Genomic DNA, 55,502 nt, shown 5'->3' with positions numbered 1-55,502 from the left:
CGAACGGCGGCTGCCACTCGGCGAAGCGTGCAGCGTTTAGCCCGGCCAGTTTGTCGCTGATGCCCATGAGCTCGGATAGCTGCTGCGGCGAGTAGTCGCGCAGAATATCGATCAGCTGCTGACTGTGGTCGAGGTAGTCCGGCAGGCTGTGGGTAGTCGTCGAGGGAGAGGTCTCGAAGTCGAGTGTCTTGGCGGGGGATATCACGCTCAGCATGGGGCGCTCCTTGTGACCCGAAAGTATCTGTCGGCCAGTATATCAAGCCCATCGTGTCGGCGCGGCTATCGAGATGATAGGCCGCGCCTCGGGTGTCAGGGGCAGGGGTTGGGCAGGCGTTGGTGGACCGCCTCGATGGCGTCGACGACCTCCTGGTCGAGCCTGAGAGACTCGCTGGCCAGGTTGGACTCGAGCTGCTCCATGCTGGTGGCACCGATGATATTACTGGTCAGGAACGGCCGTGAATTGACGTAGGCCAACGCCATCTGCGCCGGGTCGAGGCCGTGCTCACGGGCGATCTGTACATAGGCGCGCGTGGCCTCTTCGGCTACCTCCGATGTGTAGCGCTTGAAGCGCTGGTAGAGCGTCAAGCGGCCCTTGGGTGGCTGGGCGCCGTCGAGGTATTTCCCGGACAATACGCCGAAACCCAGCGGCGAATAGGCCAGCAGGCCGACGCCCTCGCGGTGGGCAATCTCGGCCAGGCCAACCTCGAAGCTGCGATTGAGCAGGTTGTAAGGATTCTGCACGCTGGCGACCCGCGGCACGCCGAGGGTCTCCGCCAGCCGCAGACAGCGCATCACCCCCCAGGGGGTTTCGTTGGAGAGGCCGATGGCGCGCACCTTGCCAGCGTCGACCAGCTCCTTGAGCGCGGCCAGGGTCTCTTCTAGCGGGATGGCATCCTCATCCTCGTCGTGCTCGTAGCCGAGGCGGCCAAAATAGTTGGTACTGCGATCCGGCCAGTGCAGCTGATAGAGGTCGATATAATCGGTCTGCAGTCGTGCCAGGCTGGCATCTACCGCCTTGTGGATATGGCCATGGGACATGCGCGGGCCGCCGCGGATATGCTCGAGGCCTGGGCCGGCCGCCTTGGTGGCCAGGATCACGTCGTCGCGAGCGCCGCGCTGCTTGAGCCAACTGCCGATATAGGCCTCGGTGCGGCCCTGGGTGTCGGCCTGGGGCGGTACCGGGTACATCTCGGCGGTGTCGATGAAGTTGATGCCGAATGCCACGGCACGGTCGAGTTGCTCATGGGCCTCGGCTTCGCTGTTCTGCTCGCCGAAGGTCATGGTGCCAAGGCACAGCCGGCTGACGTCGATGCCGGTATCGCCAAGGGGTCGAATCTGCATTCGTCACTCCAGGTCGGGGAAAGAACGTAACAGGTCCCACAGGCATGTTAGCGGGGGGCTACCAAAGCGGCAAATCTCGGGGGTTGAGTCGCCTGTGCAGGGGGCGTATGCTTGCGACCCGTTGGCCCGGCGGAGCCCGAAGAGCCAGTCGTCAAGCGCGTGATGATCAGGTACAGGGGAGTGCCGTCAGGATCATCGCACCGTTTACAGGATCAAGGTTGTTTGCCATGCCGCAGGCATCTTCACTGTTCACCCGTCTTGAGTATCGCCTGGCGGAGCAGCTGTTTCATACCCGTTGGCTGCCGCGTTCGCCGCGCACTCAGCGTCTAACCATGCATCTCTTTCAGCGCTGTGCCGATGCCGGCCACACCGCCGCACTGTCAGTGTACGGGCATATGCTGTTCCATCGCGGCGCTAGCCCCCAGGACAAGGCCAAGGGGGCGCGCTATGTGCTGCAGGCCGCGCACAGCGGCGATGAGCGCGCCCAGTACCAGGCCGGGGCAATCTACGAGCACGGCTGCGCCCAGTATCCGCGTCGAGATGATCATGCGGTGACCTGGTATGCGCGTGCCGGCGAAGCCGGCCACGCGCTGGCCGCCGCGCGCCTGGCCGATGCCTATCGCCATGGGCAATTGGGCCTGGCCGTCGACTGCCAGCGTGCCGAGTACTGGCAGCGGCTGGCCGATCAGCATGCCGGCCTCGAGATGCCGGAGACGGCCACCCGCCACTAGTCGACCGCGGCGAGCTTAGCCCTTACCCTATAGGCCTGATCGAGCGCTCGATCAGGCCTATGCGTTTTCAGAGGATGCCTACCACGTGGCCTTGCCTACCCTGCTGGATATCGAAGCGTCCGGGTTTGGACGCGGCAGCTACCCGATCGAGGTAGGCCTGGCGCGGCCCGACGGTTCGAGCTGCGCCTTTCTCATCCAGCCGCTGGATGAGTGGACCCACTGGGATCCCAAGGCCGAGCTGCTGCATGGCATTTCGCGCAATCGCCTGAACCGGGAAGGGCATCCGGTGATCGAGGTGGCGCGTTGGCTCAATGATGAGCTCGCCGAACAGGGCGTGGCCTACAGCGACAGCTGGGGCTACGACAACACTTGGCTGTCGCTGCTGTTTCATCATGCCGGAATGCTGCCGCGCTTTCGCCTGGAGGCGCTACGCAGGCTGCTGTGCGATGAACAGTTGGCGCTATGGCAGACCACCAAGGAGACCCTGATTCGCGAGCGCGGTATTCAGCGTCACCGCGCCGGTGAGGATGCCCGACTGCTGCAGCTCACCTTTGCTCGTACGCGGGCGCTGGTGGACGCCCGCGCGGCACATCGCCGGCGAGGGCTAGGCCCAGGCTAGCGAGTGATACCTCCGCCAGCCAGGTGGTTTTCTAGATGATCCAGCAGCGCAGCGGGTGTCTCGGCGGAGAGCAGGTTGGCGCGGGTTTCGGGGTTGAGGAAACCATGGGCCACGGTGTTGTCGAGAAAGCCCAGTAGCGGGGTGTAGAAGCCGCCGGTGTCGAGTACGCCGATGGGTTTATCGTGCAGGCCGAGATATTGCCAGGTCCAGGCCTCGAACAATTCTTCCAGAGTACCGATACCGCCAGGCAGGGCGATGAAAGCGTCTGCTCGTGCCGCCATGCTGGCTTTTCGCTCGTGCATGTTGGCTACCCGAATCAGCTCGCTGAGGCCGTGATGGGCCTGCTCGCGTTCGACCAGGTGGTGCGGCATCACGCCGGTGACCTTGCCTCCCTCGGCCATGGCGGCATCCGCCAGGGCTCCCATCAGGCCGATGCGGGCACCGCCATAGACCAGGCGATGGCCGCGGCGGGCGATTTCGGCGCCCAGCGCCTCGGTAGCGGCGCGGAAATGCGGCTCACGACCCTCGCGAGAGCCCAAATAGACACAGATATTGGCCATGGCGTCCTCCTTGAATGGCCCTCTATCCTAGCACTGCCAGCCGTTCAGGGGAGGCAATCGGCCACGCCGTATTCGGCATCCAGCCACTGGCCAATGACGTTGTGACCGCACAGGTGATGGGCGTACTGGGTGTGCAGACAGCGCACCTGGTCCCAGTTGCCGATCCCGCCGATACCACGCTCTCGGAGCAGCGCCGTGTAGCCACGGCGCTCGGCCTCGGTCTGCTGTTCGGCGGACATATGCTGCCAGCGCTGGGCGACGTAGTCGCGGTGGCTGTCGTGGTAGGCGGCAAGAAATGCCGGATCCTCCTGCAGGCGCGCCTCCAGCGATTTGATGACCCCGGCCGCCTCGATATGCGAAATCTCGATCTTGAGTCGCTCGGAGCTTAGCCAGTAGAGCGTCGGGAAGGGCTTGCCGTCGACGATCGAGGCCATGCGCAGGACCAATGGCGTGCCCTCGCCGTCGGTGGCCGCCAGGGCCTGGATGCCGCGCGGCGTGCGGCCCAGCTGTTCGGAGATGATCGCCAGCTGGCGTGCGTCAGGCATCGTGTCGGGGTGGAGCACCATCGTCAGGATCTCGCAGGAATTTGTTCGAGCGCCCCACGGCGCGGAAGAACGCCTGGTTGAGCTGCACCGGCGTGGCCACGTAGCGCCACTGGCGCTCGCAGTACTCCGCGGCGCGGGCCATCAGTACGTCATAGAGGCGATTGAACGGGGCATCATAATCGTAGGGGTCGGCCCCGAACAACCGGATATGTGGGTAGTCGGCGAAGCGCTCCACGAAGTAGCGCTCCAGGTCGGCTTCCACCGCGCGGTGCTGAGCGATGTTGTCTGGGTCCAGCCAGAGATTGTAGCGGATCGCCATGGGAACTCCCGAAATAAGGGCGTCACTGTTCAGACAGCATAACCGGTCGCTCGGCTCAGTCATCGGGCCAAGGGGGCTAGCCGGGCGGAGGTCAGCGCAATCAGGTCGGCGCTGGCCAGGGCAATCTCCAGGCCGCGGCGTCCGCCGCTGACATACACCGGGTCGCATCCCTCGACGCTGGTATCGATAAAGGTCGCCAGACGCTTCTTCTGCCCCAGCGGACTGATGCCGCCCACCACAAAGCCGGTGGCGCGCTCAGCATCGCCTGGGTCGGCCATGCTGGCCTTGCGTGCGCCGGCGGCCCGGGCCAGTGCCTTGAGGTCGAGCTGGGTGTTGACCGGCACCATGGCCACCACCAGGCGGTCGTCGTCGAGCCGTGCCAGCAACGTCTTGAATACCGACGCAGGCGACAGGTCCAGCGCTTCGGCCGCTTCCAAGCCGTAGGCCGTTGCACGCGGATCGTGAGGATACTCCAGCAGCTGGTAGGCGATCTTGGCGCGCTCCAGCGCCTTGATGGCTGGGGTCATGTGCGAGCCTCCTGCATCGCTCGCTGCGCGCGGCGCCAGCTCAGCCACTGCGACCAGCCCAGCAGCCAAAGCGTGGCTACGCCAAAGCCGATCAGCGTGCCCCAGGCCAGCCCCAGGGTAGAGTAGGTCAGCGATACGCACAGTGTATAGCTGAGCAGCGAGCCAAGGCCGGCGGGAAAGTGCTTGATCACCGTGGCCACCGGCGCGGCGCCGTGTGACAGATGCAGCATGATCAGAAACGGGAACAGCGTCACAGGGAAGGCGGCCATGACCCCCGCCCAGGCGGCCGGTACCCAGTGCGCGAGGCTGGTAATCACCACGATGATCAGCGCGGCCAGCGCTGCGCGCAGGGCCATCACCGTCCACGAGAAACGTCCTGGGGGCGGCGTGCGGTTCTCCGGTACCCGCCGATAGCGCCATGTCACTACCATGATTGCCGCCAGGGTGGTCAGGGTGCCGGTGAGGCGGGTGAAATCGAGCTGGGTCAGCAGCAGGCTGACCGCCAACCAGGCGCCGAAGCCACCCGCGCAGCCGCGCAGAATGCCGCCCAGGCCATCGCGGTTACCGCAGGCCAGGTAGCCGGCACCGAGTGCCAGGGTAGCGGTGAACCCGGCCAGGGTGTGCACCGCGCTCTGCGCGGCGAACCCGGGTGAAATCTCCAGGCCGATGAACAGCAGCGCGATGGAGGTGCCCAGCGGATAGCCGGCGAGTAGCCCGGCGACGCGGGCGCTGACGCGCACTGCGATCGACGACAGGCCCAGCACCAGGGCGATCGACAGCGCGAGTTTAGCGAGCTGCCAGCTTAGCGGCACGTCCATGACGCCTCCTTGGACAAAGAGGCGATCATATCAGGCGCAGCTGCTGATGATCGTGCCAGGCGGCGGGCAGGGCCTCAGCCAGCGGTTCGGCGAGGTGGGGCGGCAGCGCGGCCTGCGCGTCGGCGAGGGTATCGAAGTGGCGCAGCCGCAGCCAGCAGTAGGCCCAGGCGCAGGCCTCCAGCTCATCGCGTGGGGCCGGCTTGGCCGGCATCTGCAGCAGCAGGAAGGTCGCGGCGCGGGCCGCCCACAGCGGTGGCGTGGTATCACCGCTCCAGGCGCCGAGGGTAGCGCCGTCGGGCGTCTCCTCGGGTTCGCCTAGCTTGGCGACCCGAGCGGTGTCGGCAAGAATCATGGCTAAACGATCGGGATCGGCCTGGCCCAGTAGCAGCCAGTGGCCGACCAGCCGTGAGGCGCCACGCATGGCCTTGGCATAGAAGGGGCTTTCAGGCATGTTCAAAGGCGATTCCTTGGCTGACCAGTGAGTGGAGTGACGTCATGCAGTTCGATTTTGCCACGCCGGTGGCGCGTCGGCATCCGCCCGACACCCGCAGCAATAATCCCGAGTGGCCGTCGCAGAAATGGCATCGTTACAGCGACGATGTGTTGCCGCTGTGGGTCGCCGACATGGATTTCGTGTCACCGCCGGCGGTGATCGAGGCGCTGCAGGCGCGAGTCGGACACGGCGTATTCGGCTATGGGCTGGTGCCCGATAGCCTGCGACACACCCTGTGTGACTGGAGTGCCAGCCACTATGACTGGCCGATCGACCCCGATTGGCAGCTGTGGCTACCCGGCGTGGTGCCGGCGCTTCACCTGGCAAGCCTGGCGCTGACCGAGCCTGGCGACGGTGTGCTCACCGTGACGCCGATCTACCCGCCGTTTCTCAAGGTTGCCGAGCGCACCGGGCGGGTGGCGCAGCAGGCGCCGCTTGCGGAACCGGCGGCGCCGGGCGAGCCCTGGCGTCTCGACCTCGATGCGCTGGAAGCGACGATCACTGACGATACGCGGCTGCTGCTATGGTGTCATCCGCACAACCCGACCGGGCGTGTCTGGCAGGAAGCGGAGCTGGCAGGACTGGCCGCGCTGGTGGAAAAGCACGACCTGCTGGTGGTCTCCGACGAGCTGCACTGCGACCTGTTGCTCGATGAGGGGGCCCGGCATCGGCCGCTGGCGGCCGCCTTCCCTGCGCTGGCGGCGCGCACCATCACCCTGTGGGCGCCGTCCAAGACCTTCAACCTGGCCGGCCTGACCTGTGCCTGCGCGGTGATTTCCGACCCGGGGTTGCGCAAGCGCTTCGCCGCTCAGATGAAAGGGCTGCAGTCCGACCCCAATGTCCTCGGGCTGGTTGCCGCAGAAGCAGCCTATGCCGAGGGCGATCCCTGGCGTCAGGCGCTGCTCGAGGTGCTGCGCGGGCATCGGCAGCGCCTGGCCGAGCGTGTGGCGACGTGGCCGGGGGTGAGCATGCATCTCCCCCAGTCGACCTATCTGGCCTGGATCGACATGCGCCACGCCGGCCTCGGAGACTGCCCCCAGCAGGTCCTGCTGAGCGAGACCGGTGTCGCCCTGTCGGACGGGGCTGACTTCGGCTGGCCGGGCTTTGTGCGGCTCAACTTCGGCACCACCGAGGCGCAGCTGGAGGCGGCACTGGCGCGCCTAGACGCGCGCTTGTGCCGCTAGACATATCGGGCTAAGCCGGATCGCTCAGTACATCATGGCGAATAGCCGGCGACGATAGGTCACCGTTAGCGGGTGGTCGGCGCCCAGGGCATCGAACACGCGCAGCAGGGTCTTGCGGGCCAGGTCGTCGCCGTAGGCGCGGTCTCGCTGCATCAGCTTCAGCAGCGCGTCGAGGCCGGCTTCGTAATTGCCGTCGGCGACCTGACGCAGGGCGCGCAGGTAGTGCGCTTCGCTGTCGTCACGGCCCTCGAGCGCCGCCAGCGCCTCGGCGCTGGGTGCCTCTTCGCCGAACTCCAGGCGTGCCCTTACGCCGCGCGCCTTGGGGGCGTCGCGGTCCTCCGGGGGGAGGCCATCGAGCACTGCACGGGCGCGGTCGGGATTGCCTTCGGCGAGCAGGGCACCGGCCAGGTCGATGCGGTAGTCGACGTGATCGGGGTGCGCCTGGGACAGCTGCTCGAAGATGCCACGTGCGGTGGTGGCATCACCGGCGTCCAGTGCTGCTTGGGCCTGCTCTTCAGGGCTCTGCGGCGCATCCTCCGGCGCTTGGATATACTTCGCCAGCCACTCGCGGATCTGCTTCTCGGGTAGCACGCCCTGGAATTCATCGAACAGCTGACCCTGCATGATCAGCTTGACGTCGGGCACCGAGCGAATCCCCAACTGGGCGGCGATCTGCTGGTGCTCGTCGATATTGAGTTTGGCGAGAATGAAGGCGCCGTTATACTCCCGAGCCAGCTTCTCGAGGACCGGCATCAGATTCTTGCACGGCTCGCACCAGGGCGCCCAGCAGTCGAGCAGCACCGGGGTCTGCATCGACCCTTCCAGCACCACCTGCTGGAAGTTGCTCATGTCGATATCGACGATGACATCGGCCGATGCGGCAGCGTTGGTCTCGGAGGAATCGGGGCTGGTCAGCGGCTGACCGCTGTTGGGATCGATGATAGGCATGCGATGACCTTGAAACGGGCGGATTTACACGCAAGATGCGGGCCGTAGCGGCGGGATTCAAGCCCTGTGCCAGGATTTGGCCTATGCGGCAGGAGGCGCGATCAATGAAAATCATGCTGCGTGGCATGGGGGCTGGTTTGCTGATGATGGCACTCCTGTTGGCCGGGCCGCTGTGGATGCTGGCCAGTGGGGCAGTGCCATTGGACCGGCACTGGTCGTCTGCGGATCGCTCCCCCGCAGGTCTGGCGCCTGAGACCTCGGGTACGCCGGTGGTGCAGGTCTATGCCGCGCGGGCCTTCGGCTGGCGTGGCGCGTTCGGGGTGCATACCTGGATCGTGACCCGCGCCGAGGGAGAAGAGGACTTTCGCCTGCATCACGTGCTGAGCTGGCGCCGGCCGACGGTGGTATCGGGCGTCGACACCCCGGATCGCGCCTGGTTCGGCAATCCGCCGACGTTGTTGGCCGACTATCGCGGCGAGGCGGCAGCGGCGCTGGTGCCGCTGATCGACGCGGCTATCGCCGACTATCCGGCGCCTGATCGCTACCGAGCCTGGCCGGGCCCCAACAGCAACTCCTTCGTGGCCTGGGTGATGCGCGAGGTGCCGGGCTTCGAGGTGGCGCTGCCGGTGACTGCGGTAGGGCGTGACTACTTGTTCGGCGAATGGTGGGCGCCGACCACCAGCGGTAGCGGTTACCAGCTGGCGCTGGGGGGGCTGTTCGGCATCAGCCTGGCGCGAGTCGAGGGCCTCGAGATCACCCTGCTCGGCCTGACCTTCGGTGTCGACGTCCTGCGACCGGCGCTCAAGCTGCCCGGCGTCGGGCGGCTGGGCATGGCGCCGGCGGTTGCCGGACACGACCGCCGATCTTGAAACCAGAGCGAACCGATGACCGGTCATCGGCTCAACAACGAAAAAAGCCAGCTCCCGTAGGAACTGGCTCCTTTCTATATTTGGTAGCGGGGGGACCGGATATGAACCGATGACCTTCCTGGGGTGATAAAGAGCCGAGCCCGGAGCTTTTCTGCGGCCCTGCGACTGGACACAAAAAAGCCGACACCCTTTCGAGTATCGGCTTTTTCATATTTGGTAGCGGGGACCGCTGACCTTGAAACCAGAGCGAACCGATGACCGGTCATCGGCTCAACAACGAAAAAAGCCAGCTCCCGTAGGAACTGGCTCCTTTCTATATTTGGTAGCGGGGACCGGATTTGAACCGATGACCTTCGGGTTATGAGCCCGACGAGCTACCAGACTGCTCCACCCCGCATCAACGTGAGGCGTATTCTACACCTTTCTTGCGCTGCGTCAATAGTGGCTTAAACGCTCGTGCAGTCCGCCGCAGAGCAGCCATACTGGGGGTGGGCGCAGAGGATTGGCGCTCACCACTCGAGACTGGACGCATTGAACCGCGTCGCTGCTGTTGCGGCGTCGGTATCAGGGAGAATTGCATATGACCAACTCAGCACCCGTTGCCTGGGTCACCGGTGGCACCGGTGGTATTGGAACCGCCATCTGCCGGGCCTTGGCCGAGGCGGGCTATCAGGTAGTCGCCGGCTATAACAATCCCGATAAGGCCAAGAGCTGGCTAGAGACTCAGCGTGCCGACGGCTATAACAACATCGCCCTGTCGGGCGCCAATCTGGTGGACTATGAGGCCTGCGAGGCCGGTGCGAAGGAGATTCGCGATACCTACGGCCCGGTCAGCGTGCTGGTCAACTGCGCCGGCATCACGCGTGATACCACCATGAAGAAGATGAGCCCCGAGCAGTGGCACGAGGTGATCGACTGCAACCTCAACAGTGTCTTCAACACCTGCCGCTGTGTGATCAATGACATGCTCGAGGATGGCTATGGGCGGATCATCAACATTTCGTCGATCAATGGCCGCAAGGGGCAGTTCGGCCAGGTCAACTACTCGGCGGCCAAGGCCGGTATGCACGGCTTGACCATGGCGCTGGCGCAGGAGACGGCGACCAAGGGCATCACCGTCAACACACTGTCGCCGGGCTATATCGCTACCGACATGATCATGAAGATTCCCGAGAAGGTACGCGAGGCAATTCGCGAGACGATCCCCGTGAAGCGCTACGGGACACCTGAGGAGATCGCCCACGCGGTGGTGTTCCTGGCTGACAAGCAGGCCGGCTATATCACCGGCGCCAACCTCGATATCAACGGTGGTCAGTTCATGGGCTGAGCCGTGCATGCCAGCATGTGGCACCTCGGTGCCACTAGAGAGCGCGAGGCCCAGGCCTCGCGTTCTGCGTTTCAGGGTGGGGGCAGGCGCAGCAGCTGAGTAAAGATGGCGTCCAGCTCCTGGGCCTCACGCTGCCACAGCTCGCTGGCCACCGGTCCGGTGGCAAACAGCTCGCGCAACACCTCATGGAGCTCCTCGGCCTTGCTCATTTCGCGGCCGAGTCCTTCGTTTAGGCGCTCGACCTGAATCGCCAGGCGTAGCGGGTCGTCCTGTTGGCCGACGCGACTGCCGGCCAACAGCGCCAGGTGCACCCGTAGACGCGCCAGTGACTCCTCGATGTCGCTGGCCGGCGGTGGTTCTCGGCGGCGGGCGTTGCGCAACCGATGGGCGCTAAGCAGGTCGCCGCCAAGGCTGTCATCGGCCGCGACATCGGCGGCCGGCTGACCGTCAAGCGCTGCCGCATCGGCCGCTAGGTGGGCATTCAGTAGCGGTTGCAGTGACTGCCAGCGACTGACTTCTTCCGAGACCGCCAGCCGCGCCAAGCGCTCACGTCGGGCGCGGACGATGCCCGACCAGCGCCGCCGCATTCCGTCGCTGCGCCGGCCGGCGGGCAGTGGCTCAAGGGCTTCGGCTTCGGCGATGGCGGTATCCAGGGTGGTGGCGTCAGCGGTGGACGTCGGTTGCCAGCCGTCGAGACGGTCGATCAGCGCCTGCATGGCATCGAGCTGACGCTGGGCCCGTTGAGCGCGGTCGTGGCGCTCCGCTTCACGACTGGCAAAGATGCGGTCGCAGATGTCGCGGAACTCGCGCCATAGCGTTTGCTCCTCGCCCTTTGGGGCGCGACCCAGCGCGCGCCAGCGCTGCTGCAGGTGCTTGGCCTGGTCGGCTCGGCGCTGGCTGGGCTGATCGCCATCCAGCAGTGCCTGGGCGGCGTCGATCAGCTCGCGCTTGGCGGCAGCGATGGCCTGGGCGCGCTGGTCGATCAGTGCCTGTAGCCCGTGACGTACGCGGCCGAAACGGCGACCGATGGCTTCGGCGCGGTCGCGAGGCACCGGCGAATAGCGTCGCCACTGCTCCCGGGCACGGTCGCGGATGTCGCGCAGCGCATCGGGGTCGGCCGCGGGATCGGGCTTGTCGAGCAGCGCCTCGAGCTGTTCGCAGAGCGCTTCACGGGACTCGAGGTTACGCTGGCGCTCGGCGTCGAGCGACGCTCGCCACGGTGCCAGGCGCTGATGGATGCGGTCTGAGCAGGCGCGAAAATGCGTTGACAGTTCCCGGTCGGCGGCGGCATCACCCAGCGATGCCCACTCTTTGACCAGCTGGCGATGGCGACGGTCGAGGGCGGCTTCGCTGAGCTGGGTATCCTCGGCCAGCTCGGCAATGGCCTGGCACAGCTGGTCGCGCTTGGGACCGGCGACGAAGCCGCGCCAGTCGCGTAGTTCCGCAAGCTGTGCGCCGAGTCGCTTGAGGGTCGGCCGGTGCTGGCGGCGCGTATCGTCGGGTAGCTGCTCGAGGCGCTGACGCAGGCGTTGGTGCAGGCGGCTGGCACTCTTGAACGCGCCGCGCTCGAGGAGCACGCCAAGCTCATCCACCTCGCGCTGGAACTGGGCGGGATCGGGTGCATTGCGCGGCGCTTGCTGCTGTTCGGCGATGCGTTGGGCACGCGCTAGCAGGCTGGTAGGGGGGAGGTCGTCTGGCCAGGCACAGGCTGTCAGGAGGGTTTGCAGTGCCTGGCGATCACAGGCGGTCAGGGCTTGGTCGAGTTCGGCGGCGCGAGCCCGGAAACGCTCCCAGGCATGGCCGATTCGGTCGTACTCTTCGAGGGCGTGGTCATAGCGCTGGCGCAGGGTGTCGTCCGGGGCGTGATGGTCCGACAGCGCCTGCCAGCGGGTCGCCAGCAGGCGCTTCTGGGCGCGCAGACTGTCGATGTCCTGGGCGGCCAGGTGCTCGCCGCGGCGCAGGCCTTCGAGCGTCTCTTCCAGGGCCTCGAGCAGGCCCTCGCGGGTTTGGTCGGCGTCTTCGCGGCGCTGATCGAGAGCCGCATGGACGTGCTGCTGGGCGTCATGGTCGGTGAGGGTCTTGCGGCACAGCAGGCAGGCATCCTGGTAGCGGCGCTCCTGCTCGGCGCTGGGCAGGTCCTTGAGCGCCTCCCACTCGCGCTGTAGGTGGCGATAGCGTCCGGCGTAGAGTGGTTCCCAGGCGTGATGGCCATGCTGCTCGAGGGCGCTGAGGATGCGCTCGCGCTCCGCCTCGGCCTCAGCCTGCTGAGCCGCATCGGCGCGCATTGCGTTGAGCCGCTCGCGTGCCAGCCGGGCGACCTGCTTGTCGCGACGCGCTCGGCGGCTGAGCTGCTGGAGGCCGGTCTCGCTGGTCACGCGTGCCGCGGCGGCGTGGCGTACCGCGGCGATGCCGTTTTCGCAGGCCTGGACGATCAGCGCGTCTTCATCGTCATCGTGGAGGGCGGCTACGGCGGCCAGGCGCAGCTGCTGGTTGTCGCCGTGTAGGGCAATCTCCTGAAGCAGCTGCTGGTCGCCGAGTTGCGCGACATGATCCACGCGTCGGTCCAGCGGCGTGTTCCCTGCAGCGCCGACCAGCAGCGCGGCGAGCCGCGCGCGCAGCTCGGGGCTGGGGTGGGTATCGAACAGCGTCACCAGCAAGTCGATATCATCCAAGCGCGACAGGGCCGCCTGGCGAACCCGGGCATCGTCGTCCCGAGCGAGGCGCTCAAGGGCGTCACGACCCTCCTGCTGAAGGGGGTCGAGTTGACTGGCTGCCTGCTGGCGGCGCTCGGCATCGGGGTGCTGCCAGCGCGGGGCGAACAGCTGACGAAACCATCCTGACATGAAGCTTCCTGGCATGACGACGCATATCCCTGTTATAAAGCGGCGATGTTGTTGTTTTCTGCGAAGGCCTAACCTGCTATCTAAGCATGTGACGCGGCAGTGGAAAAGGTCTGGGCAGCGGGGCTGTTGCCAGCTGGAGACACTGACAAGTCGTTCGGTTGGTCTTATGATCAGTTGCAGGGACGACGCCCCTCGCTTAGCTTTACTGTCATCATCCGACGTGGAGTCCGGCCATGAGCCTGAACGTGGACAGGGCCAGCACAGCCTTTACTTTCAAGGGCGGCATGCTGCCCATGACGGTCATGGAACTGACCAGTGCCGATCCCGAGCGCATTCGTGAACAGCTGGCTGGCAAGCTCAGCCAGTCACCTGCCTTCTTCCAGCATACCCCGGTGGTGCTCAGCGTCGAGAAGCTCGATGAACCACACCTGGCGCTGGAGCGCATCTGTGCTGTCTGCCGCGCTCACAAGCTGCTGCCAGTGGCGGTGCGAGGCGGCAGCGACCCGGTCAAGCAGTCGGCCTGGGCGCTGGGCTTGGGGTGGTTTCCTCCCCAGGAGATCAAGCCGCGCAACCTCGAGAGCGTCGCGACGCCGGCGCCAGAAGCGGCCGCCGACAATGAGCCGGTGCCCGCCAGCGGTGGCCGTATTCATCGCGGCACGGTGCGCTCGGGGCAGCAGCTCACCGCGCCCGACGGCGACCTGGTGGTGATCGGTGCGGTAAATGCCGGTGCCGAGGTGCTGGCGGCAGGTAACGTCCACGTTTACGGCGCGCTGCGTGGTCGCGCCCTGGCCGGCATTCACGGCGATGCTCAGGCGGGCATCTTCTGCCGCGAGCTGCATGCCGAGCTGCTCTCGGTGGCCGGTAATTACAAGCGTCTGGAAGACATCGACCCGCGGCTGCTGGGCAGCGCGGTGCAGGTCCGTCTCAGCGACGATCAACTGGCCATCGCCAGTCTGGCGTGAGCGTGACGACGACACCCCTATAGCAACAGGAAGCTTATCTTGGCCAAGATCATCGTAGTGACCTCCGGCAAGGGTGGGGTCGGCAAGACGACCAGCGCAGCAGCCATCGCCACGGGCTTGGCGCTGCGCGGCAACAAAACCGTCGTAATCGATTTCGACGTGGGCCTGCGTAACCTCGACCTGATCATGGGCTGTGAGCGACGCGTGGTCTACGACCTGGTCAACGTGATTCAGGGCGAGGCGGGACTCAATCAGGCGCTGATCCGCGACAAGCGGGTCGACAACCTGCACATCCTGCCGGCTTCCCAGACCCGCGACAAGGACGCCCTGACCAACGAGGGCGTAGAGAAGGTGCTCGATAGCCTGTCCGAGGACTTCGACTACATTCTCTGCGACTCGCCGGCGGGGATCGAGCGCGGCGCCCAGTTGGCGATGTATTTCGCCGACGAAGCGGTGGTGGTGACCAATCCCGAGGTATCCTCGGTGCGCGACTCCGACCGTATTCTGGGGCTGTTGGCCTCGAAGACTCGGCGCGCCGAACGCAGCCAGGACCCGATCAAGGAGCATCTGCTCATCACCCGCTACAACCCGGCGCGGGTCGATCACGGCGACATGCTCAACCTCGAGGATATTCGCGAGATCCTGGCCATCAACCTGATCGGCCTGATTCCCGAATCAGAGGCGGTGCTGCGTGCCTCCAACCAGGGCATCCCGGTCACCCACGATGCCAATAGCGATGCCGGGCAAGCCTATACCGATACGGTCTCGCGACTACTCGGCGAAGAGGTTCCGCTGCGTTTCCACGAGTACCAGAAGAAGAGTCTGCTGAGCCGGGTATTCGGAGGAGGTCGCCGATGAAACTACTGGATTTTCTCAGGGGCGAGCGCAAGAAAAGTGCATCCGTTGCCAAGGAGCGCCTGCAGATCATCGTCGCCCACCAGCGCAGCCAGCGCGATCAGCCGGACTACATGCCGATGCTGGAGCGCGAGCTGCTCGAGGTGATCCGGCGCTACGTCAAGGTTGATCAGGACGCTATCAACATCAGCCTCGACCGCGACGACGACTGCTCGGTGCTCGAGCTCAACGTCACCCTGCCGCGCAGCTGAGCCGACTGCCGGGGTGGCTGAGCGAGGCCCCGGCGATGTGCTAGGCTTGCCATCCGGCCCGCTGAAGAGAGACCACTTTTCCCATGGCGCAGTCCCCTGCCGCGCCACAGAGCTTTCTGTGGCACGATTACGAGACCTTTGGCGCCGATCCGCGGCGTGATCGTCCCTCCCAGTTTGCTGCCATCCGTACCGATGCCGAGTTCAATGAGATCGGCGAGCCGCTCATGTGGTACTGCAAGCCTGCCGACGACTATCTGCCGCATCCCCAGGCCTGCCTGATCACCGGTATTACACCCCAGCAGGCGCGCCGCCGCGGCATGCCCGAGGCGGAGTTCGCCGGTCACATCAATGCCGCGATGAGCGAGCCCGGTACCTGTGCGCTGGGCTACAACAGCCTGCGCTTCGATGACGAAGTCAGTCGTCATCTGTTCTACCGCAATTTCCTCGACCCCTACGCCCGCGAGTGGCAGAACGGTAATTCGCGCTGGGATCTGATCGATGCGGTGCGTGCTTTCCACGCGCTGCGCCCCGAGGGCATCGAGTGGCCTAAACGCGAGGACGGTGCGCCAAGCTTCAAGCTCGAGCACCTCACCGCGGCTAACGGCATCGAGCACGCCGGTGCTCACGACGCACTGGCCGATGTGCGCGCCACCATCGCCATGGCGCGCCTGCTCAAGGCCCGCAATCCGCAGCTGTTCGACTATCTCCTGAAGCTGCGCAGCAAGCGCGAAGTGGCCCGGCTGCTCGATATTCCCTCGCGCAAGCCGATGCTTCACGTCTCGCGGCGCTACCCGGCGAGCCGCGGCTGCAGCGCGCTGGTGATGCCGCTGGCCGAGCACCCCACCAACCCCAACGGGGTGATCGTCTACGACCTCGGCGAAGACCCGGCGCCGCTGTTCTCGCTCTCGGCGGAGGAGATCCGCGCACGGGTCTTTGTCGGTGCCGACGAGCTGGCCGAGGGCGAGACGCGCATTCCGCTCAAGGTGATTCAGATCAACAAGAGCCCGGTGGTGTTACCGATCAAGGCGGTGACCCCCGACGTGGCCGCGCGGCTGTCGCTGGATCGCGCGCGCTGCGAGCAGCATTGGCAGGCGTTATGCGCCCACCCCGAGGCGGCGCGCAAGGCTGCGGCCGTATTTGCCGAGCCGCCACCCGAGGGACCGCAGGATCCCGACCTGATACTGTATTCGGGGGGCTTCTTCTCGCCGGCAGACCGCCAGCAGATGCAGCGCGTGCGTGACACCGATCCCTGGGAGCTTAGCGAGACCGCCTTCGCCTTCCAGGATCCGCGCCTCGAGGAGATGCTATTTCGCTTTCGTGCACGCAGCTACCCCGACACCCTGTCCAGCGAGGAGCAGGCTCGCTGGGAGGAGTTCCGCTGGACGCGAATGAACGATGCCAGCCTCGGCGGCTTGACCCTCGCCGGCTTCGCCCGCGAGATCGAGCGCCTCAACCAGGTGTCGCTGGATGACAGTCAGCGTCAGATTCTCGAAGAGCTGGTGATGCACGTCGAATCAATCGTACCGCCCCAAGCCTTCGGCTGACGATAGTCTCCCGCTGTGGCTAAACACTGCGCCCGGCCATGTTGGCCGGGCGCAGTGCGTTCAGGGCGAGATGTCTGCTCAGTCCTCGGGCAGTGGCAGCGGCTCCAGCGCTTCGCTGGCACTGGCCACGTCGCTGGCCTCGTCGCCGGGGTCGAAGGTCACGTCGACCACGGCATCGTGGCGCAGGCTGGGCCAGGTGTCGCGCAGGTCGTCGGCACTGACCTGCATGACCCTGTCGGCCAGGCGCTCGCGGCGATCGAAATCGGTGTCGCCGTAGGCCAGTGCCTGCCACTGGCGGTTGGTCAGCGCGCCAAGGGAAGTGTCGCGGGTCAGCAGACGGTCTCGCACTGACTGGCGATAGGCGGCAATATCATCGTCCTCGAGCGTTTCTAGGCGCGTCTCGAAGTCGTCGAGGAAAGCGTCGATGCGCTCGCCGATGGTGGCGCTATCGGTCTCCGGTGACTGCACTACCAGGGCCACGCCGGGAGCATCGAGCAGCGGCGAATAGCCGGCATTGACGATGTAGCCGAGCTGTTCCTCGGTGCGCAGCCGGGTGTAGAACGGCGTGTCGATGAGCTGAGCCAGTACCGCCAGGCGGGCCTGGCTATCGAGGCTGCGGTCGGGGCCCTGCAGGTAGCGCAGTACCAGCGACTCCTGGCGCGCAGTGTCGGGGTGCAGCGGAGCCAGATCGCTGGCGCGCAGCGGCTCGAGCCGTGGGATATCGCCTTCATTGAGCTGCGGACGTAGCGCGTCGGCGACCATCTGGGCCTCGCGCTCGGCGAGTTCGGCGGGCAGGTTGCCAACCACCATGGCCTCCAGGCGCAGTTCGTCGAGGAACTGGCGGCGGAAGTCGCGCAGGTCGTCGGCCTCGAGGTCGCGTACCGCCTCGAGCAGCACCGGGGTCGACCACTGAGGACGAATCAGCGCCTCGCCGAGGGTGCGATAGGCCTGCTGGTGCAACGCCGCCTGCGGCGCGTTGCGCCATTCACGCTCGAGGCGATAGCGCACCCGTTCGACCTCGGCGTCGCGGATCTCGCCTTCGATCAGCTGTGACAGTGCCTGGCGCATCAGCAACTCCTGGCGATCGCGCCAGCCCGAGAAGGACAGCGTCATGCCGCGAGAGTGTGCATAGGACTCGAAGCGTTGACCGGCAAGCCGTGCCGGATAGAAGGCCTCGTTGAGGCTGTCGTCGAGCCAGCCGGCCAGCAGCCGGGTCAGTGCCGCGTCACGCGCGCTGCGCGTGGCTTGAGGGTGCTGCAGGCTGAAGCGCCACTCGACCTTGGGCGTGTTGAAGTCGGCATGGGCCTGATGCCACAGCGAGAAGCTGTCGCCCTCGATCAGGGCGTAGGGCACATCGTCCTGGGCCTCCAGGAGGGTCAGGTCCTCGGCGATAAAGGGGTTGGGGTCGGGCAGCGCCAGGCCCGATAGCGGCTCGGCGTCGCGCCATTCGGCGGGGTGCTCGACTCGGTAGGGCGCATCGAACCAGGGCGAGACTTCATCCCCCTCGACGTCGGGACCGCTAAACACGCGCAACAGGTTGTCCGGACGCAGCGCGTCGAGGTACTCGTTGATGCGTTCGGCGTCGAAGCCGTCCATACGGTAGGCGGCGTAGTGCACGTCCTCGCTGGGATAGTAGGCGAGGTTCATGGACAGACGCATGGCGCTGCGCAGCGGCGCACCGTGCTGCTGAAAGGTGAATTCCTGCTCGGCGAGTCGAGCCTGCTCGTCGTAGCGCCACTCGTCCAGGCCCTCGTCGCCGATCAGTGCAATGGTCTCGAACAGGCTGGCCTGGATGATATCGACGGACTCTGCCCCGCTGGGGGTGAGGCTGACGGTCACCGTGAACAGCGCCTGATTGCCGTCGCCGCGACTGACGCCAGCGGACAGCCCGTCGGCCAGGCCGGCGTCGCGGAGTACCGCCAGTAGGCTGCCATCGCCCTCATGGCCGAGCAGGTTGGCCAGGTAATCGGCGGGCTTGGTGCGGTACTCGTCGCGGGGGTCATCGATGGGGAACTGAAAGCGCAGCTCGCGGCTGTCGCGCAGGCTCTGGATCTCCAGCGCCTGGGGCATGCTGTCATCGAGTACTAGCGGCGCCTCGATGGTCGGTGGCGCTAGGCCGCGATCGGCGATCTCGACGAAGCGCTCCTGAACCAGTTCCTCCAGTTCGTCGAGGGGCTGCGGACCGACCAGCGCCAGGTTCATGACGTTGGCGTCGTAATACTGCTCGTAGAAGTCGATGACCCGCTCGCGCAGGCTCGGCTCGCCATCGGGACGGTCAGCCAGCGTCTCGCGGCTGCCCACCGCGAAGCGCGTGGTGGGGTTGTCAGGGTTGAGCCGCTGGTTGACCACGTCGAGCTGGCGGCGGCCCTCGTCGCGTATCCTGGCCTGATACTCGGAGTGCACGATGCTGCGCTCGCTGGCCAACTGGTCGGCATTGAACAGCGGCGAGATGAAGAACTGGCTGAAGCGGTCCAGCGCGCCAGGCAGCGCATCGGGCTCGATATCGAAGAAGTAGTTGGTATCGCCAGGCGCAGTGAAGGCGTTGTGGCTGCCGCCGTTGCGAGAGATGTAGCTCTGGTAAGCATCTGCCTCGGGGAACGGCTCGGTCCCCAGGAACAGCATGTGCTCGACGAAGTGGGCCAGACCGGCGAGGTCCTCGGGGTCCTGGGCGCTGCCCACGCTGACGTTCATCGAGGCGGCTGCCTTGTCGGCCTCCGGGTCGCTGACCAGCAGGACGTTGAGCCCGTTATCGAGGCTCAGGGTGCGGTAATCACGGGTGTCGTGGGGACTCGTGTGCGGGGTATCGACCTCGGCGATCCCAGCATCGTCTGCCTGTAGAGGGGAGGCGATGAGCCAGGCGATCAGGGGCGCGCCTAGCAGGCTGCCGGCGACTGAGCCGCGTAGGCGCGGGGCGCCACCCGAGGCGGAAGAAGAGGACGAAAATCGCATCATGTCTCCTGTGCGGTGGTCCAGCGATGCATGGGGCCGGTGGGGTGAGCACAGGCCCAGTCCTGATGTGAAGGATCATTGACTCGTCTTGATACAGGAAAAGCGCCCAACAGTTCCACATCGGCCACCGTCAACAGCGCACGCGCCTCGTCGAGCGGTGTGGTCGGGTCGAGCCAGCGGCGCGCCTGTTCCGGTGCAATGACTGCCGGTAGGCGCTCGCTGAGCGGCGACAGCAGCGCGTTGCTGGCCACGGTGATCAGGGCGCAGGAGTCATGGTGTTCGGTCAGCGCGGTGTGGTAGCGACACCACAGGCCGGCCAGCAGCAGCGGCTGGCGCTGGTGGTGGGTGACCAGGAAGGGCTGCTTCATGCGTGGCTGCGGCTTCCATACGTAGATGCCGCTGACCGGCACCAGGCAGCGCCGTGTCGCAAAGGCCTCGCGAAACATCGCCCGGGTGTCGAGCGACTCGGCGCGGGCGCAATGCGGGGCGTGGGCGAGGACCTTGAGCCACGGGGGAGTCAGCCCCCAGAAGGCGCTGCTTAGGCGAGGGCCGCCGGCGGCGTGATGCAGCATCGACAGCGGCCGGCGTGGGGCAAGGTTGGGGCTGGCGAGTAGCGCGTCGAGCGTCTCGATTCCTCCCAGCAGGCGCTCGAGATCGAGCGTCGGGGCAATGTAGAGCCGGCCGGCCATTAGCGCTCCTGACGGTAACGAGGCAACAGGGTAACCAACTCGGGCAGCACGCGAAAGCGGCACTGGCCAAGCCGGACTTGCGTTTGCCTCAGGTATCGATATGCTGTCCGGAAACACTGTTCGAATAGTGCACTCACTCGCGAGGAAGCCAATGGCTCGTCCCAGACAGCATGCGCCCGAAGCGCTGCATGCCCAGGTCATGGCCGCATGCGATACCTGGCTGCAGGAGCGCCCCGTGCATACGTTGTCGCTGCGCGCGCTGGCGCGCGAGGTGGGCTGTGCGCCGAGCACGTTGCTCAAGCTGTACGGCAGCTTCGGTAACCTGTTGCAACACGTCAACGTCGAAACCCTGGGGCGCCTCAAACTCGCTATTGAGGGGCTGGCGGCGGCCAGTCCCGAACCGCGTCTCAAGGGGTTGGCCACGGCTTACTGGCAGTTCGCCCAGCAGGATCGCCACCGCTGGCAGCTGCTGTTCGACTACCCGCTGGCCGAGGAGGGCGAACTCGACCAGCGCCAGAGCGACATGATCGAGGCGCTGTTCGTGCGCGTCGAGGCGACCCTCAAGGAGTACCAGCCGGCGCTGGGTGAGGCCGAGGCGCGCCGCCTGGCACGTACCCTGTGGGGTAGCGTTCACGGCTTGGTGCAGCTGGGGCTCAATCAGCGCCTGGGCTACTGGCAGGACCAGCAGCTCGAAGTCGGTGAGTTGCTCGATCAGTTGCTGACCACCATCCTCGCCGGTCTGCGGCAGCCGCCGAGTGACTCGTGAGCCGACTGATTACCCAGCGTCGCTTTGCCCCGCTGTTCTGGACCCAGGCCCTCGGGGCGCTCAACGATAACCTGCTGCGTACCCTGCTGCTGCTGGTGCTGGTCTTTGCCGCCCTGCCTGATGATCCGGCGCGTCAGGGACTGGCCACCAACCTGGTCGTGGGGCTCTTCATCCTGCCATTCCTGCTGTTCTCTGCCTGGGGCGGTGCTCTGGCCGATCGTGTCGACAAGCAGCGGCTGATTCGGCGTCTCAAGCTGTTCGAGCTCGGCATCATGCTGCTCGCCGCGGCCGTAGTGTGGTGGGAGAGCCGTTTGCTGTTGTATGGCCTGCTGCTGCTGATGGGGGTGCAGTCGGCGCTGTTTGGGCCGGTCAAATACGCCATCCTGCCTCAACACCTCTCACCTACCGAGCTGGTGCGCGGTAATGCCTGGGTGGGCTTTGGCACCTTCGCGGCGATTCTCGCCGGCACGCTGTTGGCCGGCCTGGTGGCGACGTTGCCACCGAGTGCGGCAAGGCCGGTTGCGGTGCTGGCGCTAGTGGGCGTGGCCGTCACCGGCCTGGCGGCCAGCCTGTTGATCCCTCCGGCGCCGTCGTCAGCCAGTGAGGAGGTGCCGCGCCACCCGTTCAGCACCACCTGGGCGGTGCTCGCCGACAGCATGCGGGCGCGCCAGCTGCTGCCAGCGATGCTGGGGATCAGCGCGTTCTGGTTCCTGGGCACCTGTTACCTGACCCTGTTGCCTGCCTGGGCCAGTCAGGTGGCGGGGGGGCAGGCATCGGCCTTCAATCTCCTGCTGGGGGCTTTCGCCCTGGGTGTAGGGGCCGGGGCGATGTTGTGCGCGCGACTCTCTGCCGGCCGTCTCGAGCTCGGGTTGGTGGTGCTGGGAGCGCTGCTGATGGGGAGCGGTGGCCTGTGGCTGGCCGGCGCGTCGCCGTTGACGCTATCTGCTGCGACCTGGGGCGAGCTACTGCTGCAGCTTGGGTTCTGGCGCATGCTGGCTGCGCTGGGGCTGGTGGGCATCGGAGGCGGACTTTATATCGTCCCACTCTACACCCTGATCCAGATGCTCAGTCGCGAGCAGCACCGGGCGCGAATGATTGCCGCCAACAATATCTTCAATGCGCTGCTGATGCTGGCCGCTGCCCTGTTCGGCATGCTGATGCTGGGGGTGGCCGACGTCGGCTTGCCGATCTTCGTCGCGAGTCTCGGCGGCATCGCGCTGCTGATCGGGCTGGGCCTGCTGGTGCGTGGTCCGCGGCCGCTGCTGCGGCTGTTGATCTTTGCCCTGGTGCATCTGATCTATCGGCTCAAGTTCCGCGGCCGTCATCATATCCCGGCGCGTGGGGCGGCGCTGGTAGTGTGCAATCATGTCAGCTTCATGGATGCGCTGGTGATCGGCGGCGCCAGCCCGCGGCCGCTGCGCTTCCTGATGGATCGGCCAATCTACGAGTCGCCGTGGCTCAACTGGTGGTTCCGCATCGTCGGGGCGATTCCGGTGGATGCCGACCGCCGCGACCCGGGGAGCGTGCGCCGGGCGCTGGACGAGGTCAGTCATGCGCTGCGTCACGGTGAGGTGGTGATGCTGTTCCCTGAAGGTCGGCTGACCCCTGACGGCGACATCCATCGTTTTCGGCGCGGGCTGGATATCATCCTGGCGCGTGACCCGGTGCCGGTGGTACCGGCCGGCCTGGCTGGACTGTGGGGCTCCTGGACCTCGCATCAGGGCGGGCGTGCACTGACCAAGTGGCCGCGCCGCATACGGGCGCGGGTGGCGCTCTACTTCGGCGAGCCGCTGTCGCCGCAGGAGGCGCGCTGTGCGATGCTCGAGGTGCGGGTGCGTGAGCTCAAGGCCGAGGCCGACGGCTGGGCGCTGCCCGCGCCAGCGGCACGCAGCGAAGCGTAAGCCGGTTCAGCTGCGGCGCGGTGCCCGGCGGCTATGCTGCCAGCAGCGTGCCGAGGTGATCAGCTTGTCCTTGACCTGCAGGATCTCCATGCGGGTGGTGCCGACTTGCAGCGACGCAGGGCCGTCGGGGAACGACTCGAGATGCTCCAGAATCAGGCCGTTGAGGGTCTTGGGGCCGTCGGTGGGGAGCTGCCAGCCGAGCGACTTGTTGATCTCGCGAATGTTGGCAGTGCCCTCGATCACATAGCTGCCGTCGTCCTGCAGATGGATCTCCTGATGCATCCCTGCCACGTCGGTGGTGAATTCACCGACGATCTCCTCGAGGATGTCCTCCAGCGTTACCAGGCCCTCCACGTCGCCATACTCGTCGACCACGATGCCAATGCGCCGCTTCTGCTGCTGAAAGTTGAGCAGCTGGGTGTGCAGCGGCGTCGACTCTGGAATGAAGTAGGGCTCACGGGCCTCCTGCACGATCGAGGCCTTGGTGACTTCGTGCTTGGACAGGAAGCGCGCCGCATTGCGCAGGTGGAGCATGCCGATGATGTTGTTGATATCGCCTTTGAAGACCGGGATACGGGTGTGTTGGCTGGTGCGGATCTGCGCCAGAATGCTCTCCAGATCGTCTTCGAGATCAATGCCCACCACTTCGTGTCTGGGCACCATGATGTCGTTCACGGTGACGTTCTCGAGGTCGAGGATCGACAGCAGCATGGCCTGGTGGCGGTGGGGGATCAGGGTGCCGGCCTCATGTACCACGGTGCGTAGTTCATCTCGGGTCAGGTTATCGGCGCCACCGTCGATGCTCTTGACGCCGATCAGCTTGAGCAGGCCGTTGGAGATGGCATTGACCAACCATACCAGCGGGTAGAGCAGCTTTAGCAGCGGTTCGAGAATCACCGAGGCGGGGTAGGCGATGCGCTCGGGTTTTACCGCGGCGTAGGTCTTGGGCGTGACCTCGGCGAAGATCAGGATCACGATGGTCAGCACCAACGGCGCCACTGCTGGGCCGGTGACATCGCCCAGAAAGTGGATGGCGAGCACCGTGGCGATCGCCGCGGCAAGGTTATTGACCAGGTTGTTGCCGATCAGGATCACGCCGATCAGGCGGTCGGGCCTGGCCAGCAGGCGCATCACCCGCTTGGCCGCACGCTCACCGCTGCCGGCCTGATGGCTCAGACGGTAGCGGTTGATCGACATCATGCCGGTTTCGGAACTGGAGAAGAACGCCGACAGACAGATAAGGAGAAACAGCAGGCCGAACAGCAGGCCCAGCGGGAAGTCGTCGCTCAAGTTGGGTGAGTCCTCAATGGCATATCAGGCTCGTTTGTAGGGATTCGGCGACGCACTGTCAAGGCGCGTCGGTCGTGGCTCAGCCGCGCTGGAAGACGATCTCGAGCACGAACTTGCTGCCGAAGTAGGCGAGCAGCAGCAGGGCGGTGCCGCCGAGGGTCCAGCGCACCGCGCGCAGCCCCCGCCAGCCGCGGAAGTGGCGGCCGGCAAGCAGGATCGCGAACAGCACCCAGGCGGCCAGTGACAGGATGGTCTTGTGCGCCAGGTGCTGGGCGAACAGGTTGTCGAGGAACACGAAGCCGCTGGCGATCGACAGGGTGAGCAGCAGCATGCCGGCCCAGATCAGCTCGAACAGCACCCGCTCCATGGTGGTCAGCGGGGGGAGTGCCTGGACCAGGCCGCGGATGTGATGATGGCGCAGGGCCTGGTTCTGCAATCCCACCAGCACGGCTTGCACCGCGGCGATGGCTAGCAGCGCAAAGGCCAGCGTCGAGCTGATCACATGCAGGGCGATGCCCGGGGTCAGGCCGCTGTCGCGAGCCGGGGCGGGCAGCCCGACGGCCAGCAGCAGGCTGGCGGCGGCCAGCGGGAACAGCGCGGTGGCGACGTTGATGATTGGCTTGACCAGGCTGCCGCCCAGCAGCACCGCGGTGATCACTGCACTGAGTACCGCCGCGCTGGACGAGAGCCCAAGCCACAGGCCGTCGGCCTCGCGCATCATGGCCACGATCACCAGGGCGTGACAAAGCAGCGCTGCCATTCCGATGCCACGCACCAGCGCTGGCCGCGGCGGTACGCGGCGCACCAGCGCCAGCCCCTGCCAGGAGGCCGCGCCGAGGTAGAGGATCATGGCTAAAAGGGCAAAAGGGAGCGCCTGCATCGGTAGCTGTCCATGCGCCGTCGAGGTCGGCTGTTGGCTGGAAATGAGACCCGAGCCACTACTATACCCAATCCATGCGATGCCGCCCAGCCAGCGCCATGGAGACTGACCCGGGTTGTGCGTATAATCGTCGCCCAACGCCAAGGCTCATTGCCGGAGAGGCATCATGTTCGAGAATCTATCGGAGCGTCTATCGAAGACGCTCAAGTCCATCAGCGGTCACGCCAAGCTGACCGAAGACAACATCAAAGACACCCTGCGCGAGGTGCGCCGGGCACTCCTCGAGGCCGACGTCGCACTGCCGGTGGTCAAGGCCTTCATCGATCGGGTGCGCGAGCGGGCGGTGGGCCAGGAGGTTTCCAAGAGCCTGTCGCCGGGGCAGCAGTTCGTCAAGATCGTCCAGCAGGAGCTCGAGGCGGTCATGGGCGAGGCCAACGAGGCGCTGAGCCTCAAGGGCTCGCCGGCGGTGGTGCTGATGGCCGGCTTGCAGGGCGCGGGCAAGACCACCTCGGTGGCCAAGCTGGCGCGCTACCTCAGGGAGCGCGAAAAGAAAAAAGTGCTGGTGGTCTCCGCCGACGTCTATCGCCCGGCAGCCATCGACCAGCTCGAGACCCTGGCGGCCGAGGTTGGGGTCGAATTCTTCCCGTCGCGCAGCGATCAGAAGCCGGTGGATATTGCCGCGGCGGCGATCAAGCACGCCAAGATCCAGTTCCACGACGTGGTGCTGGTCGACACCGCCGGCCGTCTCGCCATTGACGACGCGATGATGGCCGAGATCCAGGCGCTGCATAAGGCGTTGTCGCCCCAGGAAACCCTGTTCGTGGTCGACGCCATGACCGGGCAGGACGCGGCCAACACCGCCAAGGCGTTTCATGAGGCGCTGCCGCTTACCGGGGTGATCCTGACCAAGGCCGACGGTGACGCGCGGGGTGGCGCGGCGCTGTCGGTGCGCCATGTGACCGGCAAGCCGATCAAGTTCATGGGCATGGGCGAGAAGGTCGATGCCCTCGAGCCCTTCCACCCCGACCGGGTAGCGTCGCGGATCCTCGGCATGGGCGACATGCTGTCGCTGATCGAAGAGGCCGAGCGTACCGTCGACAAGGCCAAGGCCGATAAGCTGGCCAAGAAGGTCAAAAAGGGCGACGGTTTCGACCTCGAGGATTTCCGCGATCAGCTTCAGCAGCTCAAGAAGATGGGGGGCATGGGCGGCCTGATGGGCAAGCTGCCGGGCATGGGGCAGATGGCCGAGATGGCCCAGGGTCCCGGGCCGGAGAAGGAACTTGGCAAGCTCGAGGCGCTGATCAACTCAATGACGCCCAAGGAGCGCCACAAGCCGGAGATCATCAACGGCTCGCGCAAGCGCCGCATCGCCGCCGGTGCCGGCCTGCAGGTGCCGGATCTCAACCGCCTGCTCAAGCAGCACAAGCAGATGCAGAAGATGATGAAGAAGGCCGGCAAGAAGGGCGGCATGCAGAAGATGATGCGCGGCATGTCCGGCATGATGGGCGGCGGTGGCCCGGGTGGTCCCGGCGGCCCGATGGGCGGTGGCATGGGAGGCCCGGGCGGTATGGGCGGTCCCGGCGGCTTCCCGCGGCGCTGAGCGTTCGGCCGAGATGGAAAAAGGTTTCCAATCGAGGTCGTTTTCCGTAGAATGCTGCGTCTTCGTGGCAGGACCGCGCGACTATCCGCGGTCCGCCGGCAGAGCAGCAGTGAGCAAATGACATTTCAGCAACTCCAACCGAAGGACTGTTAACGCAATGGTTACCATTCGTCTGGCACGTGGTGGCGCCAAGAAGCGTCCCTTCTATCACCTGACTGTAAGCGACTCGCGCAAGTCTCGTGACGGCCGCTTCATCGAGCGCGTCGGCTTCTTCAACCCGGTGGCCCGTGGCCAGGAAGAGCGCCTGCGCGTCGACCTCGACCGCGTGACTCACTGGCAGAGCCAGGGAGCCCAGGTCTCCGACCGCGTCGCCGAACTCCTCAAGGAAGCCCGCAAGCAGGCCTGAGCCTGATGCGTGATTTCGTGAGTGAGCAAGCGGCTAGCCCCGAGCAGGACAGCGACGACCGGCACGTGGTGCTGGGCAAGCTGACCAGCCCCTACGGGGTCAAGGGCTGGCTGAAGGTGTATTCGTACACCAGCCCGATAGACGGCATTCTCGACTACCCCGAGTGGCAGCTGCGCCTGGACGGTACGACCGTCACCCGGCGCCTTAGCCAGGGGCGGCGTCAAGGCAAGGGCCTGGTCGCCAGTCTCGAAGGGGTGACGTCGCGCGAGTTGGCCGAGCAGTGGGCCGGGGCGGAGATACTGCTGCCCAAGGATGCCCTGCCGCGTCTCGCGCCGGGTGAGTATTACTGGCATCAGTTGGAAGGCCTGCGGGTGATCACCCGCGATGACGTCGATCTGGGCCGCGTCAGCTACCTGTTCGAGACCGGCGCCAACGACGTGCTGGTGGTCAGGGGCGACGCTGAGGCCGTCGACGACAAAGAGCGGCTGCTGCCGTTCTTGCCCGACCAGGTGGTGCGCGAGGTGGATCTCGACGCCGGTCGTATGACGGTGGACTGGGATCCCGACTTCTAGCTGTCTGGAATATTGCCGTGTGGATTGGGGTTGTCTCGCTGTTCCCGGAGATGTTCGATGCGATCAGCCGTTACGGGGTAACGGGAAGAGCGGTGAATCAGGGGCTGCTGGAACTGGAATTCTGGAATCCCCGGGACTACGCGACGGACAAGCACCGCACGGTAGATGATCGCCCCTATGGCGGCGGCCCAGGCATGCTGATGAAGGTCGAGACCCTGCGCACGGCGATTCACGCCGCCCGTGAGCGCGCTGAGGTCGCCAGCGGTCGCCCGGCCAAGGTGATCTATCTCTCGCCTCAGGGGCGGGTGCTGGATCAGCAGGGCGTGCAGGAACTGGCCAATAGCGGCCCGCTGGTGGTAGTGGCGGGGCGCTACGAAGGCATCGACGAGCGGGTGGTCGAAGCCGATATCGATGAAGAGTGGTCGATCGGTGACTACGTGCTCAGCGGCGGCGAACTGCCGGCCATGGTGCTGATCGACGCCGCGGCCCGGCTGGTGCCGGGAGTGCTGGGCCATCAGGACTCGGCGATCGAAGATTCGTTCAACGATGGCCTGCTGGACTGCCCGCACTATACCCGGCCCGAAGCGATCGACGGTCGCACGGTGCCGGAGGTGTTGTTAAGTGGCCATCACGGCGAAATTCGTCGCTGGCGCTTGAAGCAGTCGCTGGGGCGCACCTGGCTGCGTCGCCCCGAACTGTTGCAGGACAAGGCGTTAAGCCGTGAGCAGCGTAAGCTGCTCGACGAGTTCATCGCCGACTACGCCGACCAGGCGGAGGTGCAGGGCACTCGCCCCGAGTTGGACGCTTGAGGCGTCGACCGGCGAGGCACCTGTGTCATACACCAGCGATTCCCGCGTCATCGCAATAGCGACGAGCGTCGGGGTCACAGCCAGCCGGCCATGGCCGCTGGCATCAACGTATCGAGGAGCTAGCAATGAGCAGCAAGAACAAGGTGATCCAGGCGATCGAAGCCGAGCAGATGTCCAAGGAAATCCCGACCTTTGCACCGGGCGACACCGTGATCGTCCAGGTCAAGGTCAAGGAAGGCAGCCGCGAGCGTCTTCAGGCGTTCGAAGGTGTGGTGATCGGCAAGCGCAACCGCGGCCTGAACTCCGCCTTCACCGTGCGCAAGATCTCTCATGGTGTTGGCGTTGAGCGTACCTTCCAGACCTATAGCCCGCTGGTCGCTGCCATCGACGTCAAACGTCGCGGTGACGTGCGTCAAGCCAAGCTGTACTACCTCCGCGAGCGCAGCGGCAAGTCCGCACGCATCAAGGAAAAGCTGGCCTAAGCGCGAGCGCGCGATGGCTATGGCGCACCTTGCGGTGCGTCTGGCGAGACCCCGTCACCGCTTGCGCGGGGCGGGGTCTCGTTGCATTCAGGGCGGCGATGGCCGAGCGAGGGACGATGGAAGACAGCGAGCGGATCGATGCGTTTCTCGACGCCCTGTGGTTGGAGCAGGGCGCCAGTGAGCACACCCTGAACGCCTATCGGCGTGACCTGAATGCCTGGGCAGCCTGCCTCGTCGAGCATGACGAGAGGCTGTTGGCTCCTGGTGCTACACGTCTTGCGGCCTGGCTTGAGGCGCGCCGCGCCGCGGGCTACCAGCTGCGCAGCAACGCCCGGCTGGTGTCGAGCCTGCGACGCTTCTATCGTTGGGCACTGGGTGAAGGTCTGCTCGATCGCGATCCGCTGGCCGAGGTGCGGTTGCCGCGGGTAACGCCGAGTCTGCCCGACACCCTCGACGAAGAGGAGGTGGAGCGGCTGCTGGCGGCGCCGGACACCGATACGCCGCTGGGGTTGCGCGACCGCACCATGCTCGAGGTGCTGTATGCCGGTGGGTTACGGGTCTCGGAGCTGGTCGGGCTGACGGTGGATGCCGTCAACCCGCGCCAGGGGGTGGTACGGGTGCTGGGCAAGGGCGACAAGGAGCGGCTGGTGCCGCTGGGCGAGGAGGCGCTGGCGTGGCTCGAACGCTACCTGCGCGGTGGGCGCGGCGCGCTGATGACCGATATTACCCGGCCGCCGCTGTTTCCCGGCCGCCACGATGGTTTCATGACGCGCCAGACGTTCTGGCACCGCATCAAGGCCCACGCGCGCACCGCCGGCATCGACAAGCCGCTGTCGCCCCACACCCTGCGGCACGCTTTCGCCACGCACCTGTTGAATCATGGTGCCAATTTGCGTGTCGTACAGCTGCTGCTGGGTCACAGCGACCTGTCGACGACCCAGATTTACACTCATGTAGCCCAGGCGCGCCTGGAAACGCTGCACGCCGATCACCATCCTCGAGGTTGAACATGACGTCATCCCTTCCCGCCCTGCTGCGTCGCCTGCTGGCCGCCTCCCTCGTCGTCGTCAGCGCCTCTGCGCTGGCGTCATCCCATCAACAGCTGGCCGAGCGGCTGACCGTCAACGGCGAACCGATGCCGGTGGAAGAGGTTCGCGAGACGCCGCTGCCAGGTTTCTTCGAGGTGCGCCTGGAGAACGGCGAGACCTTCTACAGCGATGCGACGGGCGAGTACTTCCTGGTCGGCGATATCTATCAGAACGCTGACAGCGGCTTGGTCAACATTACCGAGCAGGGGCGCAACGAAGCGCGTGCCGAGCGCCTGGCGAGCATTGCCGAGCAGGATAAAGTGGTGTTTCGCGGTGCCGAGAGCCGGGTGGTCATCAATGTCTTCACCGACCCTACCTGCCCCTACTGCCGGCGCCTGCATGAGGAAATACCCCAGCTCAACGCCATGGGTATCGAGGTGCACTACCTGGCCTTTCCGCGCTCGGGCATGAACGCCGAGGGCGGACGCATTCTGGAACAGGTCTGGTGCGCTGACAGCCCCACCGAGGCGATGAATGCCGCCAAGCGTGAAACGCGCCTCGCCAATGGCCATGACTGCGACAATCCGGTCGAGGATCAGTATCATCTGGGCATGGATGTTGGCGTTCAGGGTACGCCGGCGATCATCCTGCCAGATGGCCGCATGGTGCCGGGCTATGTGCCCGCCGAGCGCCTGGCCGAGATGCTCGACATCAACGAATGAGGCGCATAGCGCCCGCTGCGACACGGCAAGACTCATGAAAGGGGAGAGCGATTTGAAACCGGTGAGAGTGGGAATCTGTGGTTTGGGGACCGTTGGCGGCGGCACCTTCAATGTGCTGACGCGCAACGCCGACGATATCGCGCGTCGCGCCGGCCGACCGATCGTCATCGAGCAGGTGGCGATGCGCCGCGACAATCCGGACTGCGATACCACCGGCGTCAAGACCACCAGCGACGTCTTTGAAGTGGCGCGCAATCCCGATATTGACGTGCTGGTCGAATTGGTCGGCGGCTACGAGGTGGCCCGCGAGCTGGTGCTCACCGCCATCGAACACGGCAAGCACGTGGTGACTGCCAACAAGGCGCTGATCGCCGTGCACGGCAACGAGATCTTCCAGGCCGCCCACGAGAAGGGGGTGATCGTCGCCTTCGAGGCGGCTGTTGCGGGGGGGATCCCAGTGATCAAGTCGCTGCGCGAGGGCCTGGGCGCCAACCGTATTCAGTGGCTGGCCGGCATCATCAACGGCACCGGCAACTACATCCTCACCCATATGCGCGATGAAGGGCGTGCCTTCGAGGACGTCCTGGCTGAGGCACAGGCGCTGGGCTATGCCGAGGCCGACCCGACCTTCGACGTCGAGGGCATCGACGCCGCCCACAAGCTCACCATCCTCGCCTCGATCGCCTACGGCGTGCCGCTGCAGTTCGAGAAGGCCTATACCGAAGGCATCTCGCGGATCACCGCCGAGGACGTCGAGCAGGCCGATAACCTTGGCTATACCATCAAGCACCTGGGCATCTCCAAGCGCACCGATGAGGGCTTCGAGCTGCGCGTGCATCCCACACTGATCCCCAAGGAGCGGCTGCTGGCCAACGTGCACGGCGTCAAGAACGCCATTGCGGTAATGGGCGATGCCGTGGGGCCGACCCTCTACTACGGCGCTGGCGCTGGCGCCGAGCCGACCGCCTCGGCCGTGGTGGCCGACCTGCTCGACGTGGCCCGTGATATCACCACCGATCACCACTATCGGGTGCCTTACCTGGCCTTCAGCGGCATTACCGAGGTCGAGAACAACCTGCCGATGCTGCCCATGGAGGAGATCGTCACCGCCTACTACCTGCGGCTGCTGGCGGTAGATCGCCCCGGGGTGCTGGCGCGGGTGGCGACGATCCTCTCCGAGCAGGGCATCTCGATCGAGGCGATCATCCAGAAGGAAGCCACCGAAGGCGAGCTGGTGCCGATCATCCTGCTCACCCACCGCACCCGTGAGAAGAACATGAACGATGCTATCCGTCAGCTCGAGTCGCTGGCCGATATTGCCGGTCCGCTGACCCGCATTCGCGTCGAATCGCTGGACGAGCAGGAATAACGCCATGCGCTATATCAGTACCCGCGGGCAGGCGCCCGCGCTCTCCTTCGAGGATGTCGTGCTCACTGGCATGGCCAGCGATGGCGGCCTCTATGTGCCGGAGCAGATCCCGCAGCTAAGCCGTGACGACCTGGCGGCGATGGCCGGGCTCTCCTATGCCGAGATCGCCTTTCAGGTGATGAAGCCGTTCGTCAACGGCGAGATCGACGACGACACCTTCCGCCAGATCGTGACCGAGGCCTACGCCACCTTCAGCCACGATGCGGTGGTGCCGCTCAACCAGCTCGATGCCAACCACTTCCTGCTCGAGCTGTTCCACGGTCCGACGCTGGCCTTCAAGGATGTGGCCTTGCAACTGCTCGGCCGGCTGCTCGATCACTTCCTGCAGAAGCGTGGCGAGCGGGCGGTGATCATGGGTGCCACCTCCGGCGATACCGGCTCGGCGGCCATCGAGGGCTGCCGCCACTGCGACAACCTCGACATCTTCATCCTGCACCCGCACAACCGCGTCTCCGAGGTGCAGCGCCGACAGATGACCTCGGTGCTGGCCGACAACGTCTTCAATGTCGCCATCGAGGGCAACTTCGACGACGCCCAGGCGATGGTCAAGGCGAGCTTCGCCGATCAGGCGTTCTTGAACGGCACTCGTCTTGTGGCGGTCAACTCGATCAACTGGGCACGCATCATGGCCCAGATCGTCTACTACGTGGCCGCCGGCGTGGCACTGGGCGCGCCGCACCGCCAGGTCAGCTTCTGCGTGCCGTCGGCTAACTTCGGCAATGTCTTCGCCGGTTACATGGCCTATCGCATGGGGCTGCCGGTCAAGCAGTTCATCATCGCCACCAACGCCAACGACATTCTGCACCGTACCCTGGCCGCCAACGACTTCTCCAAGCAGGCGCTCAAGGAGACCCTGGCGCCGTCGATGGATATCGTGGTGTCCTCCAACTTCGAGCGGCTGCTGTTCGAGGCCTACGGTCGCGATGGCCAAGCGGTCAGTGAGCTGCTCGAGCGTTTCCAGGCCGAGCCTACCGCACTGGGTGAGGCGCCCCTCGAGCGGCTGCGCTCGCTGTTCGCCAGCCACAGCGTTGACGATGCGACCATTCTCGAGGTGATCCGCGAGGCCCACCACCGCACCAAGGAGCTGCTCGACCCGCACACCGCCACCGGCTATCGCGCCGCGGAGCGGGCCAGGGCCGATGTCGAGACGCCGATGATCACCCTGGCCACCGCCCACCCGGCCAAGTTCGCCGAGGCGGTAGTCAAGGCCGGCTTCCCCGGGGTGCCGCTACCGCCGCACATGGACGACCTGCTCGAGCGCGAGGAACGCTATAGCGTGCTGCCGGCGGAGCTGGACAAGGTGCAGGCGTTCGTGGCCGACAATCGGCGCTAAGAGCTAAGAGCTAAGAGCTAAGAGCTAAGAGCTAAGAGCTAAGAGCTAAGAGCTAAGAGCTAAGCGTGAGTGGTAGCGAGAGGCGCCGGGGACAGGTCTGGAGGGGGGCTTTTTCCAGGGAAGGAAAAAGTAGCTTACAGGGTATTTACAGCGCCCCCGAACAGGCCTGTCGCCGGATCAGCCTCGAGCGGGCACCAGCCACCTGTGGTGCCCAGGTCTCCCCAGCGCCCTTCGCTCGGTACCGCGTTTCTATCGCCCTATGCGTATACCCATCGATCAAACCAGAGGAGTCAGGCGTTGGATGCTGTGACCGATCCTATCGACCTGCATGCCCGACTCAAGCCGCGATTGGAGCCGCGCCCGCGGGACGCGTCGCTCTACGCCCGCGCCCAGCATGAAGGGCTCTCCGAGCTGCAGGCGCGGGTGCTGGCCGGGCGACTGGCCGGTTACAGTGGCGAGATCGAGGCGCTGGTAGCGCCGAGTCTGCGTCACCTTGCCCACCCCGAGCGGCTGGCCGACGGGCGCCGCGCCGCCGAGCGTATCGCCCAGGCGGTAATGGAGGGCGAGCATATCGGCATCCTCACCGACTATGACGTCGACGGCATCACCTCCCATGTGGTGATCCTGCGCACCCTCACCGAGCTGTTCGGCGTGCCGGCGAGTCGCCTGCACAGCCTCATCGGCCACCGTATCAACGACGGCTACGGCATCAGCCTGCCGCTGGTGGAGCGTACCCTGCGTCTTACCCCACGACCCAGCCTGGTCATCACCGCCGACTGCGGCAGCTCCGACGAACCGCGCATCGCCCGGCTCAAGGCGGAAGGCATCGACGTGGTGGTCAGCGACCATCACGCACTGCCGCTGGAGGGGTCGCCGCCCTCGGCCTATGCCTGCGTCAACCCGACCCGCGACGACTGCGACTACCCCGACCCGACCATCGCCGGCTGCATGGTGGCCTGGCTGACCATGTCGCTGGCCCGTCAGGTGCTGGTCGAGTGGGGCGCGCTGGCCGAGGCCACGCCCAAGCTCTCGCCGTGGCTCTCCTACGTGGCGCTGGGCACGGTGGCCGACTGCGTGTCGTTGGGGGGCAGCCCGGCCAATCGCGCCGTGGTCAGCCACGGCCTGCGGCTGATCAACCGCATGGACGCTGCCTGCTGGCGGGCCATGGCCGAGCGCCTCGGCGCCGACAGCGTGCCCTTCGATGCCGAGACCCTGGCCTTCCAGATGGGGCCAAGGATCAATGCCCGCTCGCGGCTCGACGACCCCTACGCGGCGCTTCACTACATGCTTGCCGCCGACGATGGCGTTGCCCAGCGTCACCTTGAGGTGCTGGATCAGGATAACCAGTCGCGCAAAGCCATCGAGGCCGACATGGCCGAGCAGGCCCGGGCGCTGGTTCAGCCGCAGCTGGCCGACAACGCGCCGGTGCTGGTGGTGTTTCTGGAAGATGGCCACGCCGGGGTGCAGGGTATCGTCGCCTCGCGGCTGGTGCAGGCCTACGGTCGCCCGACCCTGGTACTCACCCCGGCGGCCCAGCCCGGCATGCTCACCGGCTCGGGGCGCTCCATCGAGGCGCTGCATCTGCGCGACGCCCTGCAGCGCGCCCACCAGCTGGCGCCCGAGGCGCTGCCCCGCTTCGGCGGCCATCGCGGCGCGGCAGGCGTCGGGGTGCCCGTCGAGCAGCGCGAGGCGTTTCACGCTGCGCTGCATCAGGCGGTCAGCGAGCAGTTGGGGGAGGTAGCACTGTATCCACGTATTCTCACCGACGGTGAGCTGCGCGCCGAGCAGTTGAGCCTAGCCACCCTCGACGAGCTCGCCGCACTGGCGCCCTACGGGCGCGAGTTCGATGCGCCGCTGTTCGAGGGTGACTTCCTGGTCGAGTCGCTGCGCGCGGTGGGCGCCGAGGGCAACCACCTGATGCTCGAGCTTTCTCGAGAGGGCGTCAGCCTCAAGGCGATCTGGTTCCGCGCCCTGACCCCCGGTGAGCTGCCGCCTTTCGGCCTCGGTGCGACGCTGCGTTGCGCCTACAAGCTCAACCGCAATCGCTGGCGTGGCCGCGAGAGCCTGCAGTTAATGATCGAGCACGCCGAGTCGCGCTGACGGTCAGGCCAATTCTAAGCCACCTCATTCGCTATTTCACAAGGACATATGGATGGACGCCGCTGACCTTCCCCAGGACCCACATCGCCCCTACGAAGACGTCATGGCGATGCTGCTCGGCACCCTGCTGGTCGCCCTGGGCGTGCATTTCTATAGCCAGGCGCTGCTGCTGACCGGCAGTACCGCGGGCATGGCGTTCCTGGTCCAGTACGCCACCGGCTGGCGCTTCGGGGTGGTGTTCTTCCTGATCAACCTGCCGTTCTACTACCTGGCGATCCGTCGCATGGGCTGGAGCTTTACCTTACGTACCTTCGCTGCCATCGCCCTGGTGTCGCTATTCGTCGAGCTGACCGGCCGCTGGCTGAGCGTCGACGCGTTGAACGCCGTCTATGCGGCGCTGATGGGCGGCAGCCTGATCGGCATCGGCATGCTGGTGCTGTTCCGCCATCGCACCAGTCTTGGCGGGATCAACATCCTCGCCCTCTACCTGCAGGACAGCCGCGGCTGGCGCGCCGGCTATGTGCAGCTCGGCATTGACGGCTTGCTGCTGCTGATCGCCTTTTTCATGCTGCCGCTGGACAAGGTCGCGCTGTCGGTCGTCGGGGCGCTGGTGCTCAACCTGATCGTGGCGCTGAATCATAAGCCCGGGCGCTACATGGGCGTCAGTTGACAGCGGCTTAGCGTTTGGCCAGCCAGAACCACCAGACGATAGCGACGATCAGGGCGATGCCCGAGAGATTGACGATCCAGCTCATGCGCTAGTCTCCTGGCGCGGCTTCCACAGCCGCAGGCGGTTGGCGTTGCTGACTACGGTGATCGACGACAGCGACATGGCCGCCCCGGCGATCATCGGTGACAGCAGCATGCCGGTGAAGGGATACAGGACCCCGGCGGCAATCGGGATGCACAGGCTGTTGTAGCCGAAGGCGCCCCACAGGTTCTGCTTGATGTTGGTGAGCGTAGCCCGGCTGATCTCGATGGCGTCTGCCACGCCGTGCAGCGAGCCGCGCATCAGGGTGATGCCGGCGCTCTCGATGGCTACGTCGGTGCCCTGGCCGATGGCGAAGCCGACATCGGCGCGGGCCAGGGCCGGGGCGTCGTTGATGCCGTCGCCGACCATGCCGACCACCTCGCCGGCCTGTTGCAGGCGCTCGATCTCGGCGTGCTTGTCCTCGGGCAGAAGCCCGGCACGAAACGCGTCGATGCCCACTTCATGGGCGATAGCCGCGGCCGTGTGCGGGTTGTCGCCGGTGAGCATGACCACCTTGAGGCCATCGGCCTGCAGGCGGCGAATCGCCGCGACGCTGTCGTCGCGTAGCGGGTCGCTGATGCCGAACAGCGCCGTCAGTTGACCACCCACGGCCAGATAGACCACGGTCCGTGCTGTCTCCTCTAGCTCGTTGACCTTTGCCTGACCGCGGGCCAGGTCGACGCCCGCGTCTTCCAGCAGGCGGGCGTTGCCGAGCAGCAGCGACTGACCGTCGCCGGTTTCGGCCTTGACGCCACCGCCGGTGACGCTCTCGAAGTCGCGAACCTCAGCCATCTGGGCGCCGGCCTGCTCGGCATGCGTCAGCAGGGCGGCGGCCAGCGGATGCTCCGAGCCCCGTTCCAGCGCCGCGACCAGCGCCAGCATGCTGGCCTCGTCGCCGGCAAACTCTGCGCCAGACAAGAAGTGCGCTTCGGTCACGCTGGGCTTGCCCTGGGTCAGGGTGCCGGTCTTGTCGACCACCAGGGTGGTGAGCTTGCTGGCGACCTGCAGCGCGTCGCCGCTTCTCACCAGTACGCCGTGCTCGGCGGCCTTGCCAACCCCGATCATGGTCGAGATCGGCGTAGCCAGGCCCAGCGCGCAGGGGCAGGCGATGATCAGCACCGTAGTGGCGGTGACCAGCATATGGATCACCCGCGGCTCGGTGCCGAGGTTGAACCAGGCCAACGCAGTGAGTACGGCGATGATCATCACCGTGGGGACGAAGATGCTCGAGATGCGATCGGCTAGGGCGCCGATCGGTGGGCGCGAGTTCTGGGCGCGGGCAACCTGTTCGGTGATCTGGCCCAGCCGAGTGTCGTCGCCGACCCGGGTGGCGCGGTAGACCAGTCCACCCTTGCCGTTGACGGTGCCGGCGCTGACCTCGTCGCCTACGGCCTTGCCCACCGGCAGTGGCTCGCCGGTGAGCATCGACTCGTCGATATGGCTGGTGCCTTCGGTCACTTCGCCGTCGACGGGCAGGCGTTCGCCGGGACGGACGCGGACATGGTCGCCCTCGCGCACCTCGTCGATGCCCACCTCGACCTCCTCGCCGTCGCGAATCACTCGGGCGCTGCGGCTCTGCAGATCGAGCAAGCGCCGCAGCGCCTCGCTGGTACGGCCGCGGGCGCGGAGCTCCAAGGCATTGCCCAGCAGCACCAGGCCGATGATCATCGCCGAGGCCTCGAAATAGATACCGTGGGCGACCATCGGCAGCCAGGGGGCGAAGAGCACCACCGCCATGGAATACAGCCAGGCGGTGCCGGTGCCCATGGCGATCAGGGTGTCCATGTTGGCCTGGTGGTGACGAAAGGCCTTCCAGGCATTGACGAAGAAGTGGCGACCCGGCCCCAGGAGTACGGCCAGGGTCAGTAGGCCGATCAGCGCCCAGAACAGGCGGCCCACGCCCACCGGGTGGGGGTGGTAGACGAACATGCTGGCCATCAGCGGCACCGCCAGCGCCAACGACCAGGCACTGCCGCGCAGCCGACGGCGGTATTCTCGGGCGTCGTTGCGCTGGCGGGTTTGTTCTGCCTCGCGCAGGTCGAGAATCGGCTCGGCGCCGTAGCCGGCGTCCACCACGGCACGGATCAGCGCCTCACGCTCGCTGTGGCCATGTACCTGGGCGGTGTGGCTGCCGAAGTTAACCGTAGCGCTCTCCACCCCGGGCACTTCGGCGAGGGCGTCCTGCACCGAACGCACACAGCTGGCGCAGGTCATTCCGCTGATCGAGAGTCGCTGGGTGACGCTGCCGCCAGCCGGTGCGCCGACCGATCCACTGGTTTGGGAGCGGATCTCGCTGGGCGCCGCTGCCATCTCTGCCGGTGGGAAGCCGCTTTGCTGGAGTAGAACATCGAGGCGTTCTCCGCTGAGTCCGCCACTTACCCATAGTCGTTTGGTGGCAGGATCGCCCTCCACCTCGGCCGTGGGGTCCTCTGCCTGGATGGTGCGCCGGATCTTGCCGATGCAGCCCTGACAGCTGATGCCGGGTACCTGACGCTCAAGGTGTAAATCACTCATGGCAGCGGCCTCGAGCGACGTCTTGAGGAGGCGGAAAGCTCTCGATCAAGCGACACAGGCTGTGGCCATCGGGCGTGCCATCGGGCATGTCGGCCCAGGTGTCGAGGGCCTGCTGCATGCGCGCGGCGAGTTCCTCGAGTTCGGCGATCTTGGCGTGGACCTCGGGCAGGCGCGCGGCGAGCATGTCGCGCACCATGGGGCAGGGGGAGTCGCCGTGGTCGGCGTGCTCGAGGATCTCGCCGATCTCGCGCACGCTAAAGCCCAGGGTACGGGCGCGCTGGATAAAGCGCAGCCGCGACAGGTCCTGTTGATCATACAGCTGGTAGCCGTTGTCGGGGTGGCGGTGCGGGGTGAGCAGGCCCTCACGGGTGTAGTGGCGCACCGTCTCGGCGGTGACCTCGGCGGCCCTGGCCAGTTCGCTGACTTTCATGGTGGCCTCACAAGTGGAAGTTATGAGGCAAGTGTAAAACCTCTGGGTAACACCCAGGTCAAGCAAGGTCGCACACGCCCGTTGGCAGCGCTGGCACGACAGGCTAAGTCGATGAAAGTTCGAGTGATCAAACGTGCGTGCGACCAAAGTATTAGCAAAAACCGCGTTAAAACAAACGTTTGGCCTTGATCCTGGCGTCGCGATAAGCGAAAAAGGAGGCCTACGCCCTTGCCCGGTGCGGGCAAGTCAGAAAAACAGCTCCAGCCTCACCTGGAAAAGGACGTCGACAATATGCACAACAACGTCAACAAGCTTACCTGGGCCGTCGCCATCGCGGCCGCCGCCTTCGCCAGCCAGGTCAACGCCGGCGGCTACCAGATCAACGAGCAGAGCGTCAGCGGCCAGGGCTACGGCCACGCCGGGCGCAGCTCCAACGTCAACGACGCCACCATCGTGTTTGGCAACCCGGCGGGGATGTCATTTCTTGATCGGGCGCAGGTGACGGCCGGTGGGACTTATCTCAACGTTAATACAGATATAAGTAATGTTCAGGCGGATGCAATGCTTGATGGTGGCTTTGCAGCGACTGGAAACCCAGCAAATGCTACTGGACAGCAGGTCCCAGTGGGCACCATCCCAGGTTCCAGCGATGGTGATATGGTGCCTGGGACGCTCATCCCATATGCCTTTTATGCACAGCCGGTAAATGAGCGTTTGGCCTTTGGTTTCGGTGTTTACGCGCCTTTCGGCTCCAAGACCGACTATGAGGATGGTTTTCAAGGTCGTTATTTTGGCGACTACACTGAAGTGCGCGTGATAAGCGCTCAGCCTACGGTCTCATATCGCTTTAACGATCAGCTTGCACTGGGTCTGGGCATTACATACAACCAAGTCGATGGCGAGCTACGTAGGCAGTTGCCGGGCGACCCGGCAGCGCCATTCGACCCCTCTGCAGATATCGATTCTCGCGTCGAGGGGGATGATGATGCCTGGGGCTACAACATTGGTGTGATTTATCAGCCGGTGGAAGAGACTACTTTCGGTTTAACCTATCGCTCCAAGGTCGACTACACCCTGACCGGTGACTTCAGTGCCACGGATCCTGCCGGCAATGTGGTCAGGTCTGACAGCGCCAACCTCAATCTCACGACGCCTGAGACGGTCAACTTCTCGGTGACGCAGCAGATGAGCGATCGCCTTAAGCTGATGGCGGGGGCCTCCTGGGTACGCTGGAGCCGCTTTGATCAGATTTTGGTCACGGGAAGTGAGGGTGATGTAATCACCCAAGAGACTCAGGATTATAGTAATGCCTGGGCCTTCGCGGTGGGGGGTGAGTACCAGCTCAATCCGCAGCTCGCTCTGCGTGCCGGGGTCACCATCGACAATACCCCCACCAGCGATGAGTTCCGTAGCGTACGGATTCCCTCGGATGATCGCCGTATCTTCTCCGTTGGCGCTGGGTGGACGCCTACGGACGATGTGACCCTGGATTTCGCCTACTCCTACCTCACCGAGCGTGGCACTTTCGTCGACCAATCACGGGATGATCTTTACCAAGGCCTGGGTGGGGCAACCTACTCCGCCGACTACAAAAACGAGGCCCACGGCTTTGGCGCGCAGCTGACCTACCGCTTCTAAGCCATGTAGGTACAGCCAGCCCGCGCGGCATGACGACACCCGGCTTCGGCCGGGTGTCGTCGTTTGGGGTGACATCGCGCCCCGGGATAGCTGGAACGGCCGGGGTTCGCTACAATAGCGCTCTTTTTCGTGCCATCGCGGCCTGGCGCAACGCCAAGGCCGTGGTGGCCGTTTTCCCTGCAGACTCAGGCGAGCCACATGTTGGAAACCAATCCGATTCACAACCAGATCAAGGACCTGTCCGATCGGACAGACGTCCTGAGGGGGTATCTTTGACTATGCCGAGAAGAAAGATCGGCTAGAAGAGGTAACCCGCGAGCTGGAAGACCCCAATGTCTGGAGCGATCCGGACTACGCCCAGAAGCTCGGCAAGGAGCGCGCCTCCCTGGAGCAGATCGTCGCCACCATCGACGAGCTGGATCAGGGGCTGGCCGATAGCGCTGACCTGCTCGAGCTGGCCGAGATGGAAGAGGACGAGGGCACCGTCGACGAGGTTCGCAAGGAGCTCGATGGCATGCAGGTGAGCCTCGAGAAGCTCGAGTTCCGGCGCATGTTCTCCGGTGAGATGGACGAGAACAACGCCTATCTCGACATCCAGGCCGGCTCCGGTGGTACCGAGGCCCAGGACTGGGCCAACATGCTGCTGCGCATGTACCTGCGCTGGGCCGAGCACCACGGTTTCAAGGCCGAAATCACCGAGGTCTCAGCCGGCGATGTGGCGGGCATCAAGTCGGCCACCATCCATGTCCAGGGCGATCACGCCTTCGGTTGGTTGCGTACCGAGACCGGCGTTCACCGCCTGGTGCGCAAGAGCCCGTTCGACTCCGGCGGTCGTCGCCATACCTCCTTTGCGTCGGTATTCCTGTCACCGGAGGTGGACGATAGCTTCGAGGTCGAGATCAATCCTGCCGACCTGCGCACCGACACCTATCGCTCCAGCGGCGCCGGCGGCCAGCACGTCAACACCACCGACTCGGCGGTACGCATCACCCACGAGCCTACCGGCATCGTGGTGGCCTGCCAGAGCCAGCGCAGCCAGCACGCCAACCGCGACTTCGCCATGAAGCAGCTCAAGGCCAGGCTGTGGGAACATGAGATGCAGAAGCGCAACGCCGCCAAGCAGGAGGCCGAGGAGTCCAAGGCCGATATCGGCTGGGGTAGCCAGATCCGCTCCTACGTGCTGGATGATCAGCGCATCAAGGACCTGCGCACCGGCGTGCAGTCGAGCAACTGCGACAAGGTACTTGACGGCGATCTGGATCAGTTTATCGAAGCCAGCCTCAAGCAGGGGCTATAGCCTGCTGCGCTCGCCGATACGGCGTTACCCCTTGGTTCGAGATGCTCATTGAGCAAGCGTCAACTCCGCTCTCTCACCAAGGGGTGGCCTTGTCTCGGCGTCGCTCGCGCGGCGATAGCCGCGTCCATGGAATTGCAAACGACATTGCCAACAGGTAGCGACATGGCCGACCACGACGCCTCATCGAATAGCGCCCAGCACGACGAGAACCACCTGATCGCCGAGCGCCGCGCCAAGCTGGCCGCGCGCCGCGAGCGCGCCACCGAGACCGGCGGCAGCGCTTTCCCCAACGACTTCCGCCGCGACAGCCTGGCCGCTGAGCTCGATGCCGAGCTGGGTGACCAGGACAAGGCCCAGCTCGAGGCCCTCGACCGCCAGGCGGCGGTGGCCGGGCGCATCATGCGCAAGCGTGGCCCGTTCATCGTGATTCAGGACGTCTCGGGGCAGATCCAGCTCTACGTCGACAAGAAGGGACTGCCCGCCGAGGTGCTCGAGGACATCAAGAGCTGGGACATCGGCGACATCGTCGCCGGCCGCGGCCCGGTACATAAGTCGGGCAAGGGCGACCTGTACGTGATGATGGTCGAGGCCACGCTGCTGACCAAGAGCCTGCGGCCGCTGCCCGACAAGTTCCATGGCCTCACCGACATGGAAGCGCGCTACCGCCAGCGCTACGTTGACCTGATCATGAACCCTGAGTCGCGCAAGGCCTTCGAGGTGCGTGCCGGAGTGATCGCCTCGATCCGCCGCTTCTTCGAGGCGCGCGGCTTCATGGAGGTCGAGACGCCGATGCTGCAGCCGATCCCCGGCGGCGCGGCGGCGCGTCCGTTCATCACCCACCACAATGCGCTGGATATCGACATGTACCTGCGCATCGCGCCGGAGCTATACCTCAAGCGGCTGGTGGTGGGCGGCTTCGAACGGGTCTTCGAGATCAACCGCAACTTCCGCAACGAGGGGCTGTCGACGCGCCACAACCCCGAGTTCACCATGCTCGAATTCTACTGGGCCTACGCGGACTACCTGGATCTGCTCGATCTCACCGAGGAGATGATCCGCAACGCCGCCCAGGAGGTGCTGGGTACCACCACGGTGGTCTATCAGGGGACTACCTATGAGTTCGGCCAGCCCTTCCGCCGCCTGACCATGCGCCAGGCGATCCTCGAGTACGGTGAGGGTATCAGTGACGCCGATCTCGACAGCCGCGATGCCGCGGCTGCAGTGGCCGAGGGTCTGGGTATCCAGGTTAAGCCGAGCTGGGGGCTGGGCAAGCTGCACACCGAGATCTTCGAGGAGGTCGCCGAGCACCGCCTCGACCAGCCGACCTTCATCATCGAGTACCCGGCCGAGGTCAGCCCGCTGGCACGGCGCAACGACGCCAACCCCTTTGTCACCGACCGCTTCGAGTTCTTCGTCGGCGGCCGCGAGATCGCCAACGGCTTCTCGGAGCTCAACGACGCCGAGGACCAGGCCGAGCGCTTCCGTGAGCAGGCCGCCGAGAAGGACGCCGGTGACGTCGAGGCGATGTACTACGATGCCGACTATGTGCGCGCCCTTGAATATGGCCTGCCGCCGACCGCCGGCGAAGGCATCGGTATCGACCGGCTGGTGATGCTGTTCACCGACAGCGCCTCGATTCGCGATGTGCTGCTGTTCCCGGCCATGCGCCCGGAAGCCGACTAACGAGGCTATCAGCAGAGGAGGCTGGCGCCCGGTAAGCAAAGCACCTTGCAACAAGCCATGAGGGGGCACCTGAGCAGCTGTAAGGGGAGCCGCGGCGCATCGGAGCCAGACGGGCAAGGCAAAAGCGAACCTCATTCTTCAGGGATGAAGAATGGAGCGCCCAGGGAAGGGTCAACAGCGTGTGAGCGTTGACTTGTCCGTCTGGCGTACATCTCCGAGAGTGAATGGGCCGGAAGTGTTGGTAAGGTGCGCCCCGAGCGCCCATAATGGTCGGCGTTTCGCCGTCGAGGAGATCGTGATGAAACTGCTCAATCGCTCCGCCCTGAGCGTCAAGCCGACCCAAGCCTTTCTGGATTGGATCAACTCCCTGGAGCCCACGGTCGGTGACGATGATCTGACGATTGACGATATCGACCGCGAGAACACCGTCTACCTGATTCCGGAGATGGATACACCGGAAGCCCTCGAGGCGTTCGTCCACGAGCGCTATATGGAGATCCTCGAGACCGAGCTGCGCGCGTGGGAAGAGGACGAGCGGCAGTGGCCCGAGCGTATCGACTGGGCGCTGTTCCAGCGTTTCGTGCAAGTCGAACACAGCTATCTGGCGGTCGACCTCGACGACGAGGCGCCGCTGGAGATCGCCGAGGTCGACGACGCCCTGCTGCTCGAGACCGACCAGGACTAGGCGGCAGCGGGCACCCTGGCCGCCCACCCAGCAGCATCTCCCTACGGGGAGTCGAGACCGGCCGAGGCCGGTCTTTTCGTGTCAGTGGAACCTCAGGATAGCCGATGAGCCGATTGTTCGAGACCCGCCCCGATGATGATGGCCTGCCCGGCCGCGAGCGCCGTATTGCGGTGCTGGTGGTCGTGGTGGGCACCCTGATGGCGGTCATCGACACCACCATGATCAATATCGCCCTGCCGTCGATCGCCCGTGATCTCGAGATCTCCGCGGCGCGGGCGGTATGGGTGGTCAGCCTGTTCCAGATCGTGTGTGCGGCGACGCTGTTGCTGTTCGCCTCGCTCAGCGAGCTGGTCAGCCGACGCCGGCTGTATATCGCCGGGCTGGTGGTGTTCACCCTGGCCTCGCTGGGGGCCGCCCTGGCCAACGGCCTGGAGATGCTGCTGATGTGTCGTGCCCTGCAGGGGCTCGGAGCGGCGGCCACGCTCTCCATCGGCCCCTCGATCTACCGGCTTATCTTCCCCACCCGGCTGCTGGGCGCGGCAATGGGGCTGAGTGCCCTGGTGGTCGCCGCTGGCTACGCCTCGGGGCCAACGCTAGGCGGGGTAATCCTGTCGTTTGCCGACTGGCCGTGGCTGTTCGCTCTGAATGTGCCGGTGGGGCTGCTGGCGCTGGCGTTGGCCGTGAGAGCGCTGCCCGCCGAGCCGCGCCGCCGTGGCGGTTTTGATATCACCGGCGCACTGCTCTCGGCGGCGATGCTGGCCTGCTTCTTCCTGGCCATGGACGGTGCCGGTCACCAGGCGCCGTGGTGGGAAGTGCTGGGCTTGATGCTGGCGAGCCTGGTGGCCGGCTGGCTGTTCCTGCGCCGCCAGCGTCGTGCCAGCCACCCGCTGCTGCCGCTGTCGCTGTTCGATGAGCCGCGATTCTCGCTGGCGATCGTGGTCTCGGGGCTGGCCTTCGTCGGCCAGGGGCTGGCATTCGTGGCGCTATCGTTTCTCTATCAGCAGGAGATGGGGTTCTCGCCGCTGCAAACCGCCTGGCTGTTCACTCCCTGGCCGCTGACCATCATGTTTGCTGCGCCACTGGCCGGGCGCCTGGCCGATCGCTTCAATCCGGCCCTGCTTTCGACGCTGGGGCTGGTGCTGCTGCTGTCAGGCCTGGTGGCGCTGGCGCTGGTTCCCGATGGCGCCGGTATCGTGAATATTCTGTGGCGTACGGCGCTGTGCGGGCTCGGCTTCGGTTTCTTCCAGGCGCCAAACAACCGCGAGATGATGAGTAGTGTGCCCAAGGCGCGCAGCAATAACGCCTCGGGGATGATGAGCACCACCCGCACCATCGGTCAGTCTCTGGGCGTGGCGCTGGTCGGGGTGTTCCTGGCACTCGGTGCGGGCTCGGTGCAGGCATCGTTGTGGTTGGGCTGCGGCGCCTGTGCGCTGGCCGTGGCCGTCAGTTTACGGCGCATTCCACTGGCGCCTGCTGCGAAGCCAACACTCGCTGAACGTGCGTCGCCGGGGCCGGATTGAAGGAGTACAATGGCCCTATTCCGCTTACTTCACGACGCGATTACCACGAGGCAACCGCCATGAGCATTCAGGCGCAGATCGAGGAAAAGCTCAAGACGCTATCGCCTACCTGGCTGACGGTGGAGAACGAGAGCCACCGGCACAATGTGCCGGCCGATTCGGAAACCCACTTCAAGGTCACGCTGGTCTCGGCGCGCTTCGAGGGCATGATGCCGGTCAAGCGGCATCAGCAGCTGTACGCGCTGCTTGCCGATGAGCTGGCCGGACCGGTGCATGCCCTGGCGCTGCACCCCTATACTCCGGACGAATGGCAGGCGCGCGGCGGCCAGCGGCCGGACTCGCCCGACTGCCGAGGTGGCAGCGAGGCGTGACTAGCGAGCCCCAGCGTCTGCAGTACTTGAGTGCCATGGGCGTCACCGCCTGGGTGGCACGCTACCGGCTGCCCAACGCCAAGGAGACGCCGGCCTGTGACTGGCCGACGCCCGAGACGCCGGAGACCCCGGCCCCCTCGCAGCGGCTGCATGCGCTGCTCGATGAGGTGCCGGCTCGCTCCCCGGCGTCGGCGCCGGAAACGCCGGCTCCTGCCAAGCCCCCGCGGCGGGGCAAGGCGCGGGCTCTGTTGGGTGTCGCCGATGAGCCGGTCGATACCAGTGAGACAGAGAGCGATAAGCCGCCAGCTGCCGCGGGAACCGGGGACCCTCAGCAGGCACTGCGTTTCAGTCTGCAGATCGCCGCCCTCGAAGGCCGCTGGCTGGTGCTGCTGCCCCAGGGCGGTTCGCCGGATGCCGTGGCCCAGCGCCTGCTGGGCAATCTGCTGCAGGCCGCCGGCATTCACCTGGCCCAGCCGCCGGTGTTCCAGGCCTTTCACTGGCCGATGATGGAGGAGTTGCCGGTGGAAGCGCCGCTCGACGAGGCCCGTGATGGACTACGTGCGTTTCTCGACGGTCGGCGGCGCGGCGGCTGGCGACCCGAGCGAGTGCTGCTGTTCGGTGAGTCGCCGGTATTGGCTGAGGTATTGTCGATCGAAGCGGGGCACTGCGACCTGCTGCAGCTTCCTGCCTGGCAAGGGGCATCGCTGACTGAGCTGAGCCGTGACGCCGCCGCCAAGCGTGCCTTGCTACCACTGCTCGGAGAATGGCGCGAGGCCTGGCTGGGTGCCGCTGACGGTCCCGCCGCGAATGAGGCCGCCGATGAGTGACCCCTGGCTGCGGACGCTGGATGGCGACTGGTTGGAGGCGGTGGAGCGGATCGAGCACCACGGCCAGCCGCACCCATGGTCGCGTGTGCAATTGATGGGCGCGCTAACCGACCCGCAGGGGAGTGTCTGGGGTGTCGGAGTGGGCGAGCAGGCGAGTGAAGGGCTGTGCGGCTTTGCGGTGCTGAGTCGCCAGCCCTTCGATGCCGAGCTGCAGGCCATCACCGTTGCCCCGCAGGTGCGTCGCCAGGGGCTGGCCGGGCGGCTGGTAACGGCGCTCATCGATCAAGCCGTGGGCTGGGGCAGCGAACGGCTGCTGCTCGAGGTGCGTGCCTCCAATCAGGCGGCGCTAGCCCTCTACCGGCGTAGCGGATTTCGCGACGACGGCGTACGCCGCGGCTACTATCCGCCCCTCAATGGCTGTGGCGCGCGGGAAGATGCGCTGCTGATGTCCTTCCCGCTCGTCGGCTCCCGCGGCTAGTCAGGCGCCGTCGTTACCGCTGCCGTCGAGTTCGTTGAACTTCTCTAGCAAGCCGCTGAGCCGCTGCTGCCACTCGTCATGCTCCTGCTTCAGGCGGGCATTTTCCTCGCGCAGCTCCTCGGCCTCCATCTTGAGCATTTCGATGGCCTCGACGGCGTTGCCGACTTTCTGCTCGAGCTGATTGAAGAGTTCGATGCTCATCCTGTTCTCCTGATTCGATTGCGGCGTCTGGGGCCCGTGACGGGATGCCGGGTTCGCAGCGTACGACGCGCGGCGCGACTCAGCAAGCGTCGCCGGGCGGCGACGCCAGGCGGCGATAGAGCCGCCCGTGGCTGTCGCCGGCGTGGACCTCGCGGTGCAGTCCCCAGGTGGCGGGAACCTGGGGCGTCAATTCAGCCTCGGTTTCCAGATAGATCCAGGCTCGCTCGCCGAGCCAGCCGCCGGCCTCCAGCGCAGCACAGCTCGGCTCGGCGAGCCCCTGTCGAAACGGCGGGTCGAGAAACACCAGATCGTAGGGTGCCGCCGCGTCGGCAGAGGTGCCGAGCAGCGTCAGGACATCGCCGGTGGTAACGCCGCCGTTGGCGCCGAGGGTCGCCAGGTTGTCGCGCAGGGCGCTGGCAACGCCGCCATCGCGTTCGATGAAGTGAGCCTGGCGAGCGCCCCGCGACAGCGCCTCCAGGCCCAGCGCGCCGGTGCCGGCGTAAAGGTCGAGCACCTGAGCGCCAAGCGGTGCACTGGACAGCCAGTTGAACAGCGTCTCGCGCACCCTGTCCGGGGTGGGGCGCAGGCCCGGGCGGTCGAGTACCGGCAGCAGCCGGCGACGAAAGTCGCCGCCGATGATGCGCAGGCGACCGGTGGCCTTGCCGGAGGGGCGGCGGCGTGAGGGAGGGCGGCGTCGAGTCATGGTGCCGAATTGTACCGCCGGGCTTATCCACAGTCACCGCCGGCGGTGGTAGGATGAGCCGATTGTTCCGCGATTCTCCAGGTGCCGAGGTCAGATCACGCCCATGTTCGGATTTTTCAAGCGCAAGAAGCAGCAGGACGAGTCCCAGCAGTCACCCAAGGATCAGCAGGCGCTCGACGAATCGCAGCACGACGATACCCTCGACCAGCCAGCGACCGATCAGGCCGCCGTCGACGTGACGCCCGAGGCCCGCGAGCAGGCCGCGGCACGCGAGGCACTGGGCGATGTTCAGGCCGACGACGGCGAGGTGAGTGCGCTGGACGAGACGCCGCTGGCGGATGAGGTCGACGACCTGGCTGAACCGGCCGCGGCCGATACTGCTGCCGAGCCCGAGCCCGAGCCCGAGCCCGAGCCCGAGCCCGAGCCCGAGCCCGAGCCCGAGCCCGAGACAGTGGTGCCGGCCGAGAGTAGCGGTACACCCGAGAAGCGCGGCTGGTTTGCGCGCATCAAGCAGGGCTTGGGCAAGACCCGCGCCAACCTCACCGACGGCATCGCCGACCTGTTTCTGGGCAAGAAGCAGATCGACGACGACCTGATGGAGGAGCTGGAGACCCAGCTGCTGATGGCCGACGTCGGCATCGAAGCCACCAGCGAGATCATCGATAACCTATCGGCACGGGTCTCGCGCAAGGAGCTTGCCGACTCCGAGGCCCTGTATCGCGCCCTGCAGGATGAACTCAGCGCGATGCTCGACCCGGTGGCCACGCCGCTGGTGCTGCCGCCCAAGGGGGAAGGGCCCTTCGTGATCCTGATGGTGGGCGTCAACGGGGTCGGCAAGACCACCACCATCGGCAAACTGACCAAACGCTTCCAGGCCGAAGGGCGCAGCGTGATGCTGGCCGCCGGTGATACCTTCCGCGCCGCCGCAGTGGAGCAGCTCAAGGTGTGGGGCGAGCGTAACAGCGTGCCGGTGATCGCCCAGCACACCGGTGCCGACAGTGCCTCGGTGATTTACGACGCGGTAGCCGCCGCCAAGGCGCGCAAGATCGATGTGCTGATTGCCGATACGGCCGGCCGCCTGCATAACAAGGGCCATCTGATGGAGGAGCTCAAGAAGGTCCAGCGGGTGATGGGCAAGCTCGATGCTACCGCGCCCCACGAAGTGATGCTGGTGCTTGATGCCGGCACCGGCCAGAACGCTATCTCCCAGGCCAGCACCTTCAACGAGGCGGTGCCGGTGACCGGCATTACCCTCACCAAGCTCGACGGTACCGCCAAGGGCGGTATCATCTTTGCCTTGGCCAAGCAGCTCGGTACGCCGATCCGCTATATCGGCGTCGGCGAGACCCTCGACGACCTGCGCCCGTTCGAGGCGCGTGACTTCGTCGACGCGCTGTTTGCACGCGACGAGCATGACGCCGAGCGCCGTTGAGCCGTGATCGCCTTCGAGCACGTCGGCAAGCGCTACGGCGGGCGCTTCGAGGCGCTGGCCAATATCGACTTCCAGGTCGAGCGCGGCGAGATGCTGTTCCTGACCGGCCACTCCGGCGCCGGCAAAAGCTCATTGCTGCGCCTGATCATGCGCCTCGAGCGGCCGTCGCGTGGCCGGGTGCTGGTCGCCGGCCACGACATCAACCGTCTGCACCACTCCCAGGTGCCGTTCTATCGCCGCCAGATCGGCGTGGTCTTCCAGGATCACCAGCTGCTGTTCGACCGCTCGATCTACCACAATGTAGCGCTGCCGCTGGAGATCCAGGGCGTCGAGCCCCGCGAGGCGGCGCGGCGGGTGCGTGCGGCGCTCGATAAGGTCGGCCTGCTGCACCGTGAGAAGGCGCTGCCCATCGAGCTATCCGGCGGTGAGCAGCAGCGCGTCGGCATTGCCCGGGCGGTGGTCAACAAGCCGTCGCTGCTGCTCGCCGACGAGCCGACCGGCAACCTCGACCCGCAGCTCTCCGCCGACATCATGACCCTGTTTGAAGACTTCAATCGGATCGGTACCACGGTAATGATCGCCAGCCACGACCTGGCGCTGATTGCGCGCCTGCGCCACCGCGTGCTGCAGCTGCGTGAAGGCCGCCTGGTGGCTGACCAGGAGGCGGCATGAGCGGCAGTGCCCAGCCAGCGCCGCGGCGCGGAGCCCGCAGCCATCAGACGCGCACCAGCAGCCGGCTGCGCAGCTGGCTGCGCCACCATCGTGCGATGTGCTTCGACAGCGCGCGGCGACTGCTGCGTCACCCGCTGGGTAGTCTGCTGACCATGCTCGCCATCGCCATTGCCCTGGTGCTGCCGGCGGCGCTGTGGCTGGTGCTGGATAGCGCCCGGCTGCTCGACGCCGAGCTCGATGAAAGTGCGACCCTGACCGCCTATCTCGAGGCCGGTGTCGACGAAGCCCAGGCCATGCGCATCAACGAAGCGCTAGGCGCCCACCCCGAGGTGAATGCCACGCGGCTGATCACTGCCGCCGAGGGCATGGCCGAGTTTCAGGAGTCGCTGGGGCTGGCCGATGCCCTGGGGCGCCTCGAGGACAACCCGCTGCCGGCCAGCGTGGTGGTCTCGCCGCGAGAGACCCGGCCGGAGGCGGTGCGCGCGCTGGCCGGGGATCTCGAGGGCGTCAGCGGTGTCGACGAGGTGCGTCTTGACCTTGCCTGGATCGAGCGCCTGGCCCAGCTTGCCGAACTGGGACGTCGGGTGGCGCTGGCGCTGGCGATACTGTTCGGGCTTGGCGTGCTGCTGATCGTCGGCAATACCATTCGTCTGGCGGTGGAGAGTCGCCGCCAGGAGATCCAGGTAGTGACGCTGATCGGTGCTACCCACGCCTTTGTGCGCCGGCCATTTCTCTACAGCGGTGCTTGGTACGGCCTCGGCGGCGGGCTGCTGGCCTGGGCGCTGCTGAGCCTGGGCGGGCAGTGGTTGGCGGCACCGGTGACGGCGCTGGCCGAGAGCTACGGTGCGCACTTCAGCCTGCCGCGACTGGATGCCGCGGGCTCGGCAACTCTGCTATTTTCGAGTACACTATTGGGTCTGCTGGGGGCATGGATCGCGGTGAGTCGACACCTCGCCGAGATGCGTCCCGAGTAGTCGGCGCAACACCGCTGCGCTATCCGATTGGCACGGCCAATGGGAACTTTTCAGGCCAGGCACGGTCATAAGCGTCGATAGTTAGGCAGCTAAGTGTGGTCGTACGGTTATCCATCGTCACGTACCGGCATTCATCGAAGTAGGCAATCTTGGAGACCCTCGTCATATGAGTACCAGTCTTCAGCCTGTTGGTCATCTCTCCCCGGGCCACGACCTGAATGGATATATTCAGGCGGTAAACGGCATTGCCGTGCTGTCTGCAGAGGAGGAGCGCGAACTGGCGTTCCGCTTGCATGAACACAGCGACCTGGAGGCTGCGCGCCGCCTGGTCATGTCGCACCTGCGTTTCGTGGTGCACATTGCCCGCAGTTACTCCGGCTATGGCCTGCCCCAGGCCGACCTGATCCAGGAAGGCAACGTCGGCCTGATGAAGGCGGTCAAACGCTTCGACCCGAATCAGGGCGTGCGCCTGGTCTCCTTCGCCGTGCACTGGATCAAGGCCGAGATCCACGAGTTCGTGCTGCGCAACTGGCGTATCGTCAAGATCGCTACCACCAAGGCGCAGCGCAAACTGTTCTTCAATCTGCGCAGTGCCAAGAAGCGCCTGGCCTGGCTCAACAATGACGAAGTCGACGCCATCGCCAAGGATCTCGACGTTAAGCCCGAAGTGGTGCGCGAGATGGAAGGGCGACTGACCGCCTACGATGCCGGCTTCGATGCCTCGCCCAGCGATGACGACGAGCAGAGCTATCAGGCGCCGGTGCACTTCCTCGACGACGCCCGCTTCGATCCGGCGACCCAGCTCGAAGACAGTGACTGGGAAGAGGACTCGACGCGTCGCCTACAGCTGGCCCTGGAAGAGCTCGACGAACGCTCACGCGACATTCTCCAGCGCCGCTGGCTCAACGAGCCCAAAGCGACGCTGCACGAGCTGGCCGACGTCTACGGCGTCTCCGCCGAACGCATCCGGCAGCTCGAGAAGAACGCCATGAACAAGATCAAGCGGCAGATCGGCGATGCGCTGGTGGCCTGATGGCCGGAACTCTCCGATGCGCCGCTAAACGCCCGGGCCCTATGGCTCGGGCGTTTTCGTTGAGGGCGCTTAGGCCCGCGCCAGGCTGGGCACGTCCATCAATAGCTGCGCCGAGAGCAGCTGCCACTGGTCCTCCCAGTACTCGGTGGGGCGGCGGCGAAAGTCGCTGCGCACGTACTGCGAGATGCGCCCTTCAGCGTGGGCCATCAGCAGGTTGGCGGCCGCCGAGGCGGGCAGGCTGGGGCGGCGCTGCTCGCGCAGCTCGGCTTCGCGTAGCACCTGCTTGAGCTGGGTCTCGAGTCGCTCGAAGAGCTGGTGGATACGCAGCCGCAGGCGCGCGGTCTCGCCGGTCAGTGCATCGCCGCCGAGTAGCCGGGTAAGACCGGGGTTCTTCTCGGCGAAACCCAGCAGCAGGGTCAGGATCTGCTGGCAGCGCGGAAGCGCGTCCGGGGTCTCGTCGAGGATGCGCCGGATCCGCTCGAACAGGGTCTCCTCGATGAACTCGATCAGCCCCTCGAACATCCGCGCCTTGCTCGGGAAGTGGCGGTAGAGCGCTGCCTCGGAGACGCCTACCTGGCGCGCCAGCGCGGCGATGGTGATGCGCTTGCCGCTGTCTTCTTCGAGCATCAGCGCTAGCGCCTGGAGCACCTGCTCCCTGCGGTTCGTTTTCGAATTTTCCTGCGTCATGATGTTCTTCTAATGATCCCGTTGTCCGCACATCCTACTGTCGCCCTCGCGGCGGGGCAAACCCGCCGCGCGTTGGATCGCGGAGGCTTACTCGCCGGCTGCCCCGGTCTCGAGAATCTGGGTGCCGACCCCGGCGTTGGTGAAGATCTCCAGCAGCGTAGCATGGGGCACGCGGCCGTCGATGATATGCGCGCTGGCGACGCCGCCCTTGACCGCCTCGAGGGCGCAGCGGATCTTCGGCAGCATGCCGCCGTGGATGGTGCCATTGGCAATCAGCGCATCGACCTGCTGGGTCGACAGGCCGGTGACCACCTCGCCCTCGGCGTTCATCAGGCCGGCGACGTTGGTCAGCAGCATCAGCTTCTCGGCGCACAGCGCCTCGGCGACCTTGCCGGCCACCAGGTCGGCGTTGATGTTGTAGCTGTGGCCTGCGTGGTCGACGCCGATCGGTGCGATCACTGGAATGAAATCGCGCTCGGCGAGCATCTCGATCAGGTCGGTGGAGACATGCTCGACCTCGCCGACGTGGCCGATGTCGATGATCTCCGGGGCGGTCATCTCGGGTGTCTGATGCTCCACCTTGAGCTGGCGCGCACGAATCTGCGAGCCGTCCTTGCCGGTCAGGCCGATGGCCTTGCCGCCGGCCTGGTTGATAAGGTTGACGATGCCCTTGTTGACCAGCCCGCCGAGCACCATTTCCACCACGTCCATGGTTTCGGCGTCGGTGACCCGCATGCCGTTGACGAAGCGCGACTCAATCTTGAGCTTGGCCAGCAGGTCGCCGATCTGCGGCCCACCGCCGTGCACCACCACCGGATTGATGCCGACTTCCTTGAGCAGCACCATGTCGCGGGCGAAGGAGTCGATCAGGGTATCTTCGGTCATGGCGTTGCCGCCGTACTTGACCACCACGGTCTTGCCCGAGAAGCGCTGGATATAGGGCAGCGCCTCGGAGAGCACCTCGACGGTCAGCTGCGGGGCGCGGGTCTGTTGATCGGTCATCGAAGGTCCTTGTGTCTAACGGGTCAGTAGGGCAGCTCGACGTCCGGGGCGACCTGAGTCAGCGCCGCGCCGAACTGGGCCTGGATGCGCGCGAGGGCAGCCTCGCTCTTGCCCTCGAAGCGCAGCACCAGCACCGGGGTGGTGTTGGAGGCGCGGCACAGCCCCCAGCCGTCGGGGTAGTCGACGCGGATGCCGTCGAGGGTGGTCTTGATGCCGTCGTCGCCGAAGTCGCCCTCGCGCGCCAGGCGCTCGACGATGTCGAACTTGGTCTCGTCGGTCACCGTGATATTGAGCTCCGGAGTGCCGAGGTCCTGGGGGAAGCGGTCGAAGTAGGCGTCGGCATCATTGCCCTGCTTGGCGAGGATCTCCAGCAGCCGTGCGGCGCCGTAGAGCCCGTCGTCGAAGCCGTACCAGCGCTCCTTGAAGAAGATATGGCCGCTCATCTCGCCGGCCAGCAGGGCGCCGGTCTCCTTCATGCGCGCCTTGATCAGCGAGTGCCCGGTGCGCCACATCTCCGGGGTGCCGCCGGCGGTCTCGATCACCTGGGCCAGATTGCCGGTGCACTTGACGTCGAAGATCACGCGGGCGCCCGGGTTACGGGACAGCATGTCCTCGGCGAAGGCCATCATCAGGCGGTCGGGGTAGATCAGCTCACCGGCGGGGGTGATCACGCCCAGGCGGTCGCCGTCACCGTCGAAGGCCAGGCCGATGTCGGCGCCGGTCTCCTTGACGGTGCGGATCAGATCGACCAGGTTCTCGGGCTTGCCGGGGTCTGGGTGGTGGTTGGGGAAGGTGCCGTCGATCTCGGCGAACAGCGGGATCATCTCGGCGCCGAGCTTTTCGATCAACTTGGGGCCCAGCTCACCGGCCACGCCGTTGCCGCAGTCGACCACTGCCTTGAGCGGACGGGAG

55 protein-coding genes and 1 tRNA gene (2 of these 56 only partly in view) are annotated in these 55,502 nt (G+C 65.7%); 34 read left to right on the top strand and 22 right to left on the bottom strand.

The annotated features are described in order from the left end of the window. Both yaaA and BLT16_RS13230 read right to left on the bottom strand, forming a co-directional pair. Nucleotides 1-214 carry the 5' portion of a peroxide stress protein YaaA gene (gene yaaA / locus BLT16_RS13235; RefSeq protein WP_089658980.1) on the bottom strand. 566 nt of this gene lie to the left of the window's left edge, so 214 of the gene's 780 nt are visible here — the first part of the coding sequence; the start codon lies at nt 212-214; its stop codon lies off the left edge, out of view. A 95-nt stretch (nt 215-309) separates the two neighbouring features. Continuing rightward, a complete protein-coding gene (locus tag BLT16_RS13230; protein ID WP_089658979.1) occupies nt 310-1,341 on the bottom strand; it encodes an NADP(H)-dependent aldo-keto reductase in 1,032 nt (343 codons plus the stop codon). 227 nt (nt 1,342-1,568) lie between these two features. Here BLT16_RS13230 and BLT16_RS13225 point away from each other — a divergent pair, with 227 nt between their 5' ends. Both BLT16_RS13225 and BLT16_RS13220 read left to right on the top strand, forming a co-directional pair. Then, nucleotides 1,569-2,072, top strand: coding sequence for a tetratricopeptide repeat protein (locus tag BLT16_RS13225; protein ID WP_089658997.1), 504 nt, complete (start codon nt 1,569-1,571; stop codon nt 2,070-2,072). A gap of 85 nt (nt 2,073-2,157) precedes the next feature. Next, on the top strand, nt 2,158-2,691 hold the full coding sequence (locus BLT16_RS13220; protein ID WP_089658978.1) for a hypothetical protein: 534 nt from the start codon (nt 2,158-2,160) through the stop codon (nt 2,689-2,691). On the opposite strand, the gene BLT16_RS13215 is transcribed toward BLT16_RS13220, so the two are convergent. The 6 genes from BLT16_RS13215 to BLT16_RS13190 are packed head-to-tail and all read right to left on the bottom strand — an operon-like array spanning nt 2,688 to nt 5,911. Continuing rightward, complete coding sequence (locus tag BLT16_RS13215) at nt 2,688-3,251, bottom strand: LOG family protein (protein ID WP_089658977.1); 564 nt, start codon at nt 3,249-3,251, stop codon at nt 2,688-2,690. The two genes, BLT16_RS13220 and BLT16_RS13215, sit on opposite strands and share 4 nt — an antisense overlap. Nucleotides 3,252-3,295: 44 nt before the next feature. Then, nucleotides 3,296-3,817, bottom strand: coding sequence for a DUF501 domain-containing protein (locus BLT16_RS13210; RefSeq protein ID WP_089658976.1), 522 nt, complete (start codon nt 3,815-3,817; stop codon nt 3,296-3,298). Then, entirely contained in the window at nt 3,789-4,115 is a 327-nt protein-coding gene (locus BLT16_RS13205) for a hypothetical protein (protein WP_089658975.1), read from the bottom strand. Before BLT16_RS13205 ends, BLT16_RS13210 begins: the two co-directional genes overlap by 29 nt. A gap of 59 nt (nt 4,116-4,174) precedes the next feature. Next, the gene (ybaK, locus tag BLT16_RS13200; RefSeq protein ID WP_089658974.1) at nt 4,175-4,642 is read right to left on the bottom strand and encodes a Cys-tRNA(Pro) deacylase; all 468 of its coding nucleotides are present in this window, start codon (nt 4,640-4,642) and stop codon (nt 4,175-4,177) included. Continuing rightward, on the bottom strand, nt 4,639-5,460 hold the full coding sequence (locus BLT16_RS13195) for a hypothetical protein (protein ID WP_089658973.1): 822 nt from the start codon (nt 5,458-5,460) through the stop codon (nt 4,639-4,641). Before BLT16_RS13195 ends, ybaK begins: the two co-directional genes overlap by 4 nt. Before the next feature lie 25 nt (nt 5,461-5,485). Further along, nucleotides 5,486-5,911, bottom strand: coding sequence for a hypothetical protein (locus BLT16_RS13190; RefSeq protein ID WP_089658996.1), 426 nt, complete (start codon nt 5,909-5,911; stop codon nt 5,486-5,488). 44 nt (nt 5,912-5,955) lie between these two features. Here BLT16_RS13190 and BLT16_RS13185 point away from each other — a divergent pair, with 44 nt between their 5' ends. Then, nucleotides 5,956-7,137: a MalY/PatB family protein gene (locus tag BLT16_RS13185; protein ID WP_089658972.1), complete on the top strand. Its 1,182-nt coding sequence runs from the start codon at nt 5,956-5,958 to the stop codon at nt 7,135-7,137. 24 nt (nt 7,138-7,161) lie between these two features. Here the strand turns inward: BLT16_RS13185 and BLT16_RS13180 are convergent, their stop codons facing one another. After that, the gene (locus BLT16_RS13180) at nt 7,162-8,085 is read right to left on the bottom strand and encodes a thioredoxin family protein (RefSeq protein ID WP_089658971.1); all 924 of its coding nucleotides are present in this window, start codon (nt 8,083-8,085) and stop codon (nt 7,162-7,164) included. 104 nt (nt 8,086-8,189) lie between these two features. Between BLT16_RS13180 and BLT16_RS13175 the strand changes: the two genes are divergently transcribed. Further along, complete coding sequence (locus BLT16_RS13175; RefSeq protein WP_089658970.1) at nt 8,190-8,954, top strand: DUF3750 domain-containing protein; 765 nt, start codon at nt 8,190-8,192, stop codon at nt 8,952-8,954. A gap of 320 nt (nt 8,955-9,274) precedes the next feature. Here the strand turns inward: BLT16_RS13175 and BLT16_RS13170 are convergent. After that, nucleotides 9,275-9,351, bottom strand: a tRNA-Met gene (locus BLT16_RS13170). 183 nt (nt 9,352-9,534) lie between these two features. Here BLT16_RS13170 and phbB point away from each other — a divergent pair. After that, a complete protein-coding gene (gene phbB / locus BLT16_RS13165; protein WP_089658969.1) occupies nt 9,535-10,281 on the top strand; it encodes an acetoacetyl-CoA reductase in 747 nt (248 codons plus the stop codon). 71 nt (nt 10,282-10,352) lie between these two features. Here the strand turns inward: phbB and BLT16_RS13160 are convergent, their stop codons facing one another. After that, nucleotides 10,353-13,124: a DUF349 domain-containing protein gene (locus BLT16_RS13160; RefSeq protein WP_089658968.1), complete on the bottom strand. Its 2,772-nt coding sequence runs from the start codon at nt 13,122-13,124 to the stop codon at nt 10,353-10,355. A 233-nt stretch (nt 13,125-13,357) separates the two neighbouring features. Between BLT16_RS13160 and minC the strand changes: the two genes are divergently transcribed. The 4 genes from minC to sbcB all read left to right on the top strand — a co-directional run bounded on the left by minC (nt 13,358) and on the right by sbcB (nt 16,736). Continuing rightward, nucleotides 13,358-14,086 carry a septum site-determining protein MinC gene (gene minC, locus BLT16_RS13155; protein ID WP_089658967.1) on the top strand — a complete coding sequence of 243 codons (729 nt, stop codon included), beginning with the start codon at nt 13,358-13,360 and terminating at the stop codon, nt 14,084-14,086. Nucleotides 14,087-14,125: 39 nt separating this feature from the next. After that, nucleotides 14,126-14,944, top strand: a complete 819-nt coding sequence (gene minD, locus BLT16_RS13150; protein ID WP_089658966.1) for a septum site-determining protein MinD — start codon at nt 14,126-14,128, stop codon at nt 14,942-14,944. Next, nucleotides 14,941-15,192, top strand: coding sequence for a cell division topological specificity factor MinE (gene minE, locus BLT16_RS13145; protein WP_076746231.1), 252 nt, complete (start codon nt 14,941-14,943; stop codon nt 15,190-15,192). Before minD ends, minE begins: the two co-directional genes overlap by 4 nt. An 83-nt stretch (nt 15,193-15,275) precedes the next feature. Further along, on the top strand, nt 15,276-16,736 hold the full coding sequence (sbcB, locus tag BLT16_RS13140) for an exodeoxyribonuclease I (protein WP_089658965.1): 1,461 nt from the start codon (nt 15,276-15,278) through the stop codon (nt 16,734-16,736). A 78-nt stretch (nt 16,737-16,814) separates the two neighbouring features. On the opposite strand, the gene BLT16_RS13135 is transcribed toward sbcB, so the two are convergent. Both BLT16_RS13135 and BLT16_RS13130 read right to left on the bottom strand, forming a co-directional pair. After that, the gene (locus BLT16_RS13135) at nt 16,815-19,685 is read right to left on the bottom strand and encodes an insulinase family protein (protein ID WP_089658964.1); all 2,871 of its coding nucleotides are present in this window, start codon (nt 19,683-19,685) and stop codon (nt 16,815-16,817) included. Beyond that, complete coding sequence (locus tag BLT16_RS13130; protein ID WP_089658963.1) at nt 19,685-20,374, bottom strand: SOS response-associated peptidase; 690 nt, start codon at nt 20,372-20,374, stop codon at nt 19,685-19,687. Before BLT16_RS13130 ends, BLT16_RS13135 begins: the two co-directional genes overlap by 1 nt. Nucleotides 20,375-20,525: 151 nt before the next feature. Here BLT16_RS13130 and BLT16_RS13125 point away from each other — a divergent pair, with 151 nt between their 5' ends. Together BLT16_RS13125 and BLT16_RS13120 are read left to right on the top strand one after the other, a co-directional pair. After that, the gene (locus BLT16_RS13125) at nt 20,526-21,140 is read left to right on the top strand and encodes a TetR/AcrR family transcriptional regulator (protein WP_089658962.1); all 615 of its coding nucleotides are present in this window, start codon (nt 20,526-20,528) and stop codon (nt 21,138-21,140) included. Further along, complete coding sequence (locus tag BLT16_RS13120) at nt 21,137-23,041, top strand: MFS transporter (RefSeq protein ID WP_245701651.1); 1,905 nt, start codon at nt 21,137-21,139, stop codon at nt 23,039-23,041. Before BLT16_RS13125 ends, BLT16_RS13120 begins: the two co-directional genes overlap by 4 nt. 6 nt (nt 23,042-23,047) lie before the next feature. On the opposite strand, the gene BLT16_RS13115 is transcribed toward BLT16_RS13120, so the two are convergent. Beyond that, nucleotides 23,048-24,331 carry an HlyC/CorC family transporter gene (locus tag BLT16_RS13115; RefSeq protein WP_089658961.1) on the bottom strand — a complete coding sequence of 428 codons (1,284 nt, stop codon included), beginning with the start codon at nt 24,329-24,331 and terminating at the stop codon, nt 23,048-23,050. Nucleotides 24,332-24,410: 79 nt separating this feature from the next. Next, nucleotides 24,411-25,211, bottom strand: coding sequence for a cytochrome C assembly family protein (locus tag BLT16_RS13110; RefSeq protein WP_089658960.1), 801 nt, complete (start codon nt 25,209-25,211; stop codon nt 24,411-24,413). A gap of 166 nt (nt 25,212-25,377) precedes the next feature. Here BLT16_RS13110 and ffh point away from each other — a divergent pair, with 166 nt between their 5' ends. The 11 genes from ffh to BLT16_RS13055 all read left to right on the top strand — a co-directional run bounded on the left by ffh (nt 25,378) and on the right by BLT16_RS13055 (nt 36,362). Further along, nucleotides 25,378-26,811, top strand: coding sequence for a signal recognition particle protein (gene ffh / locus BLT16_RS13105; RefSeq protein WP_089658959.1), 1,434 nt, complete (start codon nt 25,378-25,380; stop codon nt 26,809-26,811). Between the two features lie 157 nt (nt 26,812-26,968). Beyond that, nucleotides 26,969-27,217: a 30S ribosomal protein S16 gene (gene rpsP / locus BLT16_RS13100; RefSeq protein WP_076746240.1), complete on the top strand. Its 249-nt coding sequence runs from the start codon at nt 26,969-26,971 to the stop codon at nt 27,215-27,217. Between the two features lie 5 nt (nt 27,218-27,222). Further along, nucleotides 27,223-27,789, top strand: a complete 567-nt coding sequence (gene rimM / locus BLT16_RS13095; protein WP_089658958.1) for a ribosome maturation factor RimM — start codon at nt 27,223-27,225, stop codon at nt 27,787-27,789. A 17-nt stretch (nt 27,790-27,806) separates the two neighbouring features. After that, a complete protein-coding gene (trmD, locus tag BLT16_RS13090) occupies nt 27,807-28,598 on the top strand; it encodes a tRNA (guanosine(37)-N1)-methyltransferase TrmD (protein WP_089658957.1) in 792 nt (263 codons plus the stop codon). Between the two features lie 125 nt (nt 28,599-28,723). Continuing rightward, a complete protein-coding gene (rplS, locus tag BLT16_RS13085; protein ID WP_089658956.1) occupies nt 28,724-29,080 on the top strand; it encodes a 50S ribosomal protein L19 in 357 nt (118 codons plus the stop codon). A gap of 116 nt (nt 29,081-29,196) precedes the next feature. Further along, the gene (gene xerD, locus BLT16_RS13080) at nt 29,197-30,087 is read left to right on the top strand and encodes a site-specific tyrosine recombinase XerD (protein WP_089658955.1); all 891 of its coding nucleotides are present in this window, start codon (nt 29,197-29,199) and stop codon (nt 30,085-30,087) included. A gap of 2 nt (nt 30,088-30,089) precedes the next feature. Continuing rightward, entirely contained in the window at nt 30,090-30,830 is a 741-nt protein-coding gene (locus BLT16_RS13075) for a DsbC family protein (protein ID WP_089658954.1), read from the top strand. Nucleotides 30,831-30,882: 52 nt separating this feature from the next. Continuing rightward, nucleotides 30,883-32,199 (top strand): homoserine dehydrogenase, encoded by a 1,317-nt coding sequence (locus tag BLT16_RS13070; RefSeq protein ID WP_089658994.1) that lies wholly within the window; start codon nt 30,883-30,885, stop codon nt 32,197-32,199. A 4-nt stretch (nt 32,200-32,203) separates the two neighbouring features. After that, nucleotides 32,204-33,592, top strand: a complete 1,389-nt coding sequence (thrC, locus tag BLT16_RS13065; RefSeq protein ID WP_089658953.1) for a threonine synthase — start codon at nt 32,204-32,206, stop codon at nt 33,590-33,592. Nucleotides 33,593-33,898: 306 nt separating this feature from the next. Beyond that, the gene (locus tag BLT16_RS13060) at nt 33,899-35,692 is read left to right on the top strand and encodes a single-stranded-DNA-specific exonuclease RecJ (RefSeq protein WP_422717931.1); all 1,794 of its coding nucleotides are present in this window, start codon (nt 33,899-33,901) and stop codon (nt 35,690-35,692) included. Nucleotides 35,693-35,744: 52 nt separating this feature from the next. Then, complete coding sequence (locus tag BLT16_RS13055; protein WP_089658951.1) at nt 35,745-36,362, top strand: YitT family protein; 618 nt, start codon at nt 35,745-35,747, stop codon at nt 36,360-36,362. Between the two features lie 81 nt (nt 36,363-36,443). Here the strand turns inward: BLT16_RS13055 and BLT16_RS13050 are convergent, their stop codons facing one another. Together BLT16_RS13050 and BLT16_RS13045 are read right to left on the bottom strand one after the other, a co-directional pair. Beyond that, nucleotides 36,444-38,957 carry a heavy metal translocating P-type ATPase gene (locus tag BLT16_RS13050; protein ID WP_089658950.1) on the bottom strand — a complete coding sequence of 838 codons (2,514 nt, stop codon included), beginning with the start codon at nt 38,955-38,957 and terminating at the stop codon, nt 36,444-36,446. Then, on the bottom strand, nt 38,950-39,387 hold the full coding sequence (locus BLT16_RS13045; RefSeq protein ID WP_089658949.1) for a MerR family transcriptional regulator: 438 nt from the start codon (nt 39,385-39,387) through the stop codon (nt 38,950-38,952). Before BLT16_RS13045 ends, BLT16_RS13050 begins: the two co-directional genes overlap by 8 nt. 291 nt (nt 39,388-39,678) lie before the next feature. Here BLT16_RS13045 and BLT16_RS13040 point away from each other — a divergent pair, with 291 nt between their 5' ends. The 8 genes from BLT16_RS13040 to rimI all read left to right on the top strand — a co-directional run bounded on the left by BLT16_RS13040 (nt 39,679) and on the right by rimI (nt 47,886). Continuing rightward, the gene (locus BLT16_RS13040) at nt 39,679-41,025 is read left to right on the top strand and encodes an OmpP1/FadL family transporter (protein WP_089658948.1); all 1,347 of its coding nucleotides are present in this window, start codon (nt 39,679-39,681) and stop codon (nt 41,023-41,025) included. Between the two features lie 198 nt (nt 41,026-41,223). After that, nucleotides 41,224-42,322 (top strand): peptide chain release factor 2 gene (prfB, locus tag BLT16_RS13035; RefSeq protein WP_143025071.1). Its coding sequence is split into 2 segments (ribosomal slippage): nt 41,224-41,298 and nt 41,300-42,322, totalling 1,098 coding nucleotides; the frame shifts between segments, so codons are not numbered across the junction. 162 nt (nt 42,323-42,484) lie between these two features. Then, nucleotides 42,485-44,005, top strand: coding sequence for a lysine--tRNA ligase (gene lysS / locus BLT16_RS13030; protein WP_089658946.1), 1,521 nt, complete (start codon nt 42,485-42,487; stop codon nt 44,003-44,005). Nucleotides 44,006-44,303: 298 nt separating this feature from the next. Continuing rightward, nucleotides 44,304-44,690, top strand: a complete 387-nt coding sequence (locus tag BLT16_RS13025; RefSeq protein ID WP_089658945.1) for a hypothetical protein — start codon at nt 44,304-44,306, stop codon at nt 44,688-44,690. A 104-nt stretch (nt 44,691-44,794) separates the two neighbouring features. Beyond that, on the top strand, nt 44,795-46,210 hold the full coding sequence (locus BLT16_RS13020; RefSeq protein ID WP_089658944.1) for an MFS transporter: 1,416 nt from the start codon (nt 44,795-44,797) through the stop codon (nt 46,208-46,210). A 59-nt stretch (nt 46,211-46,269) separates the two neighbouring features. Further along, entirely contained in the window at nt 46,270-46,581 is a 312-nt protein-coding gene (locus BLT16_RS13015) for a BolA family protein (protein WP_089658943.1), read from the top strand. Then, nucleotides 46,578-47,408, top strand: coding sequence for a hypothetical protein (locus BLT16_RS13010; protein ID WP_143025070.1), 831 nt, complete (start codon nt 46,578-46,580; stop codon nt 47,406-47,408). The genes BLT16_RS13015 and BLT16_RS13010 overlap by 4 nt, the downstream gene beginning before the upstream one ends. Beyond that, on the top strand, nt 47,401-47,886 hold the full coding sequence (gene rimI, locus BLT16_RS13005) for a ribosomal protein S18-alanine N-acetyltransferase (RefSeq protein WP_089658941.1): 486 nt from the start codon (nt 47,401-47,403) through the stop codon (nt 47,884-47,886). The genes BLT16_RS13010 and rimI overlap by 8 nt, the downstream gene beginning before the upstream one ends. Here the strand turns inward: rimI and BLT16_RS13000 are convergent, their stop codons facing one another. Both BLT16_RS13000 and rsmD read right to left on the bottom strand, forming a co-directional pair. After that, nucleotides 47,887-48,087 (bottom strand): cell division protein ZapB, encoded by a 201-nt coding sequence (locus tag BLT16_RS13000; RefSeq protein ID WP_089658940.1) that lies wholly within the window; start codon nt 48,085-48,087, stop codon nt 47,887-47,889. A 79-nt stretch (nt 48,088-48,166) separates the two neighbouring features. Beyond that, on the bottom strand, nt 48,167-48,790 hold the full coding sequence (gene rsmD, locus BLT16_RS12995; protein WP_089658939.1) for a 16S rRNA (guanine(966)-N(2))-methyltransferase RsmD: 624 nt from the start codon (nt 48,788-48,790) through the stop codon (nt 48,167-48,169). 103 nt (nt 48,791-48,893) lie between these two features. Here rsmD and ftsY point away from each other — a divergent pair, with 103 nt between their 5' ends. The 4 genes from ftsY to rpoH all read left to right on the top strand — a co-directional run bounded on the left by ftsY (nt 48,894) and on the right by rpoH (nt 52,901). Continuing rightward, nucleotides 48,894-50,222 carry a signal recognition particle-docking protein FtsY gene (ftsY, locus tag BLT16_RS12990; protein WP_089658938.1) on the top strand — a complete coding sequence of 443 codons (1,329 nt, stop codon included), beginning with the start codon at nt 48,894-48,896 and terminating at the stop codon, nt 50,220-50,222. A 3-nt stretch (nt 50,223-50,225) separates the two neighbouring features. Then, the gene (gene ftsE / locus BLT16_RS12985) at nt 50,226-50,894 is read left to right on the top strand and encodes a cell division ATP-binding protein FtsE (RefSeq protein ID WP_089658937.1); all 669 of its coding nucleotides are present in this window, start codon (nt 50,226-50,228) and stop codon (nt 50,892-50,894) included. After that, a complete protein-coding gene (gene ftsX, locus BLT16_RS12980) occupies nt 50,891-51,868 on the top strand; it encodes a permease-like cell division protein FtsX (protein ID WP_089658936.1) in 978 nt (325 codons plus the stop codon). The genes ftsE and ftsX overlap by 4 nt, the downstream gene beginning before the upstream one ends. A gap of 166 nt (nt 51,869-52,034) precedes the next feature. Continuing rightward, nucleotides 52,035-52,901: an RNA polymerase sigma factor RpoH gene (gene rpoH / locus BLT16_RS12975; protein WP_089658935.1), complete on the top strand. Its 867-nt coding sequence runs from the start codon at nt 52,035-52,037 to the stop codon at nt 52,899-52,901. A gap of 69 nt (nt 52,902-52,970) precedes the next feature. Here rpoH and slmA read toward each other — a convergent pair whose 3' ends face one another. From slmA to BLT16_RS12960, 3 genes are all read right to left on the bottom strand, one after another. Continuing rightward, on the bottom strand, nt 52,971-53,588 hold the full coding sequence (gene slmA, locus BLT16_RS12970) for a nucleoid occlusion factor SlmA (protein ID WP_089658934.1): 618 nt from the start codon (nt 53,586-53,588) through the stop codon (nt 52,971-52,973). 87 nt (nt 53,589-53,675) lie between these two features. Then, a complete protein-coding gene (gene argB, locus BLT16_RS12965) occupies nt 53,676-54,590 on the bottom strand; it encodes an acetylglutamate kinase (RefSeq protein ID WP_089658933.1) in 915 nt (304 codons plus the stop codon). Between the two features lie 23 nt (nt 54,591-54,613). Then, nucleotides 54,614-55,502: the 3' portion of a phosphomannomutase/phosphoglucomutase gene (locus BLT16_RS12960; protein WP_089658932.1), read on the bottom strand. It continues 509 nt past the right edge of the window; 889 of the gene's 1,398 nt are visible here — the last part of the coding sequence; the start codon falls outside the window, past its right edge; it ends in the stop codon at nt 54,614-54,616.

Source organism: Franzmannia pantelleriensis (assembly GCF_900102875.1).
Taxonomy (GTDB): Bacteria; Pseudomonadota; Gammaproteobacteria; order Pseudomonadales; family Halomonadaceae; genus Franzmannia; species Franzmannia pantelleriensis.
The sequence above is the reverse complement of the archived record's forward strand: the minus strand, read 5'-3'. Positions and strand labels throughout refer to the sequence as shown.

Excerpts from the sequence above, each read along its gene's own strand:
- BLT16_RS13230 (WP_089658979.1), bottom strand. The coding sequence starts at position 1,341 with ATGCAGATTCGACCCCTTGGCGATACCGGCATCGACGTCAGCCGGCTG.
- BLT16_RS13225 (WP_089658997.1), top strand. The coding sequence starts at position 1,569 with ATGCCGCAGGCATCTTCACTGTTCACCCGTCTTGAGTATCGCCTGGCG.
- BLT16_RS13215 (WP_089658977.1), bottom strand. The coding sequence starts at position 3,251 with ATGGCCAATATCTGTGTCTATTTGGGCTCTCGCGAGGGTCGTGAGCCG.
- BLT16_RS13210 (WP_089658976.1), bottom strand. The coding sequence starts at position 3,817 with ATGGTGCTCCACCCCGACACGATGCCTGACGCACGCCAGCTGGCGATC.
- BLT16_RS13205 (WP_089658975.1), bottom strand. The coding sequence starts at position 4,115 with ATGGCGATCCGCTACAATCTCTGGCTGGACCCAGACAACATCGCTCAG.
- ybaK (WP_089658974.1), bottom strand. The coding sequence starts at position 4,642 with ATGACCCCAGCCATCAAGGCGCTGGAGCGCGCCAAGATCGCCTACCAG.
- BLT16_RS13195 (WP_089658973.1), bottom strand. The coding sequence starts at position 5,460 with ATGGACGTGCCGCTAAGCTGGCAGCTCGCTAAACTCGCGCTGTCGATC.
- BLT16_RS13190 (WP_089658996.1), bottom strand. The coding sequence starts at position 5,911 with ATGCCTGAAAGCCCCTTCTATGCCAAGGCCATGCGTGGCGCCTCACGG.
- BLT16_RS13185 (WP_089658972.1), top strand. The coding sequence starts at position 5,956 with ATGCAGTTCGATTTTGCCACGCCGGTGGCGCGTCGGCATCCGCCCGAC.
- BLT16_RS13180 (WP_089658971.1), bottom strand. The coding sequence starts at position 8,085 with ATGCCTATCATCGATCCCAACAGCGGTCAGCCGCTGACCAGCCCCGAT.
- BLT16_RS13175 (WP_089658970.1), top strand. The coding sequence starts at position 8,190 with ATGAAAATCATGCTGCGTGGCATGGGGGCTGGTTTGCTGATGATGGCA.
- phbB (WP_089658969.1), top strand. The coding sequence starts at position 9,535 with ATGACCAACTCAGCACCCGTTGCCTGGGTCACCGGTGGCACCGGTGGT.
- BLT16_RS13160 (WP_089658968.1), bottom strand. The coding sequence starts at position 13,124 with ATGTCAGGATGGTTTCGTCAGCTGTTCGCCCCGCGCTGGCAGCACCCC.
- minC (WP_089658967.1), top strand. The coding sequence starts at position 13,358 with ATGAGCCTGAACGTGGACAGGGCCAGCACAGCCTTTACTTTCAAGGGC.
- minE (WP_076746231.1), top strand. The coding sequence starts at position 14,941 with ATGAAACTACTGGATTTTCTCAGGGGCGAGCGCAAGAAAAGTGCATCC.
- sbcB (WP_089658965.1), top strand. The coding sequence starts at position 15,276 with ATGGCGCAGTCCCCTGCCGCGCCACAGAGCTTTCTGTGGCACGATTAC.
- BLT16_RS13135 (WP_089658964.1), bottom strand. The coding sequence starts at position 19,685 with ATGCGATTTTCGTCCTCTTCTTCCGCCTCGGGTGGCGCCCCGCGCCTA.
- BLT16_RS13130 (WP_089658963.1), bottom strand. The coding sequence starts at position 20,374 with ATGGCCGGCCGGCTCTACATTGCCCCGACGCTCGATCTCGAGCGCCTG.
- BLT16_RS13125 (WP_089658962.1), top strand. The coding sequence starts at position 20,526 with ATGGCTCGTCCCAGACAGCATGCGCCCGAAGCGCTGCATGCCCAGGTC.
- BLT16_RS13110 (WP_089658960.1), bottom strand. The coding sequence starts at position 25,211 with ATGCAGGCGCTCCCTTTTGCCCTTTTAGCCATGATCCTCTACCTCGGC.
- ffh (WP_089658959.1), top strand. The coding sequence starts at position 25,378 with ATGTTCGAGAATCTATCGGAGCGTCTATCGAAGACGCTCAAGTCCATC.
- rpsP (WP_076746240.1), top strand. The coding sequence starts at position 26,969 with ATGGTTACCATTCGTCTGGCACGTGGTGGCGCCAAGAAGCGTCCCTTC.
- rimM (WP_089658958.1), top strand. The coding sequence starts at position 27,223 with ATGCGTGATTTCGTGAGTGAGCAAGCGGCTAGCCCCGAGCAGGACAGC.
- rplS (WP_089658956.1), top strand. The coding sequence starts at position 28,724 with ATGAGCAGCAAGAACAAGGTGATCCAGGCGATCGAAGCCGAGCAGATG.
- xerD (WP_089658955.1), top strand. The coding sequence starts at position 29,197 with ATGGAAGACAGCGAGCGGATCGATGCGTTTCTCGACGCCCTGTGGTTG.
- BLT16_RS13075 (WP_089658954.1), top strand. The coding sequence starts at position 30,090 with ATGACGTCATCCCTTCCCGCCCTGCTGCGTCGCCTGCTGGCCGCCTCC.
- thrC (WP_089658953.1), top strand. The coding sequence starts at position 32,204 with ATGCGCTATATCAGTACCCGCGGGCAGGCGCCCGCGCTCTCCTTCGAG.
- BLT16_RS13055 (WP_089658951.1), top strand. The coding sequence starts at position 35,745 with ATGGACGCCGCTGACCTTCCCCAGGACCCACATCGCCCCTACGAAGAC.
- BLT16_RS13050 (WP_089658950.1), bottom strand. The coding sequence starts at position 38,957 with ATGAGTGATTTACACCTTGAGCGTCAGGTACCCGGCATCAGCTGTCAG.
- BLT16_RS13045 (WP_089658949.1), bottom strand. The coding sequence starts at position 39,387 with ATGAAAGTCAGCGAACTGGCCAGGGCCGCCGAGGTCACCGCCGAGACG.
- BLT16_RS13040 (WP_089658948.1), top strand. The coding sequence starts at position 39,679 with ATGCACAACAACGTCAACAAGCTTACCTGGGCCGTCGCCATCGCGGCC.
- lysS (WP_089658946.1), top strand. The coding sequence starts at position 42,485 with ATGGCCGACCACGACGCCTCATCGAATAGCGCCCAGCACGACGAGAAC.
- BLT16_RS13025 (WP_089658945.1), top strand. The coding sequence starts at position 44,304 with ATGAAACTGCTCAATCGCTCCGCCCTGAGCGTCAAGCCGACCCAAGCC.
- BLT16_RS13020 (WP_089658944.1), top strand. The coding sequence starts at position 44,795 with ATGAGCCGATTGTTCGAGACCCGCCCCGATGATGATGGCCTGCCCGGC.
- BLT16_RS13015 (WP_089658943.1), top strand. The coding sequence starts at position 46,270 with ATGAGCATTCAGGCGCAGATCGAGGAAAAGCTCAAGACGCTATCGCCT.
- rimI (WP_089658941.1), top strand. The coding sequence starts at position 47,401 with ATGAGTGACCCCTGGCTGCGGACGCTGGATGGCGACTGGTTGGAGGCG.
- BLT16_RS13000 (WP_089658940.1), bottom strand. The coding sequence starts at position 48,087 with ATGAGCATCGAACTCTTCAATCAGCTCGAGCAGAAAGTCGGCAACGCC.
- rsmD (WP_089658939.1), bottom strand. The coding sequence starts at position 48,790 with ATGACTCGACGCCGCCCTCCCTCACGCCGCCGCCCCTCCGGCAAGGCC.
- ftsY (WP_089658938.1), top strand. The coding sequence starts at position 48,894 with ATGTTCGGATTTTTCAAGCGCAAGAAGCAGCAGGACGAGTCCCAGCAG.
- ftsX (WP_089658936.1), top strand. The coding sequence starts at position 50,891 with ATGAGCGGCAGTGCCCAGCCAGCGCCGCGGCGCGGAGCCCGCAGCCAT.
- rpoH (WP_089658935.1), top strand. The coding sequence starts at position 52,035 with ATGAGTACCAGTCTTCAGCCTGTTGGTCATCTCTCCCCGGGCCACGAC.
- slmA (WP_089658934.1), bottom strand. The coding sequence starts at position 53,588 with ATGACGCAGGAAAATTCGAAAACGAACCGCAGGGAGCAGGTGCTCCAG.
- argB (WP_089658933.1), bottom strand. The coding sequence starts at position 54,590 with ATGACCGATCAACAGACCCGCGCCCCGCAGCTGACCGTCGAGGTGCTC.